General features: G+C 71.0%; 40 protein-coding genes and 1 pseudogene (1 of these 41 running past the window's edge). 30 read left to right on the forward strand and 11 right to left on the reverse strand.

What is annotated here, in order from left to right; genetic code table 11:
• Positions 1-263: 263 nt before the first annotated feature.
• Together Raf01_RS39435 and Raf01_RS39440 are read right to left on the reverse strand one after the other, a co-directional pair.
• A complete protein-coding gene (locus tag Raf01_RS39435) occupies positions 264-1,265 on the reverse strand; it encodes an alpha/beta hydrolase (RefSeq protein ID WP_203923226.1) in 1,002 nt (333 codons plus the stop codon).
• Between the two features lie 235 nt (positions 1,266-1,500).
• Positions 1,501-1,752: pseudogene (locus Raf01_RS39440) on the reverse strand (IS256 family transposase); the annotation flags it as partial.
• Positions 1,753-1,889: 137 nt separating this feature from the next.
• Between Raf01_RS39440 and Raf01_RS39445 the strand changes: the two are divergent.
• The 5 genes from Raf01_RS39445 (at position 1,890) to Raf01_RS39465 (ending at position 9,834) form a co-directional block, all read left to right on the forward strand.
• Positions 1,890-5,045 (forward strand): AfsR/SARP family transcriptional regulator, encoded by a 3,156-nt coding sequence (locus tag Raf01_RS39445; protein WP_203923227.1) that lies wholly within the window; start codon positions 1,890-1,892, stop codon positions 5,043-5,045.
• Between the two features lie 43 nt (positions 5,046-5,088).
• Positions 5,089-6,576 (forward strand): amidase family protein, encoded by a 1,488-nt coding sequence (locus Raf01_RS39450; RefSeq protein WP_203923228.1) that lies wholly within the window; start codon positions 5,089-5,091, stop codon positions 6,574-6,576.
• A 239-nt stretch (positions 6,577-6,815) separates the two neighbouring features.
• Entirely contained in the window at positions 6,816-7,706 is an 891-nt protein-coding gene (locus Raf01_RS39455; RefSeq protein WP_203923229.1) for a CPBP family intramembrane glutamic endopeptidase, read from the forward strand.
• 32 nt (positions 7,707-7,738) lie between these two features.
• Positions 7,739-9,064, forward strand: coding sequence for a sensor histidine kinase (locus Raf01_RS39460; RefSeq protein WP_203923230.1), 1,326 nt, complete (start codon positions 7,739-7,741; stop codon positions 9,062-9,064).
• 41 nt (positions 9,065-9,105) lie between these two features.
• Complete coding sequence (locus tag Raf01_RS39465; RefSeq protein ID WP_203923288.1) at positions 9,106-9,834, forward strand: response regulator; 729 nt, start codon at positions 9,106-9,108, stop codon at positions 9,832-9,834.
• Here the strand turns inward: Raf01_RS39465 and Raf01_RS39470 are convergent, their stop codons facing one another.
• Positions 9,835-10,770 carry an RNA polymerase sigma-70 factor gene (locus Raf01_RS39470; RefSeq protein WP_203923231.1) on the reverse strand — a complete coding sequence of 312 codons (936 nt, stop codon included), beginning with the start codon at positions 10,768-10,770 and terminating at the stop codon, positions 9,835-9,837. It abuts the gene before it with no gap.
• Between the two features lie 205 nt (positions 10,771-10,975).
• On the opposite strand from Raf01_RS39470, the gene Raf01_RS39475 reads away from it, so the two are divergent.
• The 7 genes from Raf01_RS39475 to Raf01_RS39505 all read left to right on the forward strand — a co-directional run bounded on the left by Raf01_RS39475 (position 10,976) and on the right by Raf01_RS39505 (position 20,262).
• Positions 10,976-11,743: an SDR family NAD(P)-dependent oxidoreductase gene (locus Raf01_RS39475; protein ID WP_203923232.1), complete on the forward strand. Its 768-nt coding sequence runs from the start codon at positions 10,976-10,978 to the stop codon at positions 11,741-11,743.
• Positions 11,744-11,899: 156 nt separating this feature from the next.
• Complete coding sequence (locus Raf01_RS39480; protein WP_203923233.1) at positions 11,900-13,075, forward strand: HesA/MoeB/ThiF family protein; 1,176 nt, start codon at positions 11,900-11,902, stop codon at positions 13,073-13,075.
• A 445-nt stretch (positions 13,076-13,520) separates the two neighbouring features.
• A complete protein-coding gene (locus Raf01_RS39485) occupies positions 13,521-14,339 on the forward strand; it encodes a hypothetical protein (protein ID WP_203923234.1) in 819 nt (272 codons plus the stop codon).
• A complete protein-coding gene (locus tag Raf01_RS39490) occupies positions 14,281-15,261 on the forward strand; it encodes an ABC transporter ATP-binding protein (protein WP_203923235.1) in 981 nt (326 codons plus the stop codon). Before Raf01_RS39485 ends, Raf01_RS39490 begins: the two co-directional genes overlap by 59 nt.
• Complete coding sequence (locus tag Raf01_RS39495; RefSeq protein WP_203923236.1) at positions 15,258-16,076, forward strand: ABC transporter permease; 819 nt, start codon at positions 15,258-15,260, stop codon at positions 16,074-16,076. Before Raf01_RS39490 ends, Raf01_RS39495 begins: the two co-directional genes overlap by 4 nt.
• An 8-nt stretch (positions 16,077-16,084) precedes the next feature.
• Entirely contained in the window at positions 16,085-16,909 is an 825-nt protein-coding gene (locus Raf01_RS39500) for an ABC transporter permease (protein WP_203923237.1), read from the forward strand.
• 65 nt (positions 16,910-16,974) lie between these two features.
• On the forward strand, positions 16,975-20,262 hold the full coding sequence (locus tag Raf01_RS39505; protein ID WP_203923238.1) for an AfsR/SARP family transcriptional regulator: 3,288 nt from the start codon (positions 16,975-16,977) through the stop codon (positions 20,260-20,262).
• Positions 20,263-20,312: 50 nt separating this feature from the next.
• On the opposite strand, the gene Raf01_RS39510 is transcribed toward Raf01_RS39505, so the two are convergent.
• The gene (locus tag Raf01_RS39510; RefSeq protein ID WP_203923239.1) at positions 20,313-22,181 is read right to left on the reverse strand and encodes an esterase-like activity of phytase family protein; all 1,869 of its coding nucleotides are present in this window, start codon (positions 22,179-22,181) and stop codon (positions 20,313-20,315) included.
• Between the two features lie 154 nt (positions 22,182-22,335).
• Entirely contained in the window at positions 22,336-23,364 is a 1,029-nt protein-coding gene (locus tag Raf01_RS39515) for a medium chain dehydrogenase/reductase family protein (RefSeq protein WP_203923240.1), read from the reverse strand.
• Positions 23,365-23,500: 136 nt separating this feature from the next.
• On the opposite strand from Raf01_RS39515, the gene Raf01_RS39520 reads away from it, so the two are divergent.
• Together Raf01_RS39520 and Raf01_RS39525 are read left to right on the forward strand one after the other, a co-directional pair.
• Positions 23,501-24,199: a TetR/AcrR family transcriptional regulator gene (locus Raf01_RS39520; RefSeq protein WP_203923241.1), complete on the forward strand. Its 699-nt coding sequence runs from the start codon at positions 23,501-23,503 to the stop codon at positions 24,197-24,199.
• A gap of 168 nt (positions 24,200-24,367) precedes the next feature.
• A complete protein-coding gene (locus tag Raf01_RS39525; protein WP_239134320.1) occupies positions 24,368-27,739 on the forward strand; it encodes a S8 family serine peptidase in 3,372 nt (1,123 codons plus the stop codon).
• A 194-nt stretch (positions 27,740-27,933) separates the two neighbouring features.
• Here the strand turns inward: Raf01_RS39525 and Raf01_RS39530 are convergent, their stop codons facing one another.
• The 3 genes from Raf01_RS39530 to Raf01_RS39540 form a co-directional block, all read right to left on the reverse strand.
• Positions 27,934-30,528, reverse strand: coding sequence for an alkaline phosphatase family protein (locus tag Raf01_RS39530; protein ID WP_239134321.1), 2,595 nt, complete (start codon positions 30,526-30,528; stop codon positions 27,934-27,936).
• Between the two features lie 155 nt (positions 30,529-30,683).
• The gene (locus Raf01_RS39535) at positions 30,684-32,093 is read right to left on the reverse strand and encodes an ABC transporter permease (protein ID WP_239134322.1); all 1,410 of its coding nucleotides are present in this window, start codon (positions 32,091-32,093) and stop codon (positions 30,684-30,686) included.
• The gene (locus Raf01_RS39540; RefSeq protein ID WP_203923243.1) at positions 32,090-33,052 is read right to left on the reverse strand and encodes an ABC transporter ATP-binding protein; all 963 of its coding nucleotides are present in this window, start codon (positions 33,050-33,052) and stop codon (positions 32,090-32,092) included. The genes Raf01_RS39535 and Raf01_RS39540 overlap by 4 nt, the downstream gene beginning before the upstream one ends.
• Positions 33,053-33,330: 278 nt before the next feature.
• Here Raf01_RS39540 and Raf01_RS39545 point away from each other — a divergent pair, with 278 nt between their 5' ends.
• The 13 genes from Raf01_RS39545 (at position 33,331) to Raf01_RS39605 (ending at position 50,691) form a co-directional block, all read left to right on the forward strand.
• On the forward strand, positions 33,331-34,362 hold the full coding sequence (locus tag Raf01_RS39545) for an aldo/keto reductase (RefSeq protein WP_203923244.1): 1,032 nt from the start codon (positions 33,331-33,333) through the stop codon (positions 34,360-34,362).
• 78 nt (positions 34,363-34,440) lie between these two features.
• Entirely contained in the window at positions 34,441-35,790 is a 1,350-nt protein-coding gene (locus Raf01_RS39550) for an amidase (RefSeq protein ID WP_203923245.1), read from the forward strand.
• A gap of 177 nt (positions 35,791-35,967) precedes the next feature.
• Entirely contained in the window at positions 35,968-36,888 is a 921-nt protein-coding gene (locus Raf01_RS39555; protein WP_203923246.1) for a phosphotransferase enzyme family protein, read from the forward strand.
• 232 nt (positions 36,889-37,120) lie between these two features.
• Positions 37,121-38,830, forward strand: a complete 1,710-nt coding sequence (locus Raf01_RS39560; protein WP_203923247.1) for a S53 family peptidase — start codon at positions 37,121-37,123, stop codon at positions 38,828-38,830.
• A gap of 209 nt (positions 38,831-39,039) precedes the next feature.
• Positions 39,040-39,798: an ABC transporter ATP-binding protein gene (locus Raf01_RS39565; protein WP_203923248.1), complete on the forward strand. Its 759-nt coding sequence runs from the start codon at positions 39,040-39,042 to the stop codon at positions 39,796-39,798.
• Positions 39,785-40,477: an ABC transporter ATP-binding protein gene (locus tag Raf01_RS39570; RefSeq protein WP_203923249.1), complete on the forward strand. Its 693-nt coding sequence runs from the start codon at positions 39,785-39,787 to the stop codon at positions 40,475-40,477. The genes Raf01_RS39565 and Raf01_RS39570 overlap by 14 nt, the downstream gene beginning before the upstream one ends.
• 57 nt (positions 40,478-40,534) lie before the next feature.
• Complete coding sequence (locus Raf01_RS39575) at positions 40,535-41,791, forward strand: ABC transporter substrate-binding protein (protein WP_203923250.1); 1,257 nt, start codon at positions 40,535-40,537, stop codon at positions 41,789-41,791.
• Positions 41,792-41,801: 10 nt separating this feature from the next.
• Entirely contained in the window at positions 41,802-42,677 is an 876-nt protein-coding gene (locus Raf01_RS39580) for a branched-chain amino acid ABC transporter permease (RefSeq protein ID WP_203923251.1), read from the forward strand.
• A complete protein-coding gene (locus tag Raf01_RS39585) occupies positions 42,674-43,621 on the forward strand; it encodes a branched-chain amino acid ABC transporter permease (RefSeq protein ID WP_373319724.1) in 948 nt (315 codons plus the stop codon). The genes Raf01_RS39580 and Raf01_RS39585 overlap by 4 nt, the downstream gene beginning before the upstream one ends.
• A gap of 275 nt (positions 43,622-43,896) precedes the next feature.
• Complete coding sequence (locus Raf01_RS39590) at positions 43,897-48,117, forward strand: SpoIIE family protein phosphatase (protein ID WP_203923253.1); 4,221 nt, start codon at positions 43,897-43,899, stop codon at positions 48,115-48,117.
• Positions 48,114-48,443, forward strand: a complete 330-nt coding sequence (locus Raf01_RS39595) for an STAS domain-containing protein (protein WP_203923254.1) — start codon at positions 48,114-48,116, stop codon at positions 48,441-48,443. The genes Raf01_RS39590 and Raf01_RS39595 overlap by 4 nt, the downstream gene beginning before the upstream one ends.
• A gap of 28 nt (positions 48,444-48,471) precedes the next feature.
• Entirely contained in the window at positions 48,472-48,801 is a 330-nt protein-coding gene (locus Raf01_RS39600; protein ID WP_203923255.1) for a nucleoside triphosphate pyrophosphohydrolase family protein, read from the forward strand.
• Positions 48,802-48,933: 132 nt separating this feature from the next.
• On the forward strand, positions 48,934-50,691 hold the full coding sequence (locus tag Raf01_RS39605; protein WP_203923256.1) for an amidohydrolase: 1,758 nt from the start codon (positions 48,934-48,936) through the stop codon (positions 50,689-50,691).
• A gap of 127 nt (positions 50,692-50,818) precedes the next feature.
• Here the strand turns inward: Raf01_RS39605 and Raf01_RS39610 are convergent, their stop codons facing one another.
• Positions 50,819-51,406, reverse strand: coding sequence for a TetR/AcrR family transcriptional regulator (locus Raf01_RS39610; RefSeq protein ID WP_203923257.1), 588 nt, complete (start codon positions 51,404-51,406; stop codon positions 50,819-50,821).
• 230 nt (positions 51,407-51,636) lie between these two features.
• Between Raf01_RS39610 and Raf01_RS39615 the strand changes: the two genes are divergently transcribed.
• Entirely contained in the window at positions 51,637-52,329 is a 693-nt protein-coding gene (locus tag Raf01_RS39615; RefSeq protein WP_203923258.1) for a hypothetical protein, read from the forward strand.
• Positions 52,330-52,601: 272 nt separating this feature from the next.
• Positions 52,602-54,899 carry a low temperature requirement protein A gene (locus tag Raf01_RS39620; RefSeq protein WP_203923259.1) on the forward strand — a complete coding sequence of 766 codons (2,298 nt, stop codon included), beginning with the start codon at positions 52,602-52,604 and terminating at the stop codon, positions 54,897-54,899.
• A gap of 71 nt (positions 54,900-54,970) precedes the next feature.
• Here Raf01_RS39620 and bla read toward each other — a convergent pair whose 3' ends face one another.
• Positions 54,971-55,939: a class A beta-lactamase gene (gene bla / locus Raf01_RS39625; RefSeq protein ID WP_373319725.1), complete on the reverse strand. Its 969-nt coding sequence runs from the start codon at positions 55,937-55,939 to the stop codon at positions 54,971-54,973.
• A gap of 182 nt (positions 55,940-56,121) precedes the next feature.
• Here bla and Raf01_RS39630 point away from each other — a divergent pair, with 182 nt between their 5' ends.
• Positions 56,122-56,823 carry a pentapeptide repeat-containing protein gene (locus Raf01_RS39630; protein ID WP_203923261.1) on the forward strand — a complete coding sequence of 234 codons (702 nt, stop codon included), beginning with the start codon at positions 56,122-56,124 and terminating at the stop codon, positions 56,821-56,823.
• A gap of 16 nt (positions 56,824-56,839) precedes the next feature.
• Here the strand turns inward: Raf01_RS39630 and Raf01_RS39635 are convergent, their stop codons facing one another.
• On the reverse strand, positions 56,840-57,671 hold the 3' portion of the coding sequence (locus Raf01_RS39635) for a low temperature requirement protein A (RefSeq protein ID WP_203923262.1). The gene runs 368 nt beyond the window's last position; only the last 832 of its 1,200 coding nucleotides appear in the window; the start codon falls outside the window, past its right edge; it ends in the stop codon at positions 56,840-56,842.

Raw genomic sequence — 57,671 nt, forward strand, 5'->3', positions numbered from 1 at the left:
AGCGGGGCTGTGGATAACAGCGAGGGCTGTGGGTAACCCAGAGCGGGGTCGCGCCATCGCGTTAGGGACCTAGGTGTACTGGCCCAGTGGCTCTGACCGATTGCGATCCAGGCCCTAGCCGGGTTGGTTGACCGGCAGCACGGCACAATTCTCCGGGTGAGCGATTCGGCGGACCTGCACCCTGAGCGGATACCGGGTTACTGCCACGACAGCCCCTTTGGCGAGAAATTGTCAATACCTGTGGACGGCTACTCCTGGCCCCGTTAGTCGGTGGCGAGGAGGCGTTCCAGCCAGTTGTGGCGCGCCGCGACGGCGGCCTTGCTGATCCGCGCCTCGGGGACTTCCCGGTCGAAGGCGTGGAATCCGCCGGGCCACACATGCAGCTCGGCCTTACCTCCGGCTTGCCAGATCCGGGCGGCGTAGTCGACGATCTCGTCGCGCAGGCACTCGGCGGAGCCGACGTCGAGGAACGCCGGCGGCAGGCCGGTCAGGTCGGTGGCCCGGGCGGGCGCGGCGTACTGCGGCACGTCCGCCGTGCCCCGGACGTCGCCGAGCAGCGAGCTCCAGCCGAACCCGGAGTAGCTGCGGTTCCAGAATTCGATTCCATCCATCTGCATGGCCGACGCACTGTCGTTGCGGTCGTCGAGCATGGGACCCATCAGCAGCTGGCCGAGCAGGCGGGGACCGCCCTTGTCGCGCACGGTCAGGGCGAGCGCGGCGCTCAGGCCGCCGCCGGCACTGTAGCCCGTGACGACGATGCGCTCCGGGTCGATGCCGAGTTCGTCCGCGTGGTCGGCGGCCCACAGCAGACCGGCATAGGCGTCGTTGATCTGGGCCGGGTAGGGGTGCTCGGGCGCGAGCCGGTAGCCGATAGAGATCAGCGTGGCCCCGAACCGCTCGGCCGCCTCGAGCTGCTGGTCGAGCCCGATGCGGTGATCGTTGCAGAAGAAGCCGCCACCGTGCATGAAGTACAGCGCCGGCCGCGATACGGGCGCGCCGGCGGGCGTACAGACCAGCAACGGGATCTCCGGGGCGCCGTCCAGGCCGGGCACCGAGGGCTGGGAGACGATGAAACGCCCGCCACGGCTGAGGTCCCCGAGCGCCGCCACCGCGGCGTCGACCTCCGCACGGATTTTCGCCAGCCGCTCCAGGCTCATCGGCACCAACTCCGGCTCCTCCACCAGGAAGTCGTCGTAAGCGACCTGAACTTCGGCGTCGAGTGGAACCGGCACGGCGGGTACGAACTTCCCCGTTTCAAGATTCACGGGCGCACGCTAGCGCCCCCGTTCCCTTCGCGCCAGTCGATTTTCAATACCTCGCCGACCGCGCGGCGAGGCTGGGCGGATTAGCCGCGCGGGTCAGGCGAGTGCCTGATCGATCTCGGCTAGGTCCTCAAGCGGCGGCGGCGGGGGCGGCGTAGCGGATCTGGTCGGGAGACGTCGCGCCGGCGAACACCGAGCCGCAGCCGAGCCGGGCGGCTAGGGGCGGCCTGCAGCGGGTTCATGCGGCGACCTGGTCGTGGCGTTCGACGAGGTGTCCGTTGCGGAAGGTGGCGCCGGCGCGGACCAGTGCGACCAGGCGGGGTGCGTTGACCGCCCTCCACCGTTGTTGCGCGGACTCGATGAGTTTGAACGCCATGGCTAGCCCGGCGGCGCGGCTACCGGGTCCCTTGGCGACCCGGGTGCGGTGGCGCACGGTGGCGAAGGTCGACTCGATCGGGTTGGTGGTTCGCAGGTGGGTCCAGTGCTCAGCGCCCCTAGCCGGGATGAGGCACCGAAATCAATGTCGGAACCAGTGTCGTACCGCCGGCACGCCTTTCGCGGCCAGTGTCCCTGGGCCGTTTCGTCGTCATTTCCGCCGTACCGGCGCATTCGTTACACTCCGCGATCGTGAGGTTCCTGCTGCTCGGTCGGGTAGAGGCAGTTGACACCGATGAGCGTCCGTTGACCCTCGGGCGTCGCCGGGAACGATGCCTGCTCGGTCTGCTCCTGCTGAATGCTGGAGAGCCGGTCACGACCGAACGGCTGGTCAGCCTCCTGTGGGAGGAAGATCCCCTGCCGGCGGACCCGCCCGCGGTTATCCGCACCTATGTCTCCCGGCTACGTTCAAGCCTCGACCCGGCGGACAGCGGGGCGCAGTCGGTGTTGATCGGACGGCCCGGGGCGTACGTCGCCGAAGTCGATCCGGGCAGCGTCGATGCTCACCGCTTCCGTGAATCGATCAAGCAAGCCAGGTCCGAAGCCGACGGTTACCGGCGCAGCCGCCTGCTCACTGACGCGCTGGGATTGTGGCGCGGCAACCTCATGGCCGACGTCGCCTCCGACGCACTGCGCCGACGAGTCGGCGCGGACCTGAACGAGCTGCGGGCGGTCGCGACGGAGTTGCTTGTCGACGCGGAGATCGAGATCGGCCACAGTCGTGAGATGGTCGGGTTCCTCACCGGCCTGGTCGCCGAAAACCCCCTGCACGAACCGTTCGTCGACCGGCTCATGATGGCTCTTCAGCAACTGGGGCGACGCGCCGAAGCCATCGAGGCATATCAGAGTCTTCGCGAGGGACTCGCGGACGCTCTCGGCATCGACCCCGGACCCGAGCTTCAACGGCGCTACTTGGCATTGTTGGAGGGCGAGCGGCCGACCGAGGCCAACGGCAAAGCCGCCGCCACCGTCACCTGCGAGAAGCCGAGAGGGCCGGCGCAGCTTTCCCCGGCCGTTCCCTATCTGATCGGCCGGCAGTTGGCCCTGCACGAGTTGAACGACGTGTTGACGGCCCAATCGCCGGTCGTCGCGGTGATCGCCGGCACAGCCGGAGTGGGAAAGACCGCGCTGGCGGTGTATTGGGCCCACACGGTCGCGAGCCGGTTTCCCGGCGGTCAACTCTATGTCGACCTCGGGGGATTTGGTACCGATCAGTCGGTGTCCGCGCACACGGTCCTCGGCGGCTTCCTGCTCGCCCTCGGCACCGACCCGGCACTCATTCCCATGGACCTGGCCGGACGCTCGAACACGTTCCGGTCCATGCTGGCGGGTCGGCGCGTCCTCGTCGTGCTCGACAACGCCCAGTCCGCCGAGCAGGTCCGTCCTCTGCTGCCCGGAGCGCCGGGCTGCCTCGCCCTGGTCACCAGCCGCGATGACCTCGCCGGCCTGGTGGTGAGGGAGAGCGCTCACCGCCTGATCCTCGATCGGCTCGCCATCCCGGAGGCCGTCGACCTCCTACGCCGGGTCCTCGGCGCTGCCCGGGTCGACACGCACGAACGAGCGGCCGTGGAGTTGGCGGAGCTGTGCGTCGGACTCCCCCTGGCGCTGAAGGTGGCCGCGGAACGCGCCGCCCGTCAACCGGCTGTTGCGTTGACCGAGTTCGTGGCCGACATCGCTGACGTCGCGCGACGCCTCGACGCCTTTGACGTACCGCTGGACCCGACATCCGCGGTACGGGCCGTCATCTCGTGGTCCTACCACAAGCTGACCGCCGCGACCGCCGGGCTGTTCCGGATCCTCGCGGTGGTTCCCGGGCCGGACATCGACGCCGAGGGCGTCGCCGCGCTCGCCGGTCTCGACCGCCTGGCAACGCGGCCGTTGCTCGCGGAACTGGCCAGCGCGCATCTCATCGAACAGGTCGTGTACGGGCGCTACCACCTGCACGACCTGCTGCGCGCCTACGCCGCCGAGCGGCTCGCCGTCGAAGATTCCGAGACCGACCGCCACGCCGCCGTCGGCCGGTTGCTCGACTGGTACCTGGGCACCGCCGATGCCGCCGCCCGCCTGCTGTACCCCGACACCCTGAGACTGCCTCAGGAAGAACGCCGCCAGGAAGAACACCCCCAGGATCCGGCGGTCCGGTTCCGCGAACGCGGGGAGGCGCTGACCTGGTTGACGAATGAACGCGCCAACCTCATCGCCGCGACCGGACACGCCTCGCGTCACGGTCCGCAGCGGCTGACCTGGGAGTTGTACGACGCACTCCGCGGCTACCTGTACCAGTCGCAGGATCTCGACGACCTCCTCCAGGCGGGACGCACCGCACTCGTGGCGGCCGAGGAGAACTCGAACGCGTTCGCGCAGACGATCGGGCACCTCGGCATCGGAGCCGCGCTACGGGACTACGGTGACTACGACCGGGCCATCCAGCACTACACGGACGCGTTGGAATTCGCGGAGCGCGCCGGCTGGCCCGACGGCTGCGCCTCGGCCAACAACAACCTCGGTAGCGCCCATCTTCACGCCGGTCAGCTCCGACTCGCCGCCGAACACTTCAAGCGCGCCACCGACATCTCCCGGGTTACCGGAAAGCGGTCACTCCTCGCCACCCATCTGGGAAACCTCGGCCTTGCCAACTACGACATGGGCAACCTGCGGCAATCCGCCGAGTGCTACGAGGAAGCCCTGACGATCGAACGCGAGATCGGCAATCAGGGCGGCGAAGCCCGCGCTCTCCATCGGCTCGGAAATGCCGAACATCGACTCGGCCGGCTGTCCGAAGCCCTGCACCACCTCGATACGGCGCTGACGATGTACCGCAAGGTCGGCTACCGGTCCGGGGAAGCCGGAGTGTTGGACAGCCTGGCCGGTGTCCACCGTGACGCCGGCCGCTACCAGGAGGCGCTCGAATACGTACGGTCGGCGCTCGCGATCCAGGAGGAGAGCGGCGGACGGTTCAAGACCGCCGATGGTCTGATCACGCTTGCCAGCATTCAGGACCGTCTCGGCCGGTCCGCTGTGGCATACGACAACTACCAGGAGGCGTTGACCGTCGCACGCCAGACGGAAGCACGGCACGCCGAAGTGACCGCACTGATCGGCCTCGGCACCGCGGTCCTGCGGCTGGGCCAGATCGAAAGGGCGCGGAGGCTCGTTGAATCGGCACTCGCCATCGCTCAACTGGCCGGCTACCGAGCCCTCGAAGGCGACGCCCTGAGCCGTCTCGCGACCAGCTACGAGACGGAGGACGCCGGCCGGGCACTCGACTGCGCGCAGCGAGCGTTGGAGATCTATCAGGAGACCGGAATGGGACCGGACGAGGCGAGAATCCGCCTGCGCGGACTGTGACCGGGCCCCCGACACCGGGGCGCGAGCCGGATAGGGTCGGCGGGTGGCGGAGCACGCGGGGGCGGACGAAATCGGGGCGCGCGAAATCGGGCCGAGCGAAATCGGGGCAGGCGAAATCGGGCCGGGCGAGACCGGGGACTTGCTTGAGCTGAGCGTGTCCGAAGCCTCGTCGCTGATCCGGACGGGAGAGCTGACCGCCTCGGAATACGCGGACGCCCTGATCCGGCAGTGTGAGCGGCGCTCCCACTGCAACGCGTTCATCGGCTTCGACCCACACGCCGTCCGGCTCGCCGCGCATCACGCCGACCGCGCCCGGGCGAACGGTCAGCGGCTGGGCCCGCTACACGGCATCCCCATCGCGGTGAAAGACAACATCAACACCGCCGCACTCCCGACGACGGGTGGCACCGCCGCCCTGTCGGCCAACCGCCCGGAAAGCGACGCGGTGGTGGTGCGTCGGCTCGCCGAGGCCGGGGCGCTACTGCTGGGCAAGACCAACCTGCATGAACTCGGGCGCGGCTGGACGAGCCTCAACGCCACCTTCGGCCCGGTACGCAACCCGCGCCGGGAGGACCGCATCGCGGGAGGCAGCAGCGGCGGCAGCGCCTGTGCGGTCGCCGCACGCATGACGCCGGCTGCCCTCGGCACCGACACCGAGGGCTCCATCCGGATCCCGGCCGCGCTCTGCGGCGTCGCGGGACTGCGGCCGAGCACCGGCCGGTACCCGATGGAAGGGGTCATCCCGATCGCGGCCTCGCTCGACACCGTCGGACCCTTCGCTCGATGTGTGGCCGACATCGCCCTCCTCGATTCGGTACTCGCGAATGTTGCTCCCGCTCCGGCGCGACTCGACCTGCGGGGCGTGCGCATCGGAGTTCCGCGGACGTACTACCTCGACGGCCTCGACTCCGAGGTCGAGCAGATCTTCGAGCGGGCCCTGGCCTGCCTCGCCGACCGCGGAGCCGACCTGGTCTTCGCGGACCTGACCGGCCTCGACACCCTGGTCGCCGGTGTCGCCGCGGCGCTGATCCGGTACGAGTTCGCGCGACTGCTGCCGGAATACCTCGCGGTGCACGCGCCGGGGATGTCCATGCGGGACCTGGCCGCGGGAGCCGGCCCCAACGTGTCCCCCGCGTTCGCGCCTCCGCCGCCCGAGGCCGGGGAACGCCACCGCGCCGCGCGCGAAGCGCAGCGCCGGGTGCGCGCCCTGTTCCAGTCGTACCAGCGCGAGTACGCCCTCGACGTCATCGTCCATCCGGTCGTACCGATGCCCGCCCCGCCGATCGGCGCCGGACCTGTCTGGCCGCCACCGGGTGTCACCATCGCTGGCCGTGAGGTGCCCGAGGAGGTTGCCTTCGGCCGCAACGTCTCCCCGGCCAGCGTCGCGGGGCTGCCCGGCCTGGTCCTTCCGGCGGGCGCGACGCCGGAAGGGCTGCCGGTCGGGGTCGAGTTCAACGCGGCGTCCGGCCACGACGAATACCTGATCGCTGCCGGATTCGCCGCCGAATCCGCCCTGCGACCGGCGCTGTAGAACCAGCACGCAACCACCGGCACCGCACCCAACCACCGGCTCCGGGTCGAACCGCCGGCTCCGCACCGAAGGATGACGACGCGTTCCCCCGTGCGGGGGAACCCGATTGCTCACCTGATGGTGACGATCGCCGGCCGGCATTCCCATAGCGTCTCTCTCGTCGATGCGTGAGGCGTTCGCGCAGGTCACTGTTCGCACAGAACAGAGTGTTCGCGCGGATCAAGAGAGAGGGAGCAGCGATGTCTGTCGAGCCTACCGAGATTCCCACCACGGTCCCCGCCGCTGCCACCAGGTCCGGGCCGCCGCGCTGGCTCCGCCCGATCGGGGTACGGCTGGTCTTCCTCCTCGTGGTGTTTGCCGTCGTCGATGTCGTCTTCGCCCAGGTCAACTCGCTCGCGGTGAAGAACCCGGTCACCGGGCTGCTCGCCGGCCTGGCCACCGCCGCGATCGCTCTGGTCGGCTACGCCCGGCTGGTCGGTTGGCTGGAGCAGCGGAAGGTACCCGAGGTGGGTACCGCGACTCTGCGGCCACAGTTGGCCCGCGGCGTGGGGCTCGGCATCGTACTGTTCGCCGGCACCATCCTGCTGATCTTCATCTGCGACGGCTACCGGGTACGGGGCTGGGGCTCGGTCGGCGACGCGATCGCCACCTTCGGGCTGATGGCCGGCGTCGCGACCTGCGAAGAGCTGCTGTTTCGCGGGGTGTTGTTCCGGATCGTCGAGGAGTGGGCCGGCACTCTCGTCGCGCTGGTCGTCTCGGGCCTGCTGTTCGGCGTGATGCACCTGCTCAATCCCGGAGGCACCGGCTGGGGGGCGCTTTCCATCGCGGTCGAGGCGGGGCTGATGCTCGGCGCCGCGTATGTCGCCACCCGCAGCCTGTGGCTGCCGATCGGTCTGCACCTCGGCTGGAACTTCGCCGAATCGGGCATCTTCGGCTCCACTGTCTCCGGCTCGAACGGAACCGTGGGCGGTCTGCTCGACGGCGCGTCGCACGGCCCGGCAATCATCAGCGGCGGTGCGTTCGGCCCGGAGGCGAGCATCCTCGCGGTCCTGATCGGCGGCGCCACCGCGATCCTGTTGCTGCGCAAGGCCCGCAAGGCCGGCCGGATCGTCAGGGCGCCGTGGCGGTGAACCGCGCCGCGGGCAACCGATACCCTTCCCGCATGTTCCGCCGTGACGCGCCCGCCGCGCTGGCTCGGACCGACGCGCTGGCTCAACCCTCCGCACTGGCTCGGCCCACCGCGCTGGCCGAGCGCGTCGCAAGCGGGGGGCGGTCCCTGCTGCGGTACTGGCAGGCCCGGCCGGTGGTCGTCCGGGACGCGTTGCCGGCCGTGGCGCTCGCCCTGCTGGCGTACTGTCCCCCGCTCGCGCGTCACGGCACCCGGCTCGGCGAGCTGCCCTACCGCCACACCGACGCCGTCGCCGTGCTCGCCGCGCTGACTCAGTCGCTTCCGCTGGCCGCCCGCCGCCGCTGGCCCGCCGGTGTGCTGGCCGCCTGCGCCGCCGGGTTCGCGGTACAGGACGTGCGCGGGTACGCCAGCTTCGCCGGCCTCGGCCTGATCCTGGCGCTGTACAACGGCGCCGCCTACCAGTCCCGGATGCGGCAGCCGCTGGTCGCCGCGCTGACCGCCGGGTACGTGCTGCTGGCCTGGGCCGAGCACGAGGCCGGATCGCCGGCCGCGCCACAGGACTTCGTGGTCTTCTACCTCTGTCTGGCGGCCTGCTGGCTGTTCGGCTCGTGGGTACGCGCGCAGCGGCAGCACGACGCCGAGCGTCGACGGCAAGCCACGGCAGAGGTACGCACAGCGGAGCGTGCCCGCATCGCCCGCGAGCTGCACGACGTGGTCACCCACCACGTGACCGCGATCGTGGTGCAGGCCAATGCGGCCCAGTACCTCGTTTCCCAGCCCGAGCAACTGGCCGCGAATCTGGGCGCGATCAGTCAGACCGGCCGGCGCGCGCTCTCCGAGCTGCGCGACCTGCTCGGGGTACTCGACGCGACCCGCAGCGCTCCGCTGGAGCAGGCACCCGACCTGACGGAGGTCGCCGCGTTGGTGGAGCAGACCCGCGCCGCCGGCCAGCCGGTCGAGTTCGGATCGCGGGGCCGGCAGCCAGAGCTGGGCGCGGGGCGCGAGCAGGCCGCGTACCGGGTGGTGCAGGAGGCGTTGACCAACGCCATGAAGTACGCGGCCGGACGGCGCACCCAGGTCCGGCTCGACTACCGGCCGGACGGCGTGGACATCGCGGTGACCACGGCCGGCCCGGGTCCACACAAGCCGGTCGAGAAGGCGGCCGACAGCACGGTCGAGAACGCGGCAGACAAGGCGGTCGGCAACAACGCGGTCGGCGGATCGGGACGCGGCCTGGTCGGGTTGAGCGAGCGGGTCGAGTTGTTCGGCGGCTCGCTGACCGCCGGACCCGACGACACAGGCGGGTTCGCCGTGCGGGCCCGCATTCCGGCAGCGGCCGGAAACGACGTGCCGGCATGAGCGACCTCGGCATGAGCGACCCCGACCTAACTGACTCCGGCATGAGCGACCCCGCAATAAGCGACCCCGCAACGAGCGACCCCGGCACGAGCGACGCCGCGATCCGCGTGCTGGTCTGCGACGACCAGGCCCTGGTACGCACCGGGTTCGTGACCATCTTCAACGCCCAGCCGGACATCACCGTGGTCGGCGAGGCCGGCGACGGCAGGGCCGCGGTCGAGCTCGCCGAGCGGCTGCGCCCCGACGTCGTGGTGATGGACGTGCGGATGCCGCTGATGGACGGCATCCAGGCCACCACGCGCCTGGCCGGCGCCGGCGCCACCGAACCGGTCAAGGTGCTGGTGGTCACCACCTTCAACGTCGACGAGTACGTCTATCGGGCACTGCGCGCCGGAGCGAGTGGCTTCCTGCTCAAGGACGCCTCCCCACGGCAACTGATCGCCGCGATACGTACCGTCGCCCGGGGCGACGCGCTGCTCGCACCCGAGGTGACCCGGCAATTGATCGGCCGGTACGCCGCCCGGATCCGCCCCGCCAAATCCGAGGCCGGCGCGCTCCGGCAACTCACCCCGCGCGAGCGTGACGTGCTCCGGCTGGTCGCGGCCGGCATGTCAAACTCCGAGATCGCCGCGGCACTGGTGGTCGGCTCGGAGACGGTCAAGACCTACGTGTCCCGCATCCTGGCCAAGCTCGGCCTGCGTGACCGCGTGCAGGCGGTGGTGTACGCGTACCGGACCGGCCTGGTCCATCCGGGCGACGACCCGTCCTGATCAGCGGCTGACCGCGGTCTCCCGCCCGACACGCGACAGCTTCTCCGGGTTGCGTACGGCGTAGAGCCCACTGATGAGGCCGTCGTCGATGCGTACCGCGAGGACGGTGTCGATCTCGCCGTCCAGCCGGAGAATCAGCGCCGGGTGGCCGTTGACCCGCGCCGGGTGCAGCGAGAAGGTGGCGGCGACCGTCCCCAGCGCAGCGGCCAGCAGGCGGCCCACCTTGTCCGCCCCCACGACCGGTGCCCGCACCGCCTGCACGACTCCGCCACCGTCACCGAGGAAGACGACGTCCGGCGCGAGGATGTCGAGCAGACCCTGCAGGTCGCCGGTGTTGACCGCCCGTTGGAACGCCTCGATCGCGTCTCGGGTCTGGGCCGGAGAGACGACCCCGCGCGGTCGGCGCGCGGCGACGTGCGCCCGTGCCCGGTGGGCGATCTGGCGGACGGCGGCCGCGTTCTTGTCGACGGCTTCGGCGATCTCGTCGTACTCCAGGTCGAAAACCTCGCGCAGCACGAACACCGCGCGTTCGGTCGGCGTGAGCGTCTCCAGCACCAGCAGCATCGCCATCGAGACGCTGTCGGCCAGCTCGACGTCCTCGGCCACGTCGGGGGTGGTCAGCAGCGGCTCGGGCAACCAGGGCCCGATGTAGGTCTCCTTGCGCCGGCCGAGCGTACGCAGCTGGGTCAGCGCCTGGCGGGTGGTGATCCGGACCAGGTACGCGCGCTGGTCCCGTACCGTGTCGAGGTCGACGCCCACCCACCGCAACCAGGTCTCCTGCAGGACCTCTTCGGCGTCGGCGGCCGAGCCGAGCATCTCGTAGGCGACCGTGAACAGCAGATTGCGGTGGGTGACGAACGCTTCGGTGGCGGGATCCAGGTCGCCCGGACTGGGCTTGTCCGCTGCGTCCGTTGTCCGCTCGCTGTGCTCGCTCATCGCTGACTCCCGCCTGTTGCCACCCCAACCGTGCCACACACAAGATGCCGGCGTGCACCGGCGTGTGACATCCACGGCCGGTGGCGCGGCTCACACGACCACCGCTGTCACAGGGATCGGGTCGCCCGGCATCTCCATGTCCGTCGGAACGCCGCGGACGACGCGGCATCAACTCCGCAGTCAACTCCACGATGGGAGCCTGGACATGAACGAGCACACCGCGCACCAGAAGATCGCGCTGGTCACCGGGGCGAACAAGGGGATCGGCCGCGCGACCGCCGAGCAGCTCGCCGAATTGGGCATGACGGTCCTGATCGCCGCCCGGAACCCGCGGCTCGGCGAGGAGGCCGCCGCGGCGCTGCGAGCGGCGGGGCGTGACGCGCACGCGGTCACCCTGGACGTCACCGATCCGGCCACCATCCGGGCGGCCGCGGACCGGGTCGAGGAGCGCTACGACCACCTGGACGTACTGGTCAACAATGCCGGCATCAGCGGATCCGGGCAGGTTTCGCCGGAGAAGGCGTACGACCAGCTCCCGAGCAGCGTCGACCTGGACATGGTCCGGGCGGTGTTCGAGGCCAACGTCTTCGGCGTGATCGCGGTGACCAACGCGATGCTTCCGCTGCTGCGGCGGTCGCCGGCACCGCGCATCGTCAATGTCGGCAGCCACGCCGGGTCGCTGGCCATCACGAGCAGTCCGGACGCCCGCTTCTCGACCCTGCCGCAGTCGGCCGCGTACGCGCCGTCCAAGTCGGCACTCAACGCGCTGACCGTGCAGTACGCCAACGAGTTGAGCAAGGACGGCTTCCTCGTCAACGCCGCGGCCCCGGGCTTCTGCGCCACGGACATCAACGATCACAGCGGGGACCGCACCGCCGCGCAGGGCGCCACGGTGGTGGTACGCCTGGCCACGCTCGGGGCGGACGGACCGACCGCCGGGTTCTTCAGCGAGGACGGCCCGATGCCCTGGTAGGCACCCGATGCCGCCGGTAGGCACCCGATGCCCCGGTAGGCACCCGAGAACCCGTGTCATCGGGCCTGACCGGAGGCGGTGTCGCGATGTAGGCGGATTGAAAGCACCCGATCCTAGGCTGCTCCTCGTTGATCGTCGATGACGAGGGGGCAACCCATGGGCGCTTCGCTGGACCAGGTGTCCGGTGCCGGCCGGGCTCCGCTGCCGATGCGCCGGCCAAGGGTGAAGCCGGAGCACGCGCCGTACCGGATCCAGGGCGGCCTGATCCGCATCGGCGGCGTCTCCTACGGGGTGGCCGCGGAGGTCCGCGACCCCACCGGCATGGTGTGGACCCTGCTGGAGAGCATGGACGGCAGCCGGGACGCGGACGCCGTGGTGGCCCGGGTGACCGCGGCCCACCCGGGCCTGACCGCCGACGCGGTCAGCGCCGGCATCGCGCAGTTCGCCGCCGCCGGCTACCTGGAGGACCTGGCCGCGCCCGAGCCGGCCGAGTTGACCGCGCGGGACCTGCGGCGGTACGGCCCGGCCCGCAGCTACTACCGCTGGCTGGACCTCACCCCGCGGGCCAGCACCTGGGAGCCGCAGGTCCTGCTCGGCCGGGCACGGGTCACCGTGGTGGGGATCGGCGGCAGCGGCGGGGTGGCCGCGCTCGCACTGGCCGCCAGCGGGGTGGGCCGCCTGCACCTGGTGGACCCGGACGTGGTCGAGCTGTCCAACCTGTGCCGGCAGGTGCTCTACACGGAGGACGACCTCGGCCGCCCGAAGGTGGACGCGGCGCTCGCCCGGCTGCGGGCGCTGAACTCGGACATCGAGGTCACCGGGGAACAGTCGCGGATCGACGGGGTCGGGCCGGCCGCCCGGCTCGCCGGCGACTGCGACGTGCTGCTGCTCACCGCGGACCGGCCGCCGCAGGTGCGGGTCTGGACCAACCTGGCCTGCCTGGCCGCCGGCCGCCCGTGGGTGGACGCCGGCTACCACGGCCCGCTGGTGCAAGTCGGCACGTACCGGCCGGGGGGCGGCGCGTGCTGGCAGTGCGTCCGGTTGGCCGACGACGACCGGCACGCCGAGCTCGGCGCGTACCCGCAGGACGGGGGCGCACGGGGCGCCGCCGTGGGCAACGCGGTCGCCGCGCCGTCCGCTGGGGTGTCCGGCTACCTGGCGGCGCACGAGGTGATCGGCCTGATCACGGGGATACCGCCGGCGGTGCCGGGCCGGGTGCAGACGGTGAACCTGGCCGCGCTGGACGCGCCGCTGGTCCGGCTGGATCCACGCCGCGCGGACTGCCCGGCCTGCGCGGCCGTGCCGCCACCGCCGGCCGACCATCCACAGTAGACGCAATTGTCAGAAGGGAGGTGAACCCCGTGCAGAACATCGACATCCGCATGCTCGACCGCACCGAGACCGCCACACTCTCCGGCGGCGGCAACTCCACCTGACCGGACCCGCAGCCGACCCGACCGCGCCGCGAAGGAGGTGAATCCCATGCAGAGCATCGACATCCGCAAGCTGGACCGGATCGAGACCCTCACGCTGTCCGCCGGCGCCAACTCGGCGTGACGCCAGACCGCGACAGAGGACCCGTCGGCCGATCACGGGTGAGGGAGGTGACCCCGGTGCGCATCGAGATCCGCAAGCTGAATCCGGCCGAGACGGCAGTGCTGTCCGGCTCGTCCCCGAACGGCTAGCCACGGCCCGGCGCGGTCCGGCGTGGCGACCCGCCGGGTGCCACACCGGACCGCGCACCGTCCGGTACCCGATCGGCATTGAGGAGAGACCAGTGGAGCAGTTGGGGTCCGACCCCGGCACCGGCACCGCCACGCACGACGTGGCGCGCGGCACGGTGCAGATCGCGTACGTCCACGCGCACCAGGTGAGCCACTCGTGGCACCGGAGCATGGTGGCGCTGCGCGCACACGACCGGTCCACCGGGGGGCGCCGGTTCGGTGCCGCCGGGCCGGACATGCTGCGCGGCTGCACCGGTGACCTGTCCACCCCGCGCAACGAGGGCGCGGCCCGGTTCCTCGCTGGGTCCGCCGAGTGGCTGTGGTGGATCGACACCGACATGGGTTTCACGCCGGACACCGTGGACCGGCTTGTCGCCGCGGCCGACCCGGACCTGCGGCCGGTCGTCGGCGGCCTCTGCTTCTCGGTACGGGAACTGGAGCCGGACGGCTTCGGCGGGCACCGGGTGATGCCGATGCCGACCATCTTCGACAACCGCGAGCCGCCCGGCGTCTGGCCCTTCTACGAGCCGCGCCCCGACATCCCGCCGGACACCCTGGTGCGCTGCGACGCCACCGGCGCCGCGTGCCTGCTGATCCACCGCGGCGCGCTGGAACGGATGGCCGCCAGGTTCGGTCCCACCTGGTTCGACACCGTCCACAGTGGAACGGGTGCGACGCTCGGCGAGGACCTGTCTTTCTGCCGCCGGCTCGGCGAGCTGGGCATCCCGGTGTACGTGCACACCGGGGTCCGCACCACGCACCACAAGGACGTCTGGGTCGGCGTCGAGGACTACCCGAGGCAGGAATCGCATCATGTCGATCATCGAGGTACACGGGCTGACCAAGGAGTTCCACCGCCCCCGGCGCGTTGACGGCCGGTTCGGCGCGCTGCGCTCGCTGGTCACCCGGCAGAAGGTGGTCACGCGCGCCGTCGACGGGATCGACTTCCGGATGGAGGCCGGCGAGTTCGTGGGCTACCTGGGCCCGAACGGCGCGGGCAAGTCGACGACCATCAAGATGCTCACCGGCGTGCTGGTGCCGACGTCGGGCACCGTCGAGGTCGCCGGCCTGGTGCCGTGGCGCGACCGGGAGCGCAACGCCCGGCGGATCGGGGTGGTGTTCGGGCAGCGTACCGGCCTGTGGTGGGACCTGCCGCTGAGCGACTCGCTGTGGGTACTCGGCCGGCTCTACGACCTGCCGGCCGCGCGGTACCGGGAGAGCCTCGCACAGCTCGCCGCGGTGCTGGATCTGGATGGGTTTCTCGACACGCCGGTCCGGCAGCTGTCACTCGGTCAGCGGGTGCGTGGCGACTTGGCCGCTGCGCTACTGCACCGTCCGAGCGTGCTCTACCTGGACGAGCCGACGATCGGGCTGGACGTCGTGACCCGGGACCGGGTTCGCGCCACGCTCGCCGGGCTGAACCGGGACTTCGGCACGACGGTCGTGTTGACCACTCACGACCTCGGCGACGTCGAGCGGCTGTGCCGGCGCATCGTGATCATCGATCACGGGCGGATGCGCTATGACGGGGACGTCGCCGCGCTGAAGGCCAGGCACGCGCCGTACCGGGATCTCGTGGTGCACGTCGAGGACCCGGGTACGCTGCCCGACCTGCCCGGCGTACGGCGGGTCGAGCAGGCGGGCAGCCGGGTGCGGCTGCGGTTCGACCCGGCTCGGGTGGCGCCCGGCGACGTCGTCGCGCGCGTCCTGGCCGGGCAGCGGGTGCTGGACCTGTCGGTGATCGAACCCGACCTGGCGACCGTGGTGGCTGGGATGCAGGACGAGCTGGGATGAGCGCCACACGGGAATTGGTGGCCGCCGGCGGCCGGTACGCGGCGCTGGCCCGGTTGCAGTCGCGTACTGTACTGCGGCACCGGACCGACTGCGCCGTCGGGCTGATCGCGCTGGTGGCACAGATCCTGCTGTCCCGGGTGGTGTGGACCGCGGTGTACGGCGGCCGGGACGCCATGGACGGGGTACCGCTGGCGATGATGCTGACCTACGTGGCCCTGGCCGCGACGCAGCACTGGCTGCTGAGCCCGTGGGCGTTCTCGATGATTCCGGAACGGGTCCGCGACGGGACGGTGGGGATGGACCTGACCCGGCCGGTGAGCTTCATCGGCCAGGTCGTCGCCGGTCAGACCGGGCGCACCGTGGCGTTGCTGCCGTTCGCGGGTCTGGCGCTGCCGATCGGTGTGCTGCTGGCCGGCACCCGGCCCCCACGGTCCGCCCCGGCCGCCCTGGCGTACCTGCTCAGCCTCGCCCTGGCGTACCTGGTCAGCACCGGGTTGTCGGTCGTCGTCGGGCTGCTGGCGTTCTGGACCATGGAGATCCACGGGTTGTTCATCACCTACCGGATGGTGAGCCAGTTCCTGTCCGGCGCGCTGGTTCCGCTGTGGTTGATGCCACGCCCGCTGCGCGAGGTGGCGCGGATGCTGCCGTTCCCGTCGGTCACGTACACGCCGACGTCGATCTACGTGGGTACGCTGCGCGGCGGCGCACTGGCTCTCGGCCTGGCCGCCCAGGTCGGCTGGGCCGTCCTGCTCTTCCTGCTGGCGCGGCTGGCCTGGGCCCAGGCCCTGCGCCGGGTCGTGGTGCAGGGCGGGTGACCGGGCCGGTGAGCGGGCGAGTGAGTGGACCGGTGCGCACCGTGCGGATCTGGGCGCTGCTGGCCGCGGCGGCGCTGCGGGCCCAACTGCGGCACCGGGCCGATCTGGCCTTCTGCGTGCTGGGCGGCCTCGCCTTTCAGGGTGTCGGGCTCGCCGTCGTGGGTACTCTGCTGGCCCGGTTCCACACGATCGGCGGCTGGCGTCCCGGGGAGATCATGTTGCTGTACGGCCTCCGGCTGACCGCTCACGGCCTGTGGACCGTCCCCTTCGCGCAGTTGCTGAACGTCGATCAGGCGATCCAGCAGGCCGAGCTGGACCGCTACCTGACCCGGCCGGCCGGCGTGCTGGTGCAGTTGCTGACCCGCCAGCTGGCGCCGGTCTCCCTCGGCGACCTGGCCGGCGGCCTCGCCGTGCTGGCCGTCGCCCTGCCCGCCACGCGACTGTCCCGCTCGCCGGCGCTGGTCGGTTACCTCCTGCTCGCCCTGGCCGGCGCCGCGCTGCTGGAGGCGTCGCTGCACCTGGTCACGGCGGCCCTCGCGGTCCGGCTGGCCCACACCACCGCGCTGACCCTCACCACGGACAACCTGTTCAACACCTTCGGCAACTACCCGCTGCGGATCTTCGGGCCGGGACTGCGGTGGGCGCTCACCGCCGCCTTCCCGCTGGCCTTCGCCGCCTACTTCCCCGCCGCCGCACTGCTCGGGCGCGACGGCGAGCTGTGGGTGCCGCCCACGGTCGCCTGGGCCGCGCCGGCCGCCGGCGTGCTGCTGGTCGCCGTGGCGTACCGGTTCTGGCGGTACCAGCTCGCCCACTATGCCTCCAGCGGCAGTTGACGGCCGGCATGGTCGCGGCCGGTTTCGGCACCACGCACCGCTCGCGCTTGCGGGATGCTGTGGCGATGGGGAGGCACACGACGGTCGTCGATCCGCGACCGCCGGTCGAGGTTCTGGTGCTGGGGCCGGTGGCGGTGCGTCGCGGCGCCCGGCTGGCGCTCGCGACCGCGCCGCGGGTGGCCGGACTGATCGGCGCGCTGGCCCTGGCCGGGCACCGGGGCCTGACCACGCACGGGGTGAGCGAGGCGCTGTGGCCGGAGGACGGTGCGAGCCGCGACCGGTCGGCGGTGTCTGTGGTGGTACACCGGGCCCGGCGCTGGCTGCACGGGGTGGCCGGCGAGACGGCCCGGATCGAGTTCGGCGGCACCGCGTACGCGCTGACCGGGATCGGCACCGACGTGCAGCGGTTCGAGCGGCTGATCGACAGGGCCGGCGACAGCCACCGTGACAGGGCGGGTGACAGCCCCGGTGGCAGGGCCGGCGACTGGGCCGGCGACACGGCGGGCGACGGAGCCGGTGGCACAGCGGGCGGCGAAGCGGGCGACGGCGCCGGTGACGACCTCGACCGGCTGGCCGAAGCGCTGCGGCTGTGGCGGGGTGAGCCGCTGGCCGGCGCGCCCCGTGGGCCGGCCCAGGACGTGGCGGTGCGGGCACTGGCGCGGGCCCAGCTGGCCGCGACCACCCGCTACGGGCGGCTGCTGGTCGCCGCCGGCCGGGCTCCGGAGGCGCTCGACGTCCTCGCCCGCTTCACCGTGGACCACCCGCTGGACGAGCCGCTTCAGGCCGCGTTCATCGAGGCGCTGGCCGCCGCCGGGCGGCAGGCCGAGGCGTTGCGGACCCACGAGCGGTTGCGCCGCCGGCTCGCCGAGGAGTTGGGCATCGATCCGGGCCCGCTGGTACGGGCCGCGCTGACCCGGGTACTGCGGCAGGAGCTGCCCCGGCAGAGGAGCGCCGAACCGGGGGTACCCGACCCGGCCGTACCCGCGCAGCTGCCGGCGGACCTGCGTACCTTCGTCGGGCGCGAGCCCCAGCTGGCCCGGCTGGACGCGATGCTGGCCGGCGACGGGGCAACCGGGCCGATCGTCATCTCGACACTCGACGGCACCGGTGGGGTGGGCAAGACCGCCCTCGCGGTGCACTGGGCGCACCGGCACCGGACCCGGTTCCCGGACGGCCAGCTCTACCTGAACCTGCACGGCTTCGGCACGCTGCCGCCGGTAAACCCGGAGCAGGCGCTCGACCGCTTCCTGCGGGCGCTCGGCGTGCCGGGCGGGCGGATACCGCCGGATCTGCCGGCCCGGGCGGCGCTGTTCCGCAGCCGGCTCGCCGACCGGCGGATGCTGGTCTTGCTGGACAACGCCCGGGACCCGGAGCAGGTCCGGCCGCTGCTGCCCGCCGGTCCGCACTGCGTTGCCGTGGTCACCAGCCGGAACGAGCTGCGCGGCCTCGCGGTGCGCGACGGCGCCCAGTCGCTCGCGGTGGACCAGATGACCGTCGCCGAGGCGCTGTCCCTGCTGGCGCGACACGTCGGAGCGAAGCGGGTGGCCGCCGACCCGGGCGGCGCCGCGGCGCTGGTCGACTTCTGCGCCGGGCTGCCGCTGGCGCTGAGCATCGTCGCCGACCGGGCCGCCCGGCAACCGGACCTCCCGCTGGCCGAGCTGGCCGCCCAGCTGAGCGCGGACCGGGGCCGGCTGGATCCGCTGACCGTCGGGGACGACCGGACCAGCGACGTACGCGCGGTGTTCTCCTGGTCGTACCACGGCCTCGAACCGGACGCGGCCCGGCTGTTCCGCCTGCTCGGCCTGCACCCCGGCCCGGATTTCGACCGGGCGGCCGCCGCGGCGCTGGCCGGCACCGGCACCGAGGAGGCCGGCCGGCTGCTCGACACGCTGGCCGCCGGTCACCTGCTGGAGCAGCGCCGGCCCGGCCGCTACGAGTTCCACGACCTGCTGCGCGCGTACGCCGCCGAACTCGCCCACGGGTACGACCCCGGCGATGAGCGGTCCACCGCACTGGGCCGGCTCTTCGACTGGTTCACGCACACCGCCGCGGCCGCCGCCCGGTGCCTGTACCCCCAGTCGCTGTTCCTGACGCTGCCCGCACCGGTGCTGGCGCCGGGCCACTTCGACGACCTGGCACCGGCCCTGGCGTGGCTGGACGCCGAGCGGGCGAACCTGGTCGCCGTGGTGCGGCACGCGGCGCGGCACGGCCCGCACCCGATCGCCTGGCAGCTGGCCGACGCCGTGCGCCGGTACCTCTACGTGCGGATGCACCGAGCTGACGGGTACGCGGTGGCCGAGGCCGGACTGGCCGCCGCCGAGGCCGCCGGCGACGCGCTGGGACAGGCATCCGCCCGGCTGGCCCGGGCCGGACAGTGGGCGCGGGAAAACCGCAACGCCGACGCGATCGATGAGTACCGTCGCGCGCTGGCCGCGATGCGCCGGGCCGGCTGGCTGCAGGGCGAGGCGGCGAGCCTGGTCAACCTCGGACTGGTGCTGGCCAACAGCGGGCGGCTGCCGGAGGCGGTCGGCTGTTACAACGAGGCGCTGGAGCGGTACCGGGAGGCCGGCGACGTGACCCGGCAGATCTCGGCGCTGGCCAACCTCGGCTCGGCGTACAGCGCCCTCGGGCAGCTGCCGCTCGGCGCCGAGCGTGCCGAGCAGGCTCTCGCCCTGTGCCGGCGGGTCGGCAACCGCACCCACGCGGGGATCATCATGGTCGACCTCGGTGGCATCTACCACGGCCTGGGCCTGCTCGACCGGGCGGCCGACCTCCTGCGGGAGGCCATCGCGCTCAACCGCGAACTGGGCGACCTGGTCAACGAACTGGACGGGCAGTGCCAGTTGGCGGCGGTGGAGCACGACCGGGGCGACGACGCCACCGCCGCCGCGCTGGTCGATGCCACCCTTCCGGCGGCCCGGGACGCGGGCCACCTCGGTGTCGAGGGGCACACCCTGGTCGTGGCCGGCGACCTGCACCGCTCCGCCGGCCGGCGGGACGCGGCCCTCGCCACGTACCGTGAGGCGATCGCCCGCGGGCAGACCGGTGGCCGCCCAGCGGTCGAGGTCGAGGCGCTGCTCAGGCTGGCCGAACTGCACCTGGCGACCGGGGATGCGCAGCCGGCCGCCGAGTACGCCGAGCAGGCCGCGGCCCTCGCCCGGACCTGCGCGTACGGGATCCTCGAAGGGCAGGCGCTGACCGCCCTCGCCGCCGCGCGGCAGGCCCTTCGCCGCCCGGCGGAGGCGCTGTCCGCCGCTCGACAGGCCGTCCGCCTGCTCGATTCGAGCGGGCACCGGGCGGCTCAGGCGCGGGCGGCGGCGGTACTCGCGGATCTGCGGCATCCGGTGCCGTGATGCGGCCCGCCTCGATCAGCGGGGCGGGCCGCACCCGTGGACGGAGCCGGTCAGTACTTGATCGTCACCGTCGCCGTACCGAGTACCGGCGGGAGCTTCGACACGGTGACCTTCAGGACCTCGCCGTCGTCCACCACGCCGCTGGCGTCCAGCGTCTTCTGGTGGACGAGGTACTTGCCGGTGGTCGTCGACTTCACCGGCGCGCACGCCGTCGTGTCGGACAGGCCCGACGCCTCACACGCCGCCTCGTCCTGGCCGAGCAGGCGGTCCATGCCGAAGTCGCTGTCGTCGGCGAGGTACAGCGTCCTGCCGCCGTCCGCGGTCGCGACGCCTTCGATCTTGTCGTGGCTGAAGAACGCGCCCGACGGGTCGAGTTGGTTGAGCACGGTGCCGATCTCGAGGTACGGCGTCTTGCTCACCGGCGTGATGCCCGCCTGTGCCAGCAACTGCTCGGCCTTCGAGGTGACCGCGTCGCCAACGTAGGCTTCGATGGACTTCGGGCCCGAGGAGGTCGCGACCTGGTAGCCCGACGGGTTCGTGCCGTTGCCCTTGATGTCCGTCGCGCCGGTCAGGTCGATCTCGTAGAGGTTCTTGAAGGTCGCCTGGCCGGGCTCGCCCTGGTTGCCGTCCCGCTCGTCGATGAGGAACTTGGAGTCGGACAACGCGGTGATCTCGCTGACCGCACTGGCCGTGGTGGCCGGGTTGGTGAGCAGGTAGAGGTACTCGTGGATCGTCTTCGTCTTGAGGTCGACGGTCACGATCCGCACCGGGGCGACGTTGGCCGGCTTGATGGTCTTGCCCTTGGAGTCCGTGCCGTAGTCGGGCACGGTGAGCGCCGACTGCATGATGCCGACGAGCGTCCGACCGTCGGGCGTGACCGTGAGGCCCTCCATACCCTTGTTCTTGGTACGCAGCGTCAGCTCGACCGGCAGCGGGTGCTTGGTGTCGACCTTGTGGCCCTGGCCGAGGCCGCCACCGGTGTCGGCGCCCCACGGCGAGAGCCGCTCGATCTCCTTGCCGTTCTTGTCGAAGTGCGTGATGAAGGGGCCGTACTCGTCGGAGATCCAGAAGCTACCGTCCGGCAGAGCGACCAGACCCTCGGAGTCGTAGCCGTTGTCCGGGTTGAGCGTCACGGCCGGCTTGCTGCCAGGCACGGTGTAGAGCTGGGCCGGGTCGATGTAGTTGCCGAACAAGTCCTCGGTCTTCTCCGAGCTCGCGGCGTTCTTGGTCACCGGGTTCGGCAGGCCGTTGTAGGGCGTGCCGTCGGGTCCCTTGAGGACGATCGTCTTCTGCAGCACCGCCTTGCCGCCGACCAACTGGAACATGCCGATCTGCGGGTTGAAGGTCGGGTCGGTGAAGACCTTGTCGCCCAGCGGGCCGTCGTCGTCGGCGTTCGGGCCACGGTCGGTGACGCCGTAGAACCAGCCCGACTTGCCCGGCACCGGCACGAAGGACGAGCCGTAGCCGCCGCCGGAGATCAGCGCGGTCGTACCGTTGGGGCCTTCCAGCCCGCCGAGCGGCGGGATCTTGTCCCCTCCCGGTACCGCGTCCTTGTAGAGCGTGACCGCGTCGGTCGCGGTGTAGCTGAAGTGCACCGTGCCGTGGCTGCCCTTGACCGCCGGCGTGAAGCGGTAGGAGCCGTCGGCGTTGACCGTGAGGCTGCCCGCGGCCGGGTTGTCGAGGCCGCTGTGGCGCACGACCGCGGTCGCGCCGGAGTCATTCGACAGGAGGTTGCCGGTCACGGTGCCGCCGCTGTGCGAGTCGGCCGCGCCGTGGTCGGCGTTCACGGCGAACGGGTGAGGCTGGGTGGCCCACCATCCGAACGGGTCGGCCCAGGCGGTGCCGGAGGCCAGAACGATGACGGCCGCGGTACCGCCGATGACCGCTATTCGCTTGCGAGAAAGGAGGTTCAGGCGCATTCCTGCAACCAATAGGCGACAGGTGAACAGTGGATGGCCGGAGGATGTCGTGTTCCGGTCGGAACACGTAATCGAGAATCAGGTTCCGGGCAGACCGGGGCGATGTCCGGCCTCGCGCAACGCCGTCGACCCGAGCCCGGCCACCGCTGCGGCGTCAGGGCGTGAGCACGACCTTGCCGGTGACCGTCCCGGATTCGGCCAGGCTCAGGGCCTCGGCGGCGCGGGTGAGCGGGAACCGGGCCGCGACCTGCGCGGCGATGTCTCCGTCGAGCATGGCCTGGAAGACCTCGGTGAGGTCGTGTCGCAGCCGGGCACGGAAGCGCCGCGCGGTGGGGCGGCGGCCGGCCCAGATGTTGTAGAAGTAGGCGTGCCGGCCGTTGGGCAGGGCGTTCCAGGCCCAGACCCGGGCCAGGATTTTGAGGACGGGCAGCTGCTTGGACCCGCTGTCGTCGCGCGTGGCGGCGCTCCCGTAGGCGACGAGGGTGCCGCCGGGAGCGAGCAGCCGCCACGACGTGAGCACGCTGCTCGCGCCGAGGTGGTCGAACACCGCGTCGAGACCGCCGGGGACGAGCGCGCGTACGGCGGCGGGCACGTCGGTGGTGTAGTCGACCGGGGTGACGCCGAGGTCGCGCAGTCTGTCGTGGTGGCGGGGGGAGGCGGTGCCGATCACCCGGCCCCCGGCGAGGCGGGCCAGCTGCGCGAGCGTGGAGCCGACGCCGCCGTTCGCGCCGTGCACCAGGATCGTCTGGCCGGCCCTGACGTGGGCCTTGCGGTGCAGCAGCTGCCACGCGGTGATGCCGTTGACCACGACAGTCTCCGCGTCGATCGGGTCCAGGCCGGCGGGCACCGGTACCGCGTCCGCGGCTTCCACGGCGACATGGCTGGCCCAGCCGCCCACCTTGGTGAGCACCGCGACCCGCTGCCCGAGCAGCGTGGGGTCGGTGCCGGCGCCGACCGCGTCGACGACTCCGACGAGGTCGTAGCCGGGCACGAACGGGAACGGCGGCTGGTCGTAGTAGCGGCCCCGGCGCATCTGCTGTTCGGCGAAGGACACGCCGGTGGCCTCCATGCGGACCACCACCTGACCGGCGCCCGGCGTGGGCACCGGTGACGTGCGGATCCGCAGGCCATCCGGGCTCACCACGCCCGGAAGCACGATCTCGGTTCGCTGAGTGGCTGGCACGCTTGCCACCTCCAAGGTTGTTGTGCCGACCGTGGGTTGCCGACCGATCGGGCAGGTTAGTCGCTATCGCTTCAGTTATAACCTCTAACTCCAGTATCATCCACTCACCGGCGCGTCGTCAACCGAAGGACTGGGCATGAGCGAGACCGTGAAGAGCCCGCGGGAGCGTTACCGCGCGCAGGTCCGTGACGAGATCAAGGCACACGCCTGGGCGCAGGTGGCCACGACCGGCGCCGCGGCCCTGTCTCTCAACGCCATCGCGAAGCAGATGGGCATCAGCGGCCCCGCCCTCTACCGCTACTTCCGCAACCGCGACGAACTGATGACCGAACTCGTCCTCGACGCCTACCGCGACCTGTCAACCACCTGCCGGGCCGCGGCGGCGACCGCGCACACGCCCACCACCCGGCTGGCCGCGGTGGCGGGCGCACTGCGCCGCTGGGCCCTGGCCGAACCGCATCGATACCTGCTCATCTACGGCACCCCCGTGCCCGGCTACGCCGCCCCGCCCGAAGCGACCGCGATCGCCGCCAGCATCATGTCGGTGCTGATGGACGCGTTCACCGCGGCGTCCGCCGCCGCTGATACTGCGAGCGACGCCGCGACCGGTCCGCTCCCCAAGCCCGCCGCGGCTCTCGACCGCCACCTGGCCACCCACCGGCAGTGGGCGGCCGACCACCCCGCTCCCCCGGCCGTCCTGCGTTGCGCGCTCACCTTCTGGACCCGGCTGCACGGCGTGGTCAGCCTCGAGGTCGCCGGCCACTTCACCGGCATGAACTTCGACCCGGCCCTGCTCTACGCCGCGGAGGCCGACGCCGCCATCGCCGCGAGGTAGCGCCGCCATCACCGCCAGGCCGCCGGGGCTCGACGCAGCTCACGCAGCCCCGCGCGTCTCCGATCCACCGCTCCCCGCGCCCAACGACGAATCCCGAACGCTTTTCATGAATATAAGATCTTGATCGCGCCGCCGGCAGGCGGCGCGACCAGTGACATAGGGAGCACGATGCTCGAGAGAACGAAGTGGCTGCTGGGCGTCGCCGCCGCGGCCACACTGCTCATGGCCGTGCCGGGCACCCCGGCCACGGCCAGCGGGCCCAGGGGTACGGCGACAACCGGCGCGGGCTCCGCCGGTGGCGGGAAGACGTACAACGTCACGCTGCTCACCGGCGACGTGGTCACCGTGCAGACCACCGGTACGGGCTGCCCGCGGGTGCGGGTGAAGCCCGCCGACCCGACCGCGGTGGTGCAGCAGAGCTGCGGTCCCGACGGGCACGTACACGTCATCCCGGCCCGGGTGGCGGCGCAGGTCGGTACGGTCCTCGACCCGGAGCTGTTCGACGTCACCACGCTGATCGGCGACGGCTACGACGACGCCAGCACCACCGAGCTGCCGGTGATCGTGCAGCCCGCCGCGAACCTGCGCATGACGGCCCTCGACGGCGTACGGCAGCTGTCCAGCATCGGCGCGGTGGCCGGAAGCGTACCCAAGAAGAACCCCGCCACCGCGAAGCTGGCCGCCGGCTCCCTGCTCACCGGGGCGCGGCACGTCTGGCTCGACCGCAAGGTCCACGCCACCAAGGTCGACGCCACCCAGGTCGACGTCACCGAGGTCGACACGCACACTCAGCTCGACCACGACCTCAGCCAGATCGACGCGCCGCAGGCGTGGCAGGCCGGGTACACCGGCAAGGGAGTCCGGGTCGCGGTGCTCGACACCGGCGCCGACTTCACCCACCCCGACCTGGCCGGCCAGGTCGTCGACCGGGCCGACTTCGTCACCGACGGCGGCGACGCGGTGGACCACTACGGTCACGGTACCCACGTCGCCGCGACCATCGCCGGCACCGGCGCCGCAGCGGACGGACAGCGTCGCGGCGTTGCGCCGAACGCCAAGCTGGTCATCGGCAAGGTCCTCGACGACAGCGGCTCCGGCGCCGACTCCGGCATCATCGCGGGCATGGAGTGGGCCGCCACCCGGGCCGATGTGATCAACATGAGCCTCGGTGGCGAGGACCCGGACGACGGTTCCGACCCGCTCTCGCTCGCCGTCGACGCGCTGAGCGAGCAGACCGGCGCGCTCTTCGTCATCGCCGCCGGCAACAGCGGCGGTGCCATCTCGTCGCCCGGCTCCGCCGCCGACGCTCTGACCGTGGGCGCCGTCGACGGCAACGACCACATCGCCGACTTCTCCAGCCGCGGACCGCTGATCAACACCCGGGTGGCCAAGCCGGAACTGGTGGCGCCGGGCGTCGGCATCGTGGCGGCGCGGGCCGCCGGTACCACGCTGGGCAACCCGGTCGACCGGTACTACACGTCGCTGGACGGCACCTCGATGGCCACCCCGCACGTCGCGGGCGCCGCGGCACTGCTCGTGCAGCGCCACCCCGACTGGTCGGCGCGGCAGCTCAAGGCCGCCCTCGTCGGCGCGGCGGACCCGCTGCCCGGTGCTGATGGGTACGCCGCCGGCGCCGGGCGCCTGGACGCCGTGCGGGCGCTCACCGGCCCGGTGAGCGACCAGCCGGTGGTCAACCTGGGTACGTTCGACTACCCGCAGTCCGGGTCCGCCGAGGCGAAGCTGAGCTGGACCGGTGAGCAGAGCCCGGCGAGCGTCACGCTCGACCTGGACCTCACGGTCGCCAACCACGACGGTGACGCGGCACCACGCGGTACCGCGTCGCTCTCGACCGACCACCTGACGCTCAAGCGGGGAGAGTCGGCCGGCGCGACGGTACGGTTCAACCGCGCGGCCCCAGCCGCGAAGCCGGGCTACTACCTGGCCACCGTCACCGCGCGGACGCCGAACCACCGGCTGGTGTCCACCACGCCGATCGCCTTCTACGTGGAGCCGCCCAGCTACGACCTGACGATCGACACCCGCGCCCTGCCTGGCGCGACGCCGGACGAGTTCCCGGCGGCCGGCGTGCAGGTGACCGACCTCGACGACCCGCTGGTCTACTACGGCGGCGCGTACCTCGCGGCCGGCGAGAGCACCACGCTGCGGGTTCCGGCCGGCCGGTACGCGGTGACGGGCGGATTCAGCGCGTACAACGCCGAGACGGAGGAGCAGGTCGGAGCGTGGGTCGGCAGCAGTGACATCTCCGTTTCCGGCGACCGGACGGTCACCCTGGACCCGGCCACGGCCAAGCCGCTGACCGCCCGGGTCGACGGGCGGTCCACCACGACCACCACCACCGACTTCTCCTACGTGCAGACGGCGAAGAACGGCCTGAGCTGGTACCAGGCGGTCTCGTCCTGGGGCGACCCGGCGCACGTGTCGGTGTCGCCGGTCGCGCTGCCCGGCATCGGGTCGCTGCGGCTGTACGGGGGCTGGGCGCTGGACTCGCCGCAGGGCACCGCTGACCCGTACCACTACGACCTCGCGCACGAGTACACGAAGGGCGTGCCGGCCGACCCGACGTACCGGGTGACCGCCGCCGACCAGGCCAGGCTGGCCCGCATCGACGAGCGGTTCAACGAGATGGACTCCCCCGGGATGACCACCTCGATGCGCCGGTACGCGTTCACCGGGGACGGGATCTACCTGACCCAGAACCAGAGCTTCGACCCACCCGCGACCCGTACCGACTACGTCTCGCCGGGCTACCTCTGGCAGGACGAGGGGACCTACGGCGGCCTGCCCGCCCAGGAGGCGCCCCGCGAGTACCAGCCCGGCAGCCGGCAGGCGAAGGTCTGGGCGCGGCAGCCGCTGCGCTCCGACTGGTTCGACGACCCGGCCGGCGCGGGCTACAGCTGCGCCACCCCGCCGTCACGCACCAGCGGCAACCTGCACCTGGACCTGGTCATGCTCACCGACCAGCACGAGCGGGCCGACTGCCTCCAGGACGGCACGATCGGAGTGACCCGGACGCTGTCGCTGTACCGCGACGGCACGCTCGTCACCCAGCAGGACGCCGCACGCGCCGACATCACGGTGCCGGCCAAGGCCGCGGACTACCGGCTGACCTTCGACGTCGACACGAGCCGGGTGCTGCCGATGTCGACCCGGGTCACCACCTCGTGGACGTTCCGGTCGGCGGGGCCGAGCGGTACGGCGAGCGTGGGCCTGCCGCTGCTGTCGGTCGACTACGCGCTGCCGCTGGACGCCGCCAACCGCCCGGCGGGTGGGACGGCCACGTTCGCGGTCCGGCAGGCGACCGGCGTACCGGCGCAGAAGGTGACGTCGTTCCAGGTCTGGACGTCGACCGACGACGGCGGCACCTGGCGGTCGGCCCGGGTCCGGACGGACCGGGACGGCTACCACGTCGACCTGCCCACGGCCGCGGCCGGGCAGGCGGTCTCGCTGCGAGTGAAGGCCGGAGCCAGCGGCGGCAGCGGCATCGACCAGACGATCATCCGGGCGTACGACGCCGGCTGACGTCGTACCGCCACGCGGCCCGATCCCTCCGGGGGTCGGGCCGCGGTCGGTTGTTGCTGGCTGTGCTGGTATTGATGAACGTCCCGTTTCACAATTGCAGGTCATGAAGCGGATCGGGGTGCGAGACCTCAACGAAGGGGCCCTTGGCCGGCGTGCGCCGGCCAAGGGCCCCTTCTTCTGCGATCAGCCTACGGTCAGCCGTCCGAGTCGGACGACGGCAGGTAGGCGCCGGGCACCTGGTCCGGGGCGTAGATCTTGGACTCGCCCGGGTAGGGCTTGGCCCAGCCGTGCGTGTCGTACCACGTGTAGTGGTTCATCTGCGCCGGGTTCGCGTAGTCCGGGACCGCGTTCGGCCCGGTCAGACGCTGCTTCGACTTCCACTGCTGCCACTGCCCCGCGACCTGCTTCGCGGCGGCCGGGACCACCGTCGAGGGCTGAACGGCCGCGAACTGCGCCGGGACGTTGTCCCAACCGCAGCTCGGCTGGGTCGCGTAGCCGAGGGTCAGCGACGTGCGGTTCGGCACCGCGGTGAACGGCGTGAAGTTGGGCTTGGTGGTGAACGCCGTGGTCATCGGGGTGGCCGCGCTGTCCTCCTGGTTCATCGGGTGGATGCCCAGGATCTGCTCGATGGTCCGGACCATCGTGACCTGCGAGTAGTAGGTGTCGTCCACCACGCCACGCTGGGCGTAGGGGCTGATCACCTGGACCGGAGCGCGGTGGCCGTCGACGTGGTCCTGGCCAGCCTGGCTGTCGTCCTCGACGACGAAGATCGCCGAGTCCTTCCAGTACGGGCTGTGCGAGATCGTGTCGACGATCTTGCCGACCGCGAGGTCGTTGTCGGCGACCTGGGCGGCCGAGTTCAGCGGGCCACCGGTGTGGTCGCTGGACAGCCAGAACATGTTCAGGTTGGCCGGCCCGTTCTTCTCGAAGTCCTGCTTCCAGATCTCGTACCGGTACAGGTCCGGGATGCTGGTGTCGAACTTCGGGTACGCGTGGTTCGTGACCGCGTTCAGCGACGGGATCGGCGAGGACGTCACCTGGTTGATGGTGGTCGCCTGGCCGGTCGCCTCCATGTTCTGCGCGTCGCAGTAGAACGTGCTCCAGTTGTTGCCGGCCGGGACCGACTCGAACTGGTTGAACTCGCCGAAGTCGCGCACCGACTTGCCAGCCGCCTGCGCCCCGCTCCAGATGAAGCCGGACCGCTGGTGACCCAGCGCGTCGTCCTCGGTGTCGTAGCTGCGCAGGTACTCACCGGCGGACGACTCGGTGTACTCCGGGTTGTCGCCCTGCATCAGCCAGTTGTGACCCTCGGCGGAGTTCGTCGGCGGGTCGTAGAAGTTGTCGTACAGGCCGAACTGCTCGGCCAGCGCGTGCTGGTCCGGCGTCACGTTCTCGCCGAACTGCGTCAGCGACGGGTCGCCGTTGCCCTGCGCCATGTCACCGAACACCTGGTCGTAGGTGCGGTTCTCCTTGACGAGCAGGAACACGTGCTTGATCGTCGACGGGTCGCCGATCTTCGCCGGGACCGGTACCGCCTTGGCCTTCTTGCCCTTGGCCAGCTGCACCGAGTTGTTGGTCCAGCCGTTGTACTGGAAGACCTTGTCGGTGTACTTGCTGGTGTCGTGGTCACTGGGCAGCTTGAACCGGGTCAGGCTGCTCGTGGTGTCGTGGGTGTTGTGCCCGTTGCTGTCGGCGCGCGCGGCGTCGATGCCACGGGTGTTGCCCACCACGATCTGGCCGCCGACCTGGTCGACCGAGGCCGGGAAGTAGTCCGTGGGCAGCAAGCCGACGTACTTGACCGGTGCCTGCGCGTTCGTGTACTTGTACACGGCGACCGCGTTGGCCCGGCCGAGCGTGATCAGCAGGTGCCCGTCGTTGGTGAGGGTCACACCGTCCGGCTCGTAGCCGACGGTGGCCTCCGGCCACGGCTGGGTGGTGATGGTCTGGACGACCCTGTCCTTGCCGGGGTCGATGACCGAGACGGTGTCGCTGCCGGTGTTCGTGACGAACAGCGCACCGTTCTTGGTGTACACGTCGGTCGGGTGCAGGCCGACGTCGATGCTCTTCACCGCGGCGGTCGGGTTCGCCAGGTCGATGACGCTGACCGTGCCGGTGGTGGTGGCACCGGTGTTCGGGTTCGCCGGCACCTGGGTGCCGTACGAGTTGATGGTGGTGTCACCGGCGGTCGCCGTGCGTCCACCCTCGTTGCTGACGTACAGCTTGGTGCCGATGCGCAGGATGCCGCGCGGTGCGTTGCCGACCGCCCAGCTCTGCCCGAGGGCACCGGAGGCCGCGTCGATGGCCTGGATGCGGTTCTGGCCGTTGACCGCGGCGTACACCGTGGCGCCGTCGGCCGAGAACACGGCCTGGGCCGGCAGACCGCTCTTCGAGCCGTCCTTCGGGATGCTGACGGTGGTCGGCGCGCTCACCGTACCGTCGGCGTTGACCGGGAACCGGGAGTACCCGTCGGTACGGGGCACCCACAGGAACTTCCCGTCCGGGGAGTACGTCGGCCCCTGCTGGCCCACGTCGCCACCGCTGATCTTCAGGTTGGCGGCGGCGCCGCTGCCGACCAGCTGCTGAACCTTCCAGTTCTTCAGGTCCACGATGGTCAGCGCGATGCCGCCGTCGGTGGTCAGCGCGGCGAGGTGGTTGCCGTCCGGGCTGATCGTGTCGGCCATGATCTTGCCGTTGGGGATGACCAGCCGGTCACCGATCGGGTTGATGATCTGGTCGTCGGACAGCACCAGGCCCTGGCGGTTGGACTGCCCGGCCTGGTCATTGCCCAAGCCACGCGTGGAAGCGTAGGCGATTCCCGAACCGGTGAACGCGACAGCCACAGCAGCGGCACCCGCGACCACCAGCCGAGCCCTCCGACCCGAGGGCCCGAAGAGTCTCAGACGGGCCTTCCGGGCGGCCCGGCGTTGACGAGCAACTTGCATTCCTATCCCTTCCTTGCGGCGGCGAGCAGGTCGACGGATCCGTCGAGCTGCCAGAGCGGGTTCGGGGCGTCCCCGGTCGGGGTATGCACCACGAAGTACCCGTTCACTTGCGTCGGTCCGTCGCCGTCGGCGACGTACCGACCGTCTGGGGTGACGTCGAGCTGGTAGATGGCCTGTCCCACGGCATCGACGCCGGGCAGGTGCCAGCTGACCACGCAACGCCAGCCGTTGCCGGCACCGGTGTTCTCCTCCAGGCCGCCGCCCTTGTCGCAGGCCGCGGTCGCCCGCAACTGCGCCTCGGTGACGGCGGGGCGGTGCAGCTCATCGGTCTGCACCCGGTAGAGGTGGGCGAACACCGTCGCCAGCGAACCCTCCAGCTTGCCCTGCTCGATGCCTGAGCCCCGGGCGGGAGGAGCGGCGACCGCGAGCACCCCGACCGTGAGGGCGAGCAGTGCGGCCAGCGGCAGGACGCCGGCGGTGAGCGTACGGCGGGCGGAGCCGTCGTAGGTGGCGCTGGTGAAGTCGCGCCGCAGGAACAACCAGTACGCCAGCCCGGTCGCGAGGACGGCCCACAACAGGCTCACCACGACGCCGACCAGCAACGGGCCGAGCTGCATGGAACTGGTGAACAGGCCGCGCCACGCGATGAAGGCGTAGCCGGGCAGCGCCAGGCGCACCGCGACCGGCAGCGGAAGCATCTGGGCGACCTGCATGGCCAGCGCGACAACCGCCGGCAGCAGCAGCCCCATCGGCGAACGCCCCAACGTGACCGACCCGAGCAGCCCGATCGCCGCCAGCGCCAGGGTCGGGGCCAGCGCGCAGGCCCACGCCAGCAGCACCTTGCCGGCCGCGTCCGCCGGGGCGAGCAACTGCCCGTCCAGGCCGACCAGCGGCCGGTTGCCGACCGCGAGGACTCCGGCGACGGCGCTGGAGCAGGCCAGCCCGACCACCAGCACCAGGATGACGGTGAGGCTGGCCAGGGTCTTGGCCAGGAAGATCCGCCGCGGTGAGCGGATCGCCACCAGCAGATGCCGCCAGGTGCCGAGCCGGTCCTCGGCCGCGAACACGTCGCCGGCCACCACCGAGGTGAGCAACGGCAGCACCCAGGTGCCAGAGAAGGTGAGAAGCACCAGTGACCCGGCCCAGCCTGTGGCGTTCATCCAGCGACCGAACACGGTGTCGGAGGGCAGTGAACTCTGCTGGCTCACCACGGCCACGAAGACCGCCGGCACGATCCAGGAAGCCAGGATCAGCAGCCGTACCCGCCACTGGGCGAGCAGCTTGACCAGCTCGAAGCGGTACCCACGGGATACCGGAACCCGGTGAACGACGGCGGCCGGGGCTATCGACTGGTCCGGATCGTGGCGCGGCGCTAGACGCGCCGAGCCGGACTGGTCGAACGTGGCCGTCACTGGTTGTCCTCCTGCTTCTCGGTGAGCGCCAGAAACGCCGCCTCCAGCGGCGAGATGACCGGGGCCAGTTCGCGCACCGCGATCCCGGCCTGCACGAGCCGCACCACCAGGTCGTCCAGGGCCGCCACCGGCGCGCGTACCACCAAGGCGTCGCCACGCGCCCGCTGGCCCGCGGCGGTCTCGTCGACCAGCTGCAACCCGGACGTGGCGAGTGCCAGTTCGCGGGCGGCGGCCGCATCGGTCGTGACCAGCCGGTAGTCGAGTTCGTCGCTCTCCGCGCTCAGCTTGTCCAGCGGACCGGAGAAGACCACCCGGCCGGTGCTGACGATGGTGACCTCGGAGCACAACGCCTCGACGTCGTCCATGCGGTGACTGGACAGCACCACGGCCGTCCCGTCCGCGGCGAGGCGGGTGAGGACCCGGTGCATGTGATTCTTGCTGGCCGGGTCCAGGCCGTTGGTCGGCTCGTCGAGTACCAGCAGCCGCGGCGTGGTCAGCAGCGCGGCGGCGAGTCCGAGCCGCTGGCGCATGCCGAGGGAGAAGCCCCTGACCCGGTCGTCCGCGACGTCGGTGAGTCCGACCTGGTCGAGCACTTCCGCGATGCCCGCCTCGCGGGCGTCACGGTCACCACGGTCACGACCGCGAAGCGCGGCGAGCGCGGCAAGGTTCTGCCGGGCGGTGAGCGACGGGTACAGTCCCGGGCCGTCCACGAAGCCGGCGACACCGTCGGGCGCGGTGAGCGCACGGCCCACCGGCGATCCCAGGATCTCCAGACTTCCGCTGTCCGCGACGGCCAGGCCGAGCATCAGACCGAGCAGCGTGGTCTTTCCGGCGCCGTTGGGGCCGACCAGGCCGTGGATCCGGCCGGGCGCCACGTCCAGGTCGATGGCGTCGAGCGCGACAACCTCGGCGAAGCACTTGGTGATTCCGCGCGCCCGAACCGCCAGGGGCGTATCCATAGGTCCTTCCTTCTCGTCGTCTCTCACGGACCCTGCGAGCGCAGGTGGCGCCGGGAACGTGAAACGTCGTGAAGGCACCCCTACAGAACCTAGGGGCCGGAATCTCCATCAGTCCGAAAGCCGGGTGAACAACGCCTTAACTGGGGCGTACCGCGGATCGATGCGGGAGAGGACGGACGCGAAGCGCGATCCGCGACCACGCGCACGGGCGAAGCCGTTGGACAGCTCGACCCCGAGTCGATCAGACTCGGAGTCGATCTCGGCGGAGGAGGAGACCGATGGAGTACCGCACGTTGGGCAGCACCGGCACCGTGGTGTCGTCGCATTGCCTGGGCACGATGACGTTCGGCAACGAGAGCAGCGAGGAGGTGTCGCACGCGCAGCTCGACCGGTTCGTCGAACGTGGCGGGAACTTCATCGACACGGCCAACGTGTACTCCCGTGGAGTGTCCGAGGACATCATCGGTCGCTGGCTCGCAACCCGGCAGGGGATGCGGGATCAGCTCGTCATCGCGACCAAGGGGCGTTTCCCCATGGGAGATGGGCCCAATGCGGCGGGCCTGACCCGTACCAACCTGTCCCGGGCGTTGGACGCGAGCCTGCGCCGGCTCGGGGTCGAGACCATCGACCTGTACCAGGCGCACGCCTGGGATCCGCTGACCCCGATCGAGGAGACCCTCGGCTTCTTCGACGACGCGGTACGCGCCGGCAAAATCCGGTACGCGGGCGTCAGCAACTTCCTCGGCTGGCAGCTGCAGAAGGCTTCGCTGCTGGCACGGTTCCGTGGACTCGCGCCGATCGTGACGCTGCAGCCGCAGTACAACCTGCTGGTACGCGACATCGAGTTCGAGCTGGTGGACGTCTGCCGCAACGAGAACATCGGGATCCTGCCGTGGTCGCCGCTGGCCGGTGGTTGGTTGACCGGGAAGTACCAGCGCGACCACGTGCCGACCGGCGCGACCCGGCTCGGCGAGGACCCCCGGCGTGGCATGGAGGCATACGCCCCACGCAACGCGCAGGAACGCACGTGGCAGGTCATCGACGCGGTGCGGCAGGTCGCCGAGGGGCGCGGCGTGTCCATGTCACAGGTGGCGCTGGCCTGGCTCGCGGCGCGGCCCGCGGTCACTTCGGTGATCCTCGGCGCCCGGACGCTCGACCAGCTCGACGACAACCTCGGCGCCGCCGACCTGCACCTGTCGGAGAAGGAGACGGCTGTGCTCACCGAGGCCAGCGCGCCGATCGTGTCCGACTACCCGTACGGCACGCCGGGCGTCCAGCAGCGCTCGCGTGCCCTGACCCCGTCGAGCTGAGTGGCTGGGCCCGCCGCGGGCCGGCAGCTGATCGGCAGGACAGGGCCCGGGCGGGCGGCACTTGATACGTTGGCGACCGTGACGGCGAGCGGTGGTTCCGGGACAGCCTCCGAGGCGGTCGAGCGGGCGCTGCGCGCCGTCGCCGCCCACGAACCGGTAGTGCACGCCTGGACGCACCTGGACCCGGAGCGTGCCCGGCGCGAGGCGCGCGAGATCGACGCCCGCGCGGTCGGCTCGCCCTCGGCCGCGGGTTCGCCCTCGGCCGCGGGTTCGCCCTCGGCCACGGGCTCGCCCTCAGCCACAGGCCCGCGCGCGGGCGAAGACCTGCCTCTGCGCGGGTTGGTGCTCGGCGTGAAGGATGTCTTCGACACCGCCGACCAGCCCACCGAGTGCGGCACGCCGATCTACACGGGACGCCGGCCGAGCGCGGACGCGGCCGCGGTGGCTCTGCTGCGGGCGGCGGGCGCGACCTGCCTCGGCAAGACCGTCACCGCCGAACTCGCCTTCCTCACCCCCGGTCCGACCACCAACCCGCACCGGCCCACGCACACCCCGGGTGGCTCGTCGATGGGCTCTGCGGCGGCGGTCGCCACCGGCATGGCGGACATCGCCCTCGGTACGCAGACCGCCGGTTCGGTCATCCGGCCGGCGAGTTTCTGCGGCGTGTACGGCTTCAAGCCCACGTTCGGCTCGGTGTCGGTGGCCGGCGTCAAGCTCTTCGCTCCGTCGCTGGACACGGTCGGCTGGTTCGCGCGCACACCCGCGGCGCTCGATCGGGTACGTGTGGCCTTGACCGGCAGGCCGGCCGGCATGCCGCTCGCCTCGGCACCGGTGATCGGGGTGCTGCGCACCGAGGAGTGGCAGTCATGCGCGCCGGAGAGCCGGCGGGCGGTGGAGGATCTGGCCGGCAGCCTGACCGCGCACGGTGCCCGGGTCGTGGAGGTACCGGTGCCGGACTACCTGGACGGCCTCGCCGCCGTACAGCCGCTGGTGATGGTCTACGAGGCGGTCCGGACGCTGGTCTGGGAGGAGCGGATGCACCGCGACCGGCTCTCGGAAGGACTGCGGGCGGCTCTCGATCGCGGGCACGCGACCGATCCGGCTGAGTACGACCGGGTACAGGCCCGGCGGCGGGAGGCCACCGCGCGTCTCGACGGACTGTTCGACACCGTCGACGTCCTGCTGACGCCGGCCGTGGTGGGTGAGGCGCCGGCCGGACTGGACACCACCGGCGATCCGCGCTTCGCCCGCCTGTGGACGATGCTGGGTACGCCCAGCGCGGTGGTACCGGTCGCCACCGGGCCGACCGGGCTGCCGGTCGGCGCGCAGTTGGTCGGTCGGGTGGGCGACGACGCGCGGCTGCTCGCGGTGGTCGCCTGGCTGGCCGAGCGGGGGATCGTGCCGGAGCCCCGGCTGGCGCGCCCCTGACCGCCCGGGTCCACCCGAAGGTGCCGGTCACCGCCCCCAACGAGCGGCGCTCACCAGCACCTCACGACGTGCCTCAGGCGAACGTGCCGCCGAGGTTCTGCCAGCCCGGGATCCGCGCCCGTGGCCCGTCAAACCATGGTGGTACGGCCGGCGGCTCGAGCCTGGAAGGATGGCGCGGTGAGAACGGTGCCCGATCCCGAGGTGTGCGCACGCTGGCGACTGACGGCCGGCCAGCTGCTGGGCGACCGGGCCGGCGTGACGTGGCAGGCCACACGCGATGGCGTGGAGTTCATCGTCAAGCGATTCGACTCTTCCTTTCCCCCAGGCTGGTGGTACACGCTGCGGGTCGCGGCGGCCCTCCGGCGCCAGGGGTGGCCGACTCCGGAGCCGGCCGAGGAGCCACTAGTCACTCCCGACGGCGCGTGGGTGCTGTTCCACCGGCTGCCCGGCCGGCACCTGACGCCGGCCGACCGGGACAGACCCGCCGAACAGCGGGCCCGCGGGCGGCTGCTCGCGGAGTTCCACGCGGCCGCGGCCGGGAGCGGCATCGCCGACCAGCGCGAGGGATTCACCGGTCCGGCGGAGGTGGTGAGCGACCCGGAGTTGGAGCACTGGCTCCGGGTACACGAGACGGCCCGTCCCGACGAGGGGCGGGTGCTGCGGGCGTGCCGTGACGCGGCGGCGGAGTGGTTCGCCGGCAACCCCACTCCGCACGCGCCACGCAGCGTCATCCACGGCGACTTCGCGCCCTGGAACCTGCTGTTCGAGGCCGGCCGGCTGACCGGCGTGCTGGACTTCGAGGCAACCCACCACACCTTTCAGGTGGCCGACTTCGCGCTGTCCTGGCGCGGGTACCACGACGACGTTCTGCTCGGCTACGACGAGGTGCGGGCCCTGTCCGACGCCGAGTGGCAACTGGTGCGGCCGGTGTTCTGGGCATGGCTGTTCCTCGGCGTCAAGGATCTGCTGTCGGAAAGCTATGCCGGTACCCGCGACAACGGCGCGCCGCCGCGACTGGAATGGCAGGTGAACCACTTCCGGAAGCACTCCCCTCTGCTCGCGAGGAGAGCCGGCGTGGCGCCGCCGTTCGATGGCTGAACGCCGCCCGGTGTCGGGACAGTCGCGGGTGCGGTAAGGGATGCCCTCCCATTGACGTCGTTGCATCAGAGCAGTAATAACGAAGGTGATCGACTTCCACTGCCCACCGCTGCCACGCGGCAGCTCCCGCGTGTACGGCGCCGGATCCGCGCCCCCTGCGCGAGTTCCGGCGTCCCCCCGTTCTCGGATCTCTCGAAGGGCCCGGCACATGCGCCTCACCGGCATCACCCGCATGACGCGGTCAAGAACGATCACCCGGCAGGGCATCGCCCGTGCCGCTGCCGTCGCCGTCGCCGTCGCGGCGCTCGGGATCGCGTCGGTCCCGAGTTCGTCGTCGGGATCGGCGAATGCCCCGAACTACTCGCCCATCGCGCAGCGGGCGGTCGGCACCTGCGGCGTGGCGAAGGCCGACCGGATCGCGGCACTGCGGACCGCGCTGGACAACGTGGCGACGAAGCTGGCCAGCGGCGCCACCAACGCGCAGCGCTGGGGCAGCCTCGACCTGCGCGACCTCTACAGCTACCACGTGGACAGCCTGTGGAAGCAGGGCGTCGACGGCTGCGGTACGGCGGTCGCGGTCCTCGAGGGCTGGGAGTACCCGAACACGCAGGCCGACCTCGACACCCTGGACGCGCAGATCGGCCTGCCGAACACCACCGTGGAGACCGTCTACCCCAACGGCCCGCTGCCCGCGGTCTGCCCGCCCGGCATGGTGGCCCTGGGCTCCTACGGCTCCTGCAGCGCCTGGCAGGGTGAACTCCGGCTGGACGTCGAGGCGGTGCACCTGATGGCGCCGTACGCCAAGATCGTCATCTCGGCGACACCGTCGGACAGCGAGGTCGTCGGCGACCCGTCCAGCGAGGTCGCGATGCCCGAGATCGTCAAGGGTATGGAGTACCTCAGCAAGAACAAGCTCGCCAACGTCATGTCGATCAGCGACGGTTCGAGCGAGACCGACTACAGCCGCGGCGCGGCCGAGATCCATGCCCAGGACGTCGGCGAGTTGACCGCCGCCGCGGCCGGCATTCCGATCGCCAACGCGACCGGCGACTGCGGCGCCGCGCAGAACCTCACCACCGCCACCCGGCAGTGTGGCACCGTCTCGTCCGGTCCGGCGTCGGCGACCTGGGCCGACTCGCCGTGGGTGACCGCGGTCGGCGGCAGCACCGCCCAGCGCACGGCGCCCTGCCCGCCGTGCACCGCCCCGGGCAACGGCGAGGACACCTTCGTGGTCAACCCGATCGAGGGTGCCGGCCTCTCGGAGATGTACCGGCGGCCGTCGTACCAGTCGGCCACGGCCGACATCACCGGAAGCCCGATGCGTTCGATGCCGGACATCACAATGAACAGCGCGTCCGGCACCTCGGAGTCGGCACCGCTGTTCGCCGGCATCCTGGCGATGGCCACCCAACTGAAGGGCGCCAACCTCGGACCGATCAACGAGGCGCTCTACAAGACGATGGCGAAGAGCCCGAGCCGCAACGGCCTGATCGACGTCGCGTCCGGCAACAACACGTTCAACCGCGGCGGCATCTACGTCCCGGGCTACACGGCGGTGGCGGGGTACGACGTGGCGACCGGCTGGGGCACAGTCGACGCGGCGAAGTTCGTACCCGCGCTGGCGAAGGCGACCCACCACAACCTGATGCCGTCGGAGGCGTACGGCCAGCTGACGACGCTCCAGCAGACGTTGAGCATCACGCCGTCGTCGTTCCTGTCCTCGACGGCCACGATCGACCTGACCGACACGGGCTTCCTGCCCGGCCACCCGGTCACCATCACGGTCGACGGAAACCCGCTCGCGACGGTCACCGTCGACACGGCGGGCAACTGGAGCTACTCCTTCACCGCCACCGACAAGGGCCTCGCGGTCGGCAAGCACACGCTGGCCGTTCACAGCCTGCTGCTCGACCAGACGAAGCCGTTCTGGGTCACCTCCTGATCCTCCCCGTGGCCCACCTCAGCGTCGGCTGAGGCGCCACCCGGGCCGGCCCCGATCCGCGATGCGCGGGTCGGGGCCGATCCACGTTCCGGATACCGGCATTGTGTGCGCCACACACATGGTCTGCCGTCGATGCGGCCCCGTACCGTCGGCTGCACCCGGCGCCGGGATGGCGCCGGCAACTACCCGCCGGGCGTGAAGGGGGTGCGATGGCAGCGGCGATGATGTCGGTTCGCGGGCTGTCCCGCGACTTCCGCGGGTTCCGGGCGGTGGACCGGGTCGACCTCGACATCGCGCGGGACAGCGTGCACGCCCTGGTCGGGCCGAACGGGGCGGGCAAGACGACACTGTTCAATCTCCTCACCGGGTTTCTGACACCCACCGCCGGGCGCGTCGAGCTGGACGGGCGGGACATCACCGGACTGCCCCCGGAACGGATCGCCGGCCTCGGCGTCGCCCGCTCGTTCCAGATCACCAGCCTGTTCCCCCAGTTGTCCGCGGTCGAGCAGGTGGAACTCGCGCTGCAGGGCCACTCCGGCCGGGGCATGGCGTTCTGGCGTTCGCGGCGGACCATGCGTCGGTACCGGGAGCCGGCGATGCGGGTACTCGAACAGGTGGGGCTCGAGGACGTGGCCGCAGTACCCGGGCAGGAACTCGCGTACGGCCGCAAGCGCGCACTGGAGCTGGCCCTCGCCCTGGCACTGCACCCACGGGTACTGCTGCTCGACGAGCCGACCGCCGGCATGGGGCTGGAAGACATCGACCGGACCGTCGAGCTGATCGAGCGGGTCCGGCGGGACCGCACCGTCGTCATGGTGGAGCACAACATGAGCGTGGTGGGCCGGCTGGCGGATCGGGTGACCGTGCTGACCGCGGGCCGGGTGCTGGTCGAGGGCGGGTACGACGAGGTCCGCGCCGACCCCCGGGTCATCGACGCATACCTGGGGACCGGCCATGCTGCGCGTTGACCGGCTGTCGGCCGGGTACGGCGAGGCCACCGTGCTGCGGGACGTGTCGCTGCAGGTCGCGGCCGGCGAGGTGGTCACCCTGTGCGGCCGCAACGGCGCCGGAAAGACCACCCTGCTGCGCGCGATCATGGGCCTGCACCGGCAGGTACAGGGCCGGATCGAGCTGCTGGGAACGGACCTGGGGCGGCTGCCTCCGCACCGCCGCGCCCGGCTCGGGCTCGGCTGGGTCCCCGACGACCGGGGCGCCTACGCGACCCTGTCGGTGGCCGAGAGCCTCACCCTCCCGCCGGTGGTCGGCCCCGAACCGTGGCCGCTGGCGCGGGTCTACGAGGTGTTCCCCGCGCTGTACGCCCGCCGCGGCGCGGCGGCGAACACGCTGTCCGGCGGCGAACAGCAGATGCTGGCCCTGGCCCGGGTGCTGCGGATGGGCGCCCGGCTGCTGCTGTGCGACGAACCGACCGAGGGACTGTCCCCGCTGCTGGTCGGGCAGATCGGCACCATCCTGCGGGAAGCCAGGACGCACGGCGTGACCGTGCTGCTGGTCGAGCAGAACCTGCACTTCGCGACGACCGTCGCCGACCGGCACTACGTGCTGGCCGAGGGACGCATCGTCGAGGCGCTGGACAACGACGACGTCCAGGCGCGCGAGCACGAGTTGCTCAGCTATCTCGGAATCTGAGCCAGATCGGCCGGGAGGGCGGTGTCCCACGGCCCGGCGCAAGCATAAGGAGACGCGATGCGCACTATCCGGATCCGGAAACCGTTGGCTCTCGCGGCGGCCGCGCTGGTACTGGCCGGCTGTGGCGGCGGCGGGCCGCGCGGCGGCGGCGGCAGCAAACTGACCGACGGGAAGATCGTGCTGGGCGTGCTGAACGACCAGTCCGGCGGGTACGCCGACCTCGGCGGCAAGAACGCGGTGGTGGCCGTGCAGCTGGCCATCGACGACTTCAAGGCCAAGTACGGCGCCAAGGCCGTCACGAAGGACATCACCGTGGTCACCGCCGACCACCAGAACAAGCCCGACGTGGCCAAGACCGACGCCCAGCAGATGTACGACCGGCAGGGCGTCGACGCCATCTTCGACGTGCCCACGTCCTCGGCCGCGCTGGCCGTCGCCGATGTCGCCAAGCAGGACAAGCGGCTCTACTTCAACATCTCCGCCGCGAGCGACGACCTCAACGGCAAGTCCTGCAACAAGTTCACCTTCCACTACGCGTACGACACGAACATGTTGGCCAACGGCACCGGTGCGGCCGACACCGAGGGCGGCGCGCGGAACTGGTACCTCGTCTACCCGAACTACGCCTTCGGGCAGGACATGACGCGCGGCTTCACGCAAGCCGTGTCGAAGGCGGGCGGGCACGTCGTGGCCACCGCCGGATCACCCTTCCCGAACCCCACCGAGGACTATTCCTCCCTACTGCTCAAGGCCGCCTCGCTGAACCCGAAGCCGGACACGCTGGGCGTCATGCAGGCCGGCGCCGACCTGCAGAACGTGGTCAAGCAGTACAACCAGTTCAAGCTCAAGGACCGGGGAATCAAGCTCGCCGTCGGGCTGATGTTCATCACCGACATCCACTCGCTGGGCCCGGACGCCCTGGCCGGTACCACCTTCACCGACGCCTGGTACTGGAACTTCGACCAGACCAACCGGAGCTTCGCCAACCGGTTCTACGCCAAGACGCAGACCCGGCCGACCTTCGCCCACGCGGCCAACTACTCCGCGGCGCTCAACTACCTGGAGGCGGTGCAGGCGGCCGGTACCGACGACGCGGCCACGGTGGTGGGGAACCTGGAAGGCAAGAAGATCAACGACGTGTTCCTGCGCAACGGCACCGTACGCGCGGCGGACCACCTGGTCACTCACGACGCGTACCTGGCGCAGGTCAAGCCGTCCAGCCAGGTCGCCGAACCGTGGGACTACGAAAAGATCATCAAGACCATCCCGGCCGACCAGGCGTTCAACCCTCCGTCCGGCGACTGCCACCTGTGATTGGACGCGCATGGCCAACTTCCTGGAACAGACCGTCAACGGTCTGGTCAACGGTGGGTTCTACGCGATGCTCGCGCTCGGGCTGGCGGTCATCTTCGGCATGCTGAAGGTGGTCAACTTCGCGCACGGCGCGTTCTACATGCTCGGCGCGTTCGGCGCGTACCTGTGCCTGCGCGAGCTGGGCCTGTCGTTCTGGTGGGCGCTGCCGCTGGTACCGGTCGTGCTCGGTGTGCTGGGCATGGGTCTGGAACGTGCGGTCATCCACCGGCTCACCAGACTGGATCCGCTGTACAACTTCCTGCTGACCTTCGGCCTCACGCTGATCCTGCAGGACCTGGTGAAGTGGCGGTACGGGGTGTCGGCCAACCCGTACGAGGTGCCGGCCGCGCTGCGCGGGACGCTCCGGGCCGGATCGTTCGAGTTTCCCGCCTACCGGGTGTTCGTCTTCGGGTTCGCGGTGCTGGCCTGCGCGGCGGTGTGGTGGCTGCTGACCCGTACCCGGATCGGCATGGTGGTGCGGGCCGCGACCGAGCGCCCGGAGTTGACCGGCGCGCTGGGCATCGACGTGGCCCGCTGGACGACACCGGTGTTCGGATTCGGGGTCGCCCTCGCCGGGCTCGCCGGCGTGCTCGCCGCACCCATGCAGGCGGTGAATCCGCTGATGGGCGCGGACCTCATCATCGTGGTGTTCGCGGTCGTGGTCATCGGCGGGCTCGGGTCGATCCTCGGCTCGGTGGCTACCGGCTTCGGCGTCGGGATCGCGGTGGCGTGGGCGCAGGCGTACGCGCCGCCGGTCGTCGCCCAGGTGCTCGTGTTCGTGGTGATGGCCGCGGTGCTGCTGTGGCGGCCGGCCGGCTTGTTCGGGCGGGAGGAGACGCCGGCGTGAGGAAATCTCTGCGGTTCCTGCCGCTGGCGGCGGGTCTGGTCGTGGTGGCCGTCCTGCCCCGGGTGCTGTACCCGCCGGTCGCGCTGGACATCGTGTGCTGGGCGCTGTTCGCCGTCGCCGTCGACCTGCTTCTCGGGTACACCGGGCTGCTGTCGTTCGGGCACGCGGCGTTCTGGGGTACCTCGGCCTACACGGCCGGCCTGGTCGCGGAGCACACCGGCGCGCCGTTTCCGTTGGCGGTACTGGCCGGGGCGGCGGCCGCGGCCGTCCTCGCCGTTCCCGTCGGGTACCTGTCGGTGCGCCGCACCGGCATCTACTTCGCCATGGTGACACTGGCGTTCGCACAACTGATGTACGTGGTGGCCAACCAGTGGCGCGGACTGACCGGGGGCGAGAACGGGCTGCAGGACGTACCCCGGACGTTGTTCGGCACACACCCGTTCGGCACGGACCTGTCCGACCCGTACTACTTCTACTACTGGATGCTGCCCCTGGCGCTGCTCGGCTTCCTGGCCGCCTGGCGGATCGTGCACTCGCCGTTCGGCAGGGTGCTCGTCGCGATCCGGGACAACCCGGCCCGAGCCCGTGCCCTCGGGTACCCGGTGCACCGGTACAAGCTCGTCGCGTTCGTCCTCTCGGCCGCCCTCGCCGGACTCGCCGGTGGCCTGTTCGCGATGAGCCATCAGTTCGTCACGCTGGACACGCTGCACTGGACCACGTCGGGCCAGGCGGTGGTGATGGTGGTACTGGGCGGGATCGGCACGCTCTGGGGCGCCCCGGTCGCGGCCGCGATCCTGGTGCGCCTGCAGGACATCCTGTCGCTGGCGCACTTCGAGGAGGTCGGCCTGCTCACCGGCGGCGTGTTCGTGGTCGTGGTGTTGCTGTTCCGGCGCGGGATCTGGGGAACGGTGGCCGCGCTACTGCGCCGGTGGCGCATCGGCTAGCGACAATCAGACCTCGCGTTCGGGCGTCGACCACGCTCGGCGTATCCCTCGCCGTCGCGGCGAGCGACCCGGCCTCTCGCCGTCGCGGTGAGAGGCCGGGCGAGAATCCGGGCAGGTTTGGCGTTCGCATACACCCGGGTACCTAGCGGCGGGCCGGCCGGAACCCGTCGCATTGCCCGGAAGGACTTGACCGGTCGACGCGGTACCCTCGGTGCGCGTCATCGGGCTGTTCGTCAATCGGGTCCCACCCGCACGACAGAGGGAGGTTCCGTGCGATGAGCAGCGCCGTACAACGGCCGGCTCCCCCCGGCGGGGACGACCTCTTCTCCCTCGACGCGGAGCTCGGCCGGGACCTCGCCGCGATCGACTGGGCGGCGACGCCGCTCGGTCCGCCCCGGCGCTGGCCGCAGAGCCTGCGGGCCGCGGTGAGCATCCTGCTGTCGTCACGGTTTCCGATGTGGATGGCTTACGGTCCGCAGCTGACGTTCTTCTGCAACGCCGCCTACCGGCGCGACACTCTCGGCCGCAAGTACCCGTGGGCGTTGGGTCGCCCGGCCAGCGAGGTGTGGGCGGAGATCTGGGCCGACATCGGCCCCCGGATCGACACCGTGCTCAGCACGGGCAAGGCGACCTGGGACGAGGCGCTGCTGCTGTTCCTCGAACGCTCGGGGTACCGCGAAGAGACGTACCACACCTTTTCCTACAGTCCGCTGCGGGATGATGACGGCGCCTTGACCGGCATGTTGTGCGTGGTCAGCGAGGACACCGAACGGGTGGTCGGCGAGCGGCGGATGGCGACCCTGCGCGACCTCGGCTCCGATCTCAGCGTGGTGCGCACCGAGCAGGAGATGCTGGCCTTCGCCAGCGAGCAGCTCGGCCGCAATCTCCGAGACCTGCCGTTCACTCTGACCTACCTGTTCGAGCCCGACGGTCACGCGTGGCTGGCCGCGTCGACGGGGATCCGCGCGGGACGTCCGGCCGCGCCGTCGATCCTGACGGCCGACGGCTCGGGCGACGTCTGGCCGGCGGCGAGGCTGGCCCGGCAGGAGCCGGTGCTGATGGACCTCGACGGTCCGCCGTTTCGCGAGCTGCCGATCGGGGACTGGCCGGAGCCGCCGAACCAGGCTCTGCTGGTACCGCTGCCGCGTCAGGGCGCCGGGCCGTACGGGTTCCTCGTCGCCGCGCTGAACCGGTACCGGCCGCTGAACGACGGCTACCGGGGATTCGTCGAATTGACCGCGGGACATGTCGCGACGGGAATCGGCAGCGCCCGCAGCTACCGGGTGCAGCAGCGACGGGCGGAGGAGCTGGCCGAGCTGGACCGGGCCAAGACCGCCTTCTTCTCCAACATCAGCCACGAGTTCCGCACGCCGCTCACTCTGATCATGGGACCGGTACAGGAGCTGCGCGATCGGCTGCCGCCCGGCGACCAGCGTGCCCGTGACGAGGTGGAGGTGATCCACCGCAGCGGCTTGCGGCTGGGCAAGCTGGTCAACACGCTCCTGGACTTCTCCCGCATCGAGGCCGGACGCGTGCAGGCGCGGTACGAGCCGGTCGACCTGCCGGTGTTCACCGCCGAACTCGCCAGCGTGTTCCGGGCGGCGATCGAACGCGCCGGCCTGGCCTTCGAGGTGGACTGCCCGCCCCTGGACCGGCCGGTCTACGTGGACCGCGGCATGTGGGAGAAGGTCGTCCTCAATCTGCTGAGCAACGCGTTGAAGTTCACGTTCGACGGTGGCATCCGGGTGTCGCTCGACGCCGACGGAGACCATGCCGTCGTCAGGGTGTCGGACAGCGGCGTCGGCGTACCCGTGGACGAGATGCCGCGGCTGTTCGAGCGCTTCCACCGCGTCCCGAGCGCCCGCGCGCGCTCGAACGAGGGCAGCGGCATCGGCCTCGCGCTGGTTCAGGAACTCGTGCACCTGCACGGCGGCACGATCGCCGCGCAGAGCGAGCCCGACTCCGGCACCACCTTCACCATCCGGCTCCCCTACGGACACGCCCACCTGCCGGCGGACCAGATCGCCGAGACGACGGGCAGCCACGCCGCCACCGAGACCGCTGAGCCGTTCGTTCAGGAGGCGCTGCGCTGGCTGCCCGAGGACGCCGGTGGCTCCGGCCTGACGGCGCCGGACACCAGCGCGGTCGTACCGGCCACGGCTGCGGTCGACGGGCCCCGCGCCCGGGTACTCGTGGCCGACGACAACACCGACATGCGCGACTACCTGCGGCGGCTGCTGACCGGCCAGTACGAGGTGATCACCGTTGCCGACGGCGCGGCCGCCCTCGCCGCGGCCCGCAACCACCCACCCGACCTGATCGTCAGCGATGTCATGATGCCCGGACTGGGCGGGTTGGAACTGGTCACGGCGCTGCGCGCCGAGCCGCGGACCGCCGGCGTGCCGGTCATGCTCCTGTCCGCCCGGGCGGGTCAGGAAGCGGCCGTGGAGGGATTGTCCGCCGGTGCCGACGACTACCTGGTCAAGCCGTTCGCCGCGCAGGAATTCCTCGCCCGGGTACGGGGGAACGTCGACCTGGCACGGCTGCGCAACCACCACTCGCAGTGGCGCACGGCACTGATCGATTCGCTCCAGGAGGGCTTCTTCGTCGCCGACGCGGACGGCACCATCGTCGAAGTCAACTCGGCCTTCACCGACATCCTCGGCTACCCGGCCGACGGCCTGCCCTATCCGGCGCCGCATCCGTGGTGGCCCGACCCGCACGCCGACTCCTCCGCTCATGAGCAGGTGACCGAGGCGTACCGGCAGGTCATCTCGGCCCCGCACGGCAGCACCGTGGTTCCGCTGCGGCACCGCGACGGGCACCGGCTCTGGGCGACGCTGGCGACCAATTCGGTACGCGACGACCGGGGCACTCGGATGATGGTCGGCACCATCCGGGACGTCACCACCGAGCGGTACGCGGCCGCTCGCGACACCGCTCTCAACGCTATGAACGAGTGCCTGGCGAGCGCACGGACCGTACCCGAAGTGCTCCAGGCGGCCGTCACGCGGCTGCGCCGGCAGTGGCTCGCCCCCGCCGTGTTCGCCCGCGCAGGCGCCGCCACGGTCAGCGCCCCCACTGTCGGCGCCCCCACTGTCGGCGCCCCCACTGTCGGCGCCCCCACTGTCGGCGCCGCCACTGTCGGCGCCGTCGGGGTGGTACGCGATGCGGATGCCGATGCCGATCCCCCCGCGGCAATGGACGGCCTGCGCGACGTCCCGCAGTCGCGCATCCTGATCGAGTCCGGCGGCGGCGGCCGGCCGATCGGCGCCGGAACCACCGTCGACTCGCCGGTGGGACCGGTCGCGATCTGGCTCACGCTCGACCCGGCACGGGGATTCGGCACCGAGGACCAGACGCTGCTGTTGCTGCTGTGCGGGTCCCTGGCTCAGGCGCTGCACCGGGCACACGCCTTCGACCAGCAGCGCGAGGTCGCCGTGACGCTGCAACGCGCCATCCTCGGCCCAGTCGCCCTGCCGGACGGCTTCGCCGTGCGCTACCAGCCGGCGCTGGAGGTCGGCGGCGACTGGTACGACGCGGTCGACCTGCCCGACGGCCGGATCGGCATCATGGTTGGCGACTGCGTCGGTCGCGGGCTGAGCGCCGCCACCGTGATGGGACAGCTACGCAGCGCCGGCCGCGCCCTGCTGCTGCGGGCCACCGGTCCGAGCGAGGTCCTCACCGCGCTGGACCAGTTCGCCGTGCTGTTGCCCGAGGCGATCTGCACGACGGCGTTGTGCGCGATCCTCGATCCGGGCAACGGACAGCTGGTCTACAGCAGCGCCGGTCACCCCCCGGCGATCCTGACCCTGTCCGACGGCCGGACCGAGTTGCTCGCCGCCGGGCTTGGGCTCCCCCTGGGCGTGCTGCCCGGGCGTCCGCGTCAGGAAACGAACACCGTCGTCCCACCCGGAGCGGTGCTGCTGCTCTACACCGACGGTCTCATCGAACGCCGCCGCCGTCCGCTCGAGGCGGGCATCGCCCGGGCCGCCGAAACCGTGCGGGACTACCGCGCCCTGCCCGTCGAACAGCTCGCCGACCGGTTGTTGAGCCAGATGACCAGCAGCGACGGGTACAGCGACGACGTGGCCCTGCTCCTCTACCGGCATCCCGCCCCGCTGGACATAGCGTTCGACGCCGACGCCGGGGTGCTCGCGCCGGCGCGAACCGTGCTGCGTGCCTGGCTGCGCCGAGCCGGCGTCGACTCCCGGGTCACACAGAACGTTCTCGTCGCCGCCGGCGAGGCATGCGCCAACGCCATCGAACACGGCAACCGCGATGCCCACGGCCGGATCCACCTCGTCGCCGCCACAGCGGGAGAAGACATCCAGGTTACCGTCGCGGACACCGGGCGGTGGCTGGACGAGCAGACCAGCGAGAACCGGTACCGGGGCAACGGCATCAGGCTCATGCGAGCCCTGATGAACCACGTCGACCTGCGCACCGGCCCCACCGGCACCACCGTCACGATGTCTACGAGGATCACGCCATGACCACTCCGCTACACATCACCACGAGCCAGGCCCCCGACGGTCGACCGCGGCTGACCGCCGTCGGCGAGATCGATATCAGCAACACCAAGGAATTCACCGCGAAGCTGTGCGACGCCGTCGCCCCGGGGCACCGCCTCCTCGTCGACCTGACCCTGGTGACCTATCTGGACAGCGCTGCCCTGGCCGCTCTCTTCGCGTACGCCAAACAGATCGACATCCACATCTCACCGCTCAACGAGACACTGTTCAGCTTCAGCGGTCTCTCCCAGCTGACCACCATCCGGGTCATTCCGGCGGACCAGGACCAGCCCTCGAGCGCCGGCTGATACACCGGCGCGACCATACTGGTCCGTCATGGACCTGGACGACTACCAGCGCGGCGCCCTCCGTACTGCCGCTCCGCGTGACAAGAAGAACGAGCTGCTTCATCTGGTACTCGGGCTGGTCGGCGAATCGGGTGAGATCGCCGAGAAGTTCAAGAAGTGGGTCCGGGACCTCGGCAGCGACGAGTCGCGGATCGACCGGGCCGACATCGCCAAGGAACTCGGCGACGTGCTCTGGTACGTGGCGGTGCTCGCCGACTACCTCGACCTGTCGCTGGACGACATCGCGGCGGCCAACCTGGCCAAGCTGGCCAGCCGCCAGAGCCGTGGCGTGCTGGGCGGCAGCGGCGACAACCGCTGAGCCATTCACTGCCGTGCCGGACTTGGCCGGTCAGCCGTCACCGAGCGTATCCAACCTTGACCGTGAGGTAACGACGTTCGTAAGATCGATGAACAACTTTATGCCCTACAGGCCATATCGAGGAGCCGCGGTATGTGCGATACCGACCACCTGCTCTCGAACCAGACCGAACAGAGCGGCCTCAACCGCCGCCAGATCCTCGGGGCCATCGGCGCCCTCGGTGCGGGCGCGACCGCCGGCACCATCATCGATGCACCGCTCGCGGCGGCGAGCGGTGGAACACTCGACGACAAGACCCAGCCGGCTACCAACGCGGGCTACGAACCGCCGTCCGGTCTCGCCAAGGACTCCGGGGCGAAAAGCTCCGCGCTGTCCTGGCTCGACAACAACACCTCCAGCGTCTACGGGATGAACGACGAGGTGTGGGCGTACCACGAGCTGTCGCTGCAGGAGTGGAACTCCTCGCTGTTGCAGGCCACGTTCCTGGAGAAGCACGGGTTCACGGTGCAGTGGGGCGCGGCCGGATTCCCGACCGCGTACGTGGCGACGTACGTTGTCGGCAGCGGCAAGCCGACCATCGGGTTCAGCGTCGAATGCGACGCGCTGCCCGGCCTGTCCCAGAACAAGGGCGTGCCTTACCACGACCCGCAGGAGTACATCGACGACGCGTTCTCGCCGACGTACGGCGTCGGGCACGGCTGCGGACACTGCGCGCTCGGCACCGCGGCGATACACGCGGCGGTCGCCACCGCGAAGGGGCTCGCCGCCAGCCGCACCGACGGCACGGTGAAGGTGTACGGCGCGACCGCCGAAGAGTACCTGCTCGGCAAGGCGTACGCCGTTTCGAGGGGCGTCTACAAGGGACTCGACGCGCTCGTCGACTGGCACCCCGGCGGCGACACGTCGACCGGCTGGGGCTCGTCCAACGCGATGCAGTCCATCTCGTTCACTTTCCTCGGCATCGCCGGCCACGGCGGCACGCCGCTGGGCAACAAGAGCGCGCTGGACGCGGCCACCATCACCGGCATGCTGACCGAGTTCCTGCGCGAGGAGAACCTCGCGCCGTCCGGGCGCATCCACTACGCGATCCGCAACGGCGGTCAGGCGCCCAACGTGACGCCGGAGATCGCCGAGGTGTGGTACTACGTGCGCGAGGGCAGTCCGGCGCGGGTGAAGGTACTCGTCGACAAGGTCGTGAACTGCGCCAAGGCCGCGGCGATGGCTACCCAGACCAAGCTCGTCTACAAGGTGACCAGCGGGTGCTGGAACAAGCTGCCGTCGCAGCGCGGTGCCGAGCTGATGTACGACAACATGCAGCAGATCGGCGCCCCCGTGTTCTCCGCGGCGGACCAGGAGTTCGCCACCACGCTGCAGGGCAACATCGGCCTGGGCAGCGGCGGCTTCGCCACGCACGTCTCTCCGCTGAGCCCGCCGGATCCGATCTTCCTCGGCGGCGGCTCGACGGATGTCGCGGACATCAGCTGGCAGGCGCCGACCATCCAGATGGGCACGCCGATCTGGCCGCAGGGCTTCAAGTCGCACACCTGGGCGGTCGCATCCTCGGCGGCGTCCGACGGTGGGCACAAGGCCCTGCTGTCGGCGGCGAAGTACCTCGCCGCGACGGCGGTCGACCTGTACACGCAGCCGACCATCCTCGGCGAGATGAAGGACGAGTTCGCGAAGCGGACGAAGAACGTGACCTACGAGCCGCTGTTCCCGAAGGACTTCGAGCCGCCGATGTACCAGCCGCCGGACTGGTTCCTCAAGCGGACCGGCCAGCACTGGCCGCCGCCGAACATCACCTGGCCGCGGCCGAAGGTGATTTCGAAGGAGAAGTTCGCCGACCTCGGTCCGTCGCTGCCACCCCAGGACCTGCCGCCGCTGGGCTGACGCTCCGGTCCACTGCCACTCATCATCGGGGGGAATGGCTCAATGCCGCGGAGCCGGGCAAGGTTTGTCGCCCGGCTCCGCGGCGCTCCCCCGGCCGCTCGCCGGTGTCGCGCCGCGCGACATCAGATCACTGGGAGGCGACGGGGGCGAGGCCGGCGAAGGCGAGCTTGAGGACCTCGTCCACCTGTTCGGGAGCGACGGGTCGGTTGCGGAGCAGCGCCCTGTAGTACAGCGGCGCATACAGCAACTCGACCACGTCGTCGAGGTCCGCGTCGGTCCGGAGCTGGCCCTGCTCCTGCGCCCGGCGAAGCCGCTCCCGGCACGCCTGTACCCGCGGCTCGACGATGCCCTCCAGGAACGCCCTGGCCGCCTCGGGATCGTCCTGCGCGACCCCGATCAGGCTGGTGAACGGCGTGAACCGGGGGTTGGCCAACAGCGTCACCACTGCGGTCATCTGAGTCCGCAGGTCGGCGCGCACGTCGCCGGTGTCTGGGAAGTCGGTGACGTCGCCGGCGGCCTCGTTGATGGCTTCCTGGACGACGGCCGCCTTGGACGGCCACCACCGGTAGATCGTCTGCTTGCCGACGCCGGCCCGCCTGGCGATCTCCTCCATCGACGCCTTGCCGAGCCCCTTCTCCCGGCAGATTTCGAGGGCGGCGTCCAGGATCGCTTGACGCGCTCGCTGGCTCCGCCGGTCCTGATTGGGCGTGTTCATGGAGCGATAGTAGCAGCGCGACGAGACGAGACGATCCGTCTTGACTCGGCCGAGGACGGTCTTGTACGTTCGGAACCGCGAGACGAGACGTCTCGTCAAGTGCAAAGGCCGAGCCGGCCCGCGCCTCCGAGGACGACTCATGGCGTGGGTACCGGCTGGTCGGCGCGCGCCCCGGACCCTCGTCAACCGACTCGGGCAGCCACCAGAACGTGATCAGGAAGGAGCTCGTCATGAACGAGGCGACAACGCGCCGGTACACCGGCCTGTTCGGCATCATCGCCAGCCTGTTCATCATCGTGCAGGTCCCGCTGTACTTCCTCTACTCCGGCGCCCCGCCGGACTGGAACATCCTCACCCGCAGCCTCATCGGGATCATCGGTTGCACGCTGTTCATCGTGTACTTCACCGGGCTGCGCCAGCTCATCCGCCAGGTCGACCCGGGGCACGACTGGGCGGCGACCGTCGTCCAGATGGCGGGGCTGCTCTGGGTGGCGATGGTCTTCGTCCCGCAGGCGATGGAGGCCGGCGCCGCGATCTCGGTCGACCACGACATCGACACCACGACCGAGGGGCCGTTCGCACCGGCGCAGTACCTCATGCAGGGCGCGATCTCACGACTGTTGATGGCGCTGTTCCTGATCGCCCTGGCGATCACGATCTCCCGGCTCAGGTTCCTGCCGTCCTGGGTGGGACGCTCGGCGTACGTGCTCGCCGCGATCAACCTGGCCTTCGTACCCGCCGTCTTCTTCGGCGACAACGCGGCCGACTTCTACAGCGCCCAGGGCTGGGGAACCACCGCCAGCATGGGCGCGCTGTGGAGCCTGTGGACCTTCGCGGTGAGCATCAGCACGCTGCGCAGCGCCCGCCGGGCCAACCTGGCACCGCGTCCGGCGAGCCGGCCGGTCGCGCACGCCTACCAGTAACCGTTCCGACTACCAGATACACGAGGGTGCCCGGGGTGATTCGACCCGGGCGCCCTCGCGCCGGGGCGACCGCCGATGACCCGGTCGCCGGCTGCGCGGCCAGTGAGGCCGCCGCCGGCCGTGCCGCCGATGGCAATGACGATTCGCGAGGTTTTCTCGCGTCGACCGCCGCCTGCGGCTCCGCCGCAAAACAGCCCAAACCACTCACGCAGCGTGGTACGAAATATCCGGGGGCACGATCGCGAGGCGGACGAGCTGTGGCGCGTACGGGGGTGGAACAGCTCTTACGGGATCCCCAGAAGCCTCGGGAGATCTCCTTCCTCGAACTCTTCTTCGACCTGGCCATCATCTTCGCGCTCACCCAGTTCTCGCAGCGTTTCCTGCGGGACTTCCGCTGGGAGAACTCGCTACAGACGCTGATCCTCCTGGCGGCGGTCTGGTGGGTTTGGGTGGGCGCGGCCCGGACGACGGACTGGCTCGACCCGGACAAGCCCTTCCCGCAGGTGATCATCGTCGGGATGATGTTCGCCGGGCTGGTGCTCGCCGCCTCCGTTCCCCAGGCGTTCGGCAAGCATGGCGTCGTCTTCGCCGGGGCGAACGTCGCGGCGCACCTCGTGCGGCACCTGTCGATCGCCAGAGCACTGCGTGGACATCCGGTCGGAAAGCGTTCGGCACGCGCGGCGACCTGGTTCGGTGCGACCGCGATCCTGTGGCTGGCCGGCTCTTTCCTGCCGGCCACCCCGCGGCTGGTGCTGTGGTCGGCGGCGGTGATCCTGGACTATCTGGGCGTCGGGCTCGGTTGGCGGGTGCCCGGGCTCCCGCCGACGCCGCAGGCGCACCTGCGAGTGCTGGGCACCCACATCGCGGAGCGGCACCGGCAGATCTTCGTCATCGCGGTGGGGGAACTGGTCCTGACCAGCGGCATCACCTTCAGCCGGACCGGGCTCGACATCGTCCGGATGAGCGCCTTCGCGCTCGCGTTCGCGATCGCCGGACTGGTCGCTTGGATCTTCTTCCTGCCGCGCGGGCTCACCCTCGGGGAGACCCTCGACCGGCGACGGCCCGCGGTGGCGGTTTTCGCCTCGTACACACATCTGATCATGATTCTCGGGATCGTCGTCACGGCGATGAGCGCCGAGATCCTGGTCTCCCGACCGCTCGGCGAGACCCGGGCCCAGTGGTCTGCCGCCATCGTGGCCGGGCCCTTCCTCTTTCTCGGCGGTCGCGCCCTGTATGCCTGGGGAGTATTCGGGCGCCCCGCCTGGCGGGCCCCCACCGGCATGGTGATCCTCGCCGCCATCTCCCCTGCCATGGTGCGGCTACCGCCGCTCGCCGTCGCCGGTGTCGTCGGCCTGGTGCTGCTCGCCATCCTGTTCAGCTATCAACACATCGGCCCCGAGGCGCGCCGTGCGGGCACCTCGGTGGAACGGCTGCTCAAGAAGCGGAGGAATCCCCGGGAGATCTCGTCCTACGAACTGTTCTTCGACCTCGCCATGATCTTCGCCCTGACCCGGGTGTCGCAGCGAATCCTGACCGACTTCGGCCTGGTCAACATCGCGGAATCGCTGATCCTCGTGGCCGGCGTCTACTGGATCTGGGTCGCGACGGCGTGGTCGACCGACTGGTTCAACCCGGACGAGCCCCGACTGCAACGGCTCATCATCGGCATCATGTTCGCCGAGCTCCTGATGGCGTCGGCTGTGCCCACCGCGTTCGGCGCACACGGCCTGCTCTTCGCCGGCGCGTACGCCGGGATCCACATCGTCCGTGGGCTGGTGATCGTGCCGGCGCTGCGCGGTTCCCCGCTGCAGGCCCGATCGGCCCGGGTGCTCATCTGGTTCAGCATCTCGGCCGTCCTGTGGTTGGTGGGTGCCTTCCTTCCCGGCTCGGATCGCATCGCGCTGTGGGCGGCGGCCATCGCCCTCGACGGCGCGAGTGCCTGGTTCGGCTGGCCGGTGCCGAGGCTGAGCCACGCACCGCAAGCGCACCTGAAGGTGATCGGCGAACACATAGCGGAGCGGTACCGTCAGGTCTACATCATCTCCCTGGGCGCGCTGGTCCTGCTCAGCAGCCTGGCGTACAGCAGGGCGGGCTTCGACTACGTGCGCACGCTCGCCTTCGTCCTCGCCTTCACCAACGCGGCGCTGCTGCTGTGGAGCTACTTCCTGCCGCCCGGGCGGGATCTGGGGAACGTCGTCAACGCGACTGCGCCGAGGGTCGCGGTTGCCGCCGCATACTGCCACGGGATCATGATCGCCGGGACGGTCGTTACCGCGGCCGGCGCCGAGATGTATATCCGCCGGCCTCTCGGAGCGCCGAGCGCCGCGCTGTCGATGACCGTCCTCGGCGGGGCCGCGCTGCACATTCTCGGCCGTACCCTGCTCGGCCTCACGGTGTACCGGGTGCGGCGGCCGTGGCGCGGCCCCGTGGCGTTGCTCGTGATTGCCGGCATCGCGCCCGGGGTGGTGATAGCGCCGCCGCTCGTGGCGCCGATCGTCGGCGTCCTCGTCATCCTCGGACTCACTTTCAACTACCGGAAGACCGCGGCCAACCCGCCGCTGCGAAGCTGAGCCACCCGGCCGCGCGCCACCCGGCCGGGACCACACCTTTCCCGTGCTGCCGCTGGCGGGTCGGTAAACCTTCAGGCGAGGTCGGAGACGATCCGCGCCGCGGCTTCGGCAATCAGGGCGTCTACCGGCGGGGTGTCGTATCCGGGCCGGTCGGACATGACGGCCATCACGAGCGGCGCGCTGTGCGGTGGCCACACGACGGCGATGTCATTGGCCCGGCCGTAGTCGCCGGTCCCGGTCTTGTCAGCCACCGTCCAGCCCTGGGGAAGCCCGGCCCGGATGCGCTTGGCGCCGCTGAGGCTGCGCTTGAGCCAGTCCGTGAGCAGGGCGCATTTGTCGGCGGTCAGCGCGTCGCCGAGTACGAGCTTCTGGTAGTCGGCCGTGATCGCCCGGGGAGTGGTGGTGTCCCGCGGGTCCTGCGGGGCGACCCGGTTCAGCTCCGGCTCGTAGTCGTCCATGCGGCTGGCGGTGTCGCCGAGCTCACGCAGGTACGCGGTCAGCTGCGCCGGGCCGCCGAGGTCGCGCATCAGCAGGTTGCCGGCCGTACCGTCGCTGTACCGGACGGCGGCGTCACACAGCTCCCCGATGGTCATTCCGCCGGCGACGTGCTTTTCGGTGACCGGCGAAATGGAGTTCACGTCGGCCTTGGTGTAGGTGACGCGCTTGTCCAGGTGACTGAGCGGATTCCGGTGCAGGACGGCAGCCGCGGCGAGCCCCTTGAACGTGGAGCAGAACGCGAACCGTTCGTCCGCGCGGTAGGCCACCGTCGCGCCGGACCCGGTTGCCAGGGCGTACACGCCCAGACGGGCACCGTGCTCGCGTTCGATCGCGGCGAAACGCGGATCGTCCACGGGATCGGCCGCGCGGCTCGGTGCCGGGGACGGCGACGGCGACGGCGACGGCGACGGCGACGGCGACGGCCCGGCGTCAGACGGTCCGGCCTCAGACCGGCTGCCTCTGCCGCCACAACCCGCCAGTGGCAGGAGCGCCGCGGCGACCAGGAGTGCTCGGCGGGACGGGCCGGGCTGCGCGGATGACATCCGGTGATACCTTCCTTCTCTTGCCTTCTTTTGCGGACGAACGGATGTGCTTCGGGACAGAACAGAGCTAAACAGGATTCCCGATCCACGTCCACCATGTTTGACACCGTCGCCGTGCCGGTCACCGGGGCCCGGTGTGTTCGCGCCGTCACGGCATATCGAATTCCCCTAGAGTCGTCGGCATGCCAGCCCGAAGCCGAACGACGGCCCGACGAGCACCGGCGACGCGTGCGCAACGTGAACCGCGCAAACCGGTTCCACCGTCCGCGCTGACAACCGCCTCGCTCGACGAGCACGACCTGACGGCGGAGTCCGGCTTCGAGCGGCTGGGATTCGCCGACCTGGACCTGTCGGAGCGTCGCGCCGGCGCCGTCGAGTTCAGCCAGTGCCGGTTCGACAAGGCCACACTGTCGGGATCGGAATTGCCACGCCTCGGGCTGACCGACTGCCTCATCGAGAACTGCGACTGGGCCAACCTGCGGGCCGAGGGCGGCAAGCTGGACCGGGTCAGGGTCGCGGAGTCGCGGATGACAGGCCTGACCTGGACCGACGGGCTCGTCCGCGACGCCCTGTTCGATCGCTGCCGGATGGACCTGTCGGTCTGGCGGTTCGCCGATTTCGACACGGTCAGGTTCTCCCACTGCAACCTGGCCGGCGCCGATTTCACCAATGCGGACCTGCGCACCGCCCAGTTCGTCGAGTGCGACCTGACCAGGGCCCAGTTCAGCAACGCCACGATGGAGGGAACCCGCTTTCGCGGCTGCACGCTCGTCGGCATCGCCGGCGTGACGAGTTGGAGCGGCGCGGTCGTACACCACAGCGACCTGCTCGCGCTGTCCTACGCGCTGGCGGCGGCGCTGAACATCCGGATCGACGAAGACTGACGGGGCGCGCGCCGCCCTACGACCGCTTGTTCCGCGGTGCGGCGTGTTCGGCCGGGCGTCCCTGTGCCTTCCGGGCATCGGCGAGGACCACCGCGACGAGGACCGCGACAACGGCGACAGCGGCCACCAACGGCGGGGCGAACAGCAGTGGCGCGGACAACACGAGCAGGGCGAGCAGGGCGATCGGCCGGTTCGGCGAGACCCGGCCGAAGACGGTCTGCTCCAGGCGGGCCCTCCCGAGCACGAACAGAGCCGGCCCACCGAGGAGGACAGCGACCCACGCCGAGCGGCTGGCGCCGAACGGTTCGCTGAGAACGAGTTCGTCGCCGACCGCGGTGACGATGATGCCGGCCACCATCGCCAGGTGTGCGAATGACAGGGGCCGCGTCAGCCGCACCGGATCGGCGGCGACGGCGATGGCTTCGGCCAGTTGCTCCCCGGCGCGGAACACGTAGATTCGCCAGAAGAGTGTGGTGGTGAGGATCGACACCGCGAAGGCGCCGATCCGGTCGGCGGTGAAGTCTGTCCCGACGAATGCGAGCCCCGTGACGAGAATCAGCTCGCCGAGCGCGATGATGAACAGCTGACGGTGGCGCTCCGCCAGGTGCTCGGCGTTGAGGGGCCATTCTGGTGCGGTCACCCGCCCGAGCCGCGGTATGGGATACCGGAACCTGTATGCGGTGTAGTCGACGGCGGCGGCGAGCGTCCACAGCACTCCGCGCACGGCACCACCGGTGACGCCGCCGGCGAGCCAGAGGCCACCGGCGGCGGCGGACCAGACGAACAGCCGCCAGCCGGTGCGCTTTTCTCGTTCGGGCAGGACGACGATGAGGTACAACAACACCGCG

This window comes from Rugosimonospora africana (assembly GCF_016862975.1).
GTDB lineage: Bacteria > Actinomycetota > Actinomycetes > Mycobacteriales > Micromonosporaceae > Rugosimonospora > Rugosimonospora africana.

Excerpts from the sequence above, each read along its gene's own strand:
- Raf01_RS39455 (WP_203923229.1), top strand. The coding sequence starts at position 6,816 with ATGTCTGTCGAGCCTACCGAGATTCCCACCACGGTCCCCGCCGCTGCC.
- Raf01_RS39460 (WP_203923230.1), top strand. The coding sequence starts at position 7,739 with ATGTTCCGCCGTGACGCGCCCGCCGCGCTGGCTCGGACCGACGCGCTG.
- Raf01_RS39465 (WP_203923288.1), top strand. The coding sequence starts at position 9,106 with ATGAGCGACCCCGCAATAAGCGACCCCGCAACGAGCGACCCCGGCACG.
- Raf01_RS39470 (WP_203923231.1), bottom strand. The coding sequence starts at position 10,770 with ATGAGCGAGCACAGCGAGCGGACAACGGACGCAGCGGACAAGCCCAGT.
- Raf01_RS39475 (WP_203923232.1), top strand. The coding sequence starts at position 10,976 with ATGAACGAGCACACCGCGCACCAGAAGATCGCGCTGGTCACCGGGGCG.
- Raf01_RS39480 (WP_203923233.1), top strand. The coding sequence starts at position 11,900 with ATGGGCGCTTCGCTGGACCAGGTGTCCGGTGCCGGCCGGGCTCCGCTG.
- Raf01_RS39490 (WP_203923235.1), top strand. The coding sequence starts at position 14,281 with ATGTCGATCATCGAGGTACACGGGCTGACCAAGGAGTTCCACCGCCCC.
- Raf01_RS39495 (WP_203923236.1), top strand. The coding sequence starts at position 15,258 with ATGAGCGCCACACGGGAATTGGTGGCCGCCGGCGGCCGGTACGCGGCG.
- Raf01_RS39505 (WP_203923238.1), top strand. The coding sequence starts at position 16,975 with ATGGGGAGGCACACGACGGTCGTCGATCCGCGACCGCCGGTCGAGGTT.
- Raf01_RS39510 (WP_203923239.1), bottom strand. The coding sequence starts at position 22,181 with ATGCGCCTGAACCTCCTTTCTCGCAAGCGAATAGCGGTCATCGGCGGT.
- Raf01_RS39520 (WP_203923241.1), top strand. The coding sequence starts at position 23,501 with ATGAGCGAGACCGTGAAGAGCCCGCGGGAGCGTTACCGCGCGCAGGTC.
- Raf01_RS39525 (WP_239134320.1), top strand. The coding sequence starts at position 24,368 with ATGCTCGAGAGAACGAAGTGGCTGCTGGGCGTCGCCGCCGCGGCCACA.
- Raf01_RS39540 (WP_203923243.1), bottom strand. The coding sequence starts at position 33,052 with ATGGATACGCCCCTGGCGGTTCGGGCGCGCGGAATCACCAAGTGCTTC.
- Raf01_RS39545 (WP_203923244.1), top strand. The coding sequence starts at position 33,331 with ATGGAGTACCGCACGTTGGGCAGCACCGGCACCGTGGTGTCGTCGCAT.
- Raf01_RS39560 (WP_203923247.1), top strand. The coding sequence starts at position 37,121 with ATGACGCGGTCAAGAACGATCACCCGGCAGGGCATCGCCCGTGCCGCT.
- Raf01_RS39565 (WP_203923248.1), top strand. The coding sequence starts at position 39,040 with ATGGCAGCGGCGATGATGTCGGTTCGCGGGCTGTCCCGCGACTTCCGC.
- Raf01_RS39570 (WP_203923249.1), top strand. The coding sequence starts at position 39,785 with ATGCTGCGCGTTGACCGGCTGTCGGCCGGGTACGGCGAGGCCACCGTG.
- Raf01_RS39575 (WP_203923250.1), top strand. The coding sequence starts at position 40,535 with ATGCGCACTATCCGGATCCGGAAACCGTTGGCTCTCGCGGCGGCCGCG.
- Raf01_RS39580 (WP_203923251.1), top strand. The coding sequence starts at position 41,802 with ATGGCCAACTTCCTGGAACAGACCGTCAACGGTCTGGTCAACGGTGGG.
- Raf01_RS39590 (WP_203923253.1), top strand. The coding sequence starts at position 43,897 with ATGAGCAGCGCCGTACAACGGCCGGCTCCCCCCGGCGGGGACGACCTC.
- Raf01_RS39595 (WP_203923254.1), top strand. The coding sequence starts at position 48,114 with ATGACCACTCCGCTACACATCACCACGAGCCAGGCCCCCGACGGTCGA.
- Raf01_RS39600 (WP_203923255.1), top strand. The coding sequence starts at position 48,472 with ATGGACCTGGACGACTACCAGCGCGGCGCCCTCCGTACTGCCGCTCCG.
- Raf01_RS39605 (WP_203923256.1), top strand. The coding sequence starts at position 48,934 with ATGTGCGATACCGACCACCTGCTCTCGAACCAGACCGAACAGAGCGGC.
- Raf01_RS39610 (WP_203923257.1), bottom strand. The coding sequence starts at position 51,406 with ATGAACACGCCCAATCAGGACCGGCGGAGCCAGCGAGCGCGTCAAGCG.
- Raf01_RS39615 (WP_203923258.1), top strand. The coding sequence starts at position 51,637 with ATGAACGAGGCGACAACGCGCCGGTACACCGGCCTGTTCGGCATCATC.
- bla (WP_373319725.1), bottom strand. The coding sequence starts at position 55,939 with ATGTCATCCGCGCAGCCCGGCCCGTCCCGCCGAGCACTCCTGGTCGCC.
- Raf01_RS39630 (WP_203923261.1), top strand. The coding sequence starts at position 56,122 with ATGCCAGCCCGAAGCCGAACGACGGCCCGACGAGCACCGGCGACGCGT.